General features: G+C 49.3%; 36 protein-coding genes and 2 tRNA genes. 18 read left to right on the forward strand and 20 right to left on the reverse strand.

Annotated features, from left to right (window positions below):
• The 6 genes from P8J86_06420 to P8J86_06445 all read right to left on the reverse strand — a co-directional run.
• The coding region (locus P8J86_06420) for a M12 family metallo-peptidase (protein ID MDG2054324.1) at positions 1-2,546 on the reverse strand (2,546 nt) is incomplete at its 3' end.
• A gap of 156 nt (positions 2,547-2,702) precedes the next feature.
• Positions 2,703-2,939 carry a hypothetical protein gene (locus P8J86_06425; GenBank protein ID MDG2054325.1) on the reverse strand — a complete coding sequence of 79 codons (237 nt, stop codon included), beginning with the start codon at positions 2,937-2,939 and terminating at the stop codon, positions 2,703-2,705.
• A gap of 91 nt (positions 2,940-3,030) precedes the next feature.
• Positions 3,031-4,521 (reverse strand): APC family permease, encoded by a 1,491-nt coding sequence (locus P8J86_06430; protein ID MDG2054326.1) that lies wholly within the window; start codon positions 4,519-4,521, stop codon positions 3,031-3,033.
• 9 nt (positions 4,522-4,530) lie between these two features.
• Positions 4,531-5,346, reverse strand: a complete 816-nt coding sequence (locus P8J86_06435) for a class II glutamine amidotransferase (protein MDG2054327.1) — start codon at positions 5,344-5,346, stop codon at positions 4,531-4,533.
• Between the two features lie 771 nt (positions 5,347-6,117).
• Positions 6,118-6,873, reverse strand: a complete 756-nt coding sequence (locus P8J86_06440; protein ID MDG2054328.1) for a class I SAM-dependent methyltransferase — start codon at positions 6,871-6,873, stop codon at positions 6,118-6,120.
• Positions 6,874-6,959: 86 nt separating this feature from the next.
• Positions 6,960-7,163, reverse strand: coding sequence for a hypothetical protein (locus P8J86_06445; GenBank protein ID MDG2054329.1), 204 nt, complete (start codon positions 7,161-7,163; stop codon positions 6,960-6,962).
• A gap of 1,426 nt (positions 7,164-8,589) precedes the next feature.
• On the opposite strand from P8J86_06445, the gene P8J86_06450 reads away from it, so the two are divergent.
• The 3 genes from P8J86_06450 to P8J86_06460 all read left to right on the forward strand — a co-directional run bounded on the left by P8J86_06450 (position 8,590) and on the right by P8J86_06460 (position 12,157).
• Positions 8,590-9,864, forward strand: a complete 1,275-nt coding sequence (locus P8J86_06450; protein MDG2054330.1) for a hypothetical protein — start codon at positions 8,590-8,592, stop codon at positions 9,862-9,864.
• A gap of 14 nt (positions 9,865-9,878) precedes the next feature.
• The gene (locus P8J86_06455; protein ID MDG2054331.1) at positions 9,879-10,493 is read left to right on the forward strand and encodes a hypothetical protein; all 615 of its coding nucleotides are present in this window, start codon (positions 9,879-9,881) and stop codon (positions 10,491-10,493) included.
• A 386-nt stretch (positions 10,494-10,879) separates the two neighbouring features.
• On the forward strand, positions 10,880-12,157 hold the full coding sequence (locus P8J86_06460) for a hypothetical protein (GenBank protein ID MDG2054332.1): 1,278 nt from the start codon (positions 10,880-10,882) through the stop codon (positions 12,155-12,157).
• Between the two features lie 62 nt (positions 12,158-12,219).
• Here P8J86_06460 and P8J86_06465 read toward each other — a convergent pair whose 3' ends face one another.
• Positions 12,220-13,140, reverse strand: coding sequence for an MlaD family protein (locus P8J86_06465; protein MDG2054333.1), 921 nt, complete (start codon positions 13,138-13,140; stop codon positions 12,220-12,222).
• Positions 13,133-13,729 (reverse strand): paraquat-inducible protein A, encoded by a 597-nt coding sequence (locus tag P8J86_06470; GenBank protein ID MDG2054334.1) that lies wholly within the window; start codon positions 13,727-13,729, stop codon positions 13,133-13,135. The genes P8J86_06465 and P8J86_06470 overlap by 8 nt, the downstream gene beginning before the upstream one ends.
• A gap of 238 nt (positions 13,730-13,967) precedes the next feature.
• Here P8J86_06470 and P8J86_06475 point away from each other — a divergent pair, with 238 nt between their 5' ends.
• From P8J86_06475 to P8J86_06490, 4 genes are all read left to right on the forward strand, one after another.
• Entirely contained in the window at positions 13,968-14,687 is a 720-nt protein-coding gene (locus P8J86_06475; protein MDG2054335.1) for a formyltransferase family protein, read from the forward strand.
• A gap of 83 nt (positions 14,688-14,770) precedes the next feature.
• A complete protein-coding gene (locus P8J86_06480; GenBank protein ID MDG2054336.1) occupies positions 14,771-16,108 on the forward strand; it encodes an MFS transporter in 1,338 nt (445 codons plus the stop codon).
• 86 nt (positions 16,109-16,194) lie between these two features.
• Positions 16,195-17,403 carry a cysteine desulfurase family protein gene (locus P8J86_06485; GenBank protein MDG2054337.1) on the forward strand — a complete coding sequence of 403 codons (1,209 nt, stop codon included), beginning with the start codon at positions 16,195-16,197 and terminating at the stop codon, positions 17,401-17,403.
• Positions 17,404-17,458: 55 nt separating this feature from the next.
• A tRNA-Lys gene (locus P8J86_06490) sits at positions 17,459-17,531 on the forward strand.
• Positions 17,532-17,716: 185 nt separating this feature from the next.
• On the opposite strand, the gene P8J86_06495 is transcribed toward P8J86_06490, so the two are convergent.
• Complete coding sequence (locus P8J86_06495; GenBank protein ID MDG2054338.1) at positions 17,717-18,931, reverse strand: YbfB/YjiJ family MFS transporter; 1,215 nt, start codon at positions 18,929-18,931, stop codon at positions 17,717-17,719.
• A gap of 62 nt (positions 18,932-18,993) precedes the next feature.
• Positions 18,994-20,172 (reverse strand): YbfB/YjiJ family MFS transporter, encoded by a 1,179-nt coding sequence (locus tag P8J86_06500; protein ID MDG2054339.1) that lies wholly within the window; start codon positions 20,170-20,172, stop codon positions 18,994-18,996.
• 77 nt (positions 20,173-20,249) lie between these two features.
• Here P8J86_06500 and P8J86_06505 point away from each other — a divergent pair.
• Positions 20,250-20,335: transfer RNA gene (locus P8J86_06505), tRNA-Leu, on the forward strand.
• A 113-nt stretch (positions 20,336-20,448) separates the two neighbouring features.
• Here the strand turns inward: P8J86_06505 and recA are convergent.
• Both recA and P8J86_06515 read right to left on the reverse strand, forming a co-directional pair.
• A complete protein-coding gene (gene recA, locus P8J86_06510) occupies positions 20,449-21,732 on the reverse strand; it encodes a recombinase RecA (GenBank protein MDG2054340.1) in 1,284 nt (427 codons plus the stop codon).
• A 188-nt stretch (positions 21,733-21,920) separates the two neighbouring features.
• On the reverse strand, positions 21,921-23,051 hold the full coding sequence (locus tag P8J86_06515; GenBank protein ID MDG2054341.1) for an anhydro-N-acetylmuramic acid kinase: 1,131 nt from the start codon (positions 23,049-23,051) through the stop codon (positions 21,921-21,923).
• Between the two features lie 107 nt (positions 23,052-23,158).
• Between P8J86_06515 and P8J86_06520 the strand changes: the two genes are divergently transcribed.
• A complete protein-coding gene (locus P8J86_06520; GenBank protein MDG2054342.1) occupies positions 23,159-24,130 on the forward strand; it encodes an SDR family oxidoreductase in 972 nt (323 codons plus the stop codon).
• Positions 24,131-24,155: 25 nt separating this feature from the next.
• Here the strand turns inward: P8J86_06520 and P8J86_06525 are convergent, their stop codons facing one another.
• Positions 24,156-25,709 carry a carboxypeptidase M32 gene (locus tag P8J86_06525; protein MDG2054343.1) on the reverse strand — a complete coding sequence of 518 codons (1,554 nt, stop codon included), beginning with the start codon at positions 25,707-25,709 and terminating at the stop codon, positions 24,156-24,158.
• 174 nt (positions 25,710-25,883) lie between these two features.
• Positions 25,884-28,349: an ankyrin repeat domain-containing protein gene (locus tag P8J86_06530; GenBank protein ID MDG2054344.1), complete on the reverse strand. Its 2,466-nt coding sequence runs from the start codon at positions 28,347-28,349 to the stop codon at positions 25,884-25,886.
• A gap of 512 nt (positions 28,350-28,861) precedes the next feature.
• Here P8J86_06530 and amrB point away from each other — a divergent pair.
• From amrB to P8J86_06545, 3 genes are all read left to right on the forward strand, one after another.
• A complete protein-coding gene (gene amrB / locus P8J86_06535) occupies positions 28,862-30,070 on the forward strand; it encodes an AmmeMemoRadiSam system protein B (GenBank protein MDG2054345.1) in 1,209 nt (402 codons plus the stop codon).
• A gap of 10 nt (positions 30,071-30,080) precedes the next feature.
• Positions 30,081-30,524, forward strand: a complete 444-nt coding sequence (gene dtd / locus P8J86_06540) for a D-aminoacyl-tRNA deacylase (GenBank protein MDG2054346.1) — start codon at positions 30,081-30,083, stop codon at positions 30,522-30,524.
• A 75-nt stretch (positions 30,525-30,599) separates the two neighbouring features.
• Positions 30,600-31,379 carry a uracil-DNA glycosylase gene (locus P8J86_06545; GenBank protein ID MDG2054347.1) on the forward strand — a complete coding sequence of 260 codons (780 nt, stop codon included), beginning with the start codon at positions 30,600-30,602 and terminating at the stop codon, positions 31,377-31,379.
• A 318-nt stretch (positions 31,380-31,697) separates the two neighbouring features.
• Here the strand turns inward: P8J86_06545 and P8J86_06550 are convergent, their stop codons facing one another.
• Both P8J86_06550 and P8J86_06555 read right to left on the reverse strand, forming a co-directional pair.
• A complete protein-coding gene (locus P8J86_06550; GenBank protein ID MDG2054348.1) occupies positions 31,698-32,036 on the reverse strand; it encodes a hypothetical protein in 339 nt (112 codons plus the stop codon).
• The gene (locus P8J86_06555; GenBank protein MDG2054349.1) at positions 32,029-34,038 is read right to left on the reverse strand and encodes a HEAT repeat domain-containing protein; all 2,010 of its coding nucleotides are present in this window, start codon (positions 34,036-34,038) and stop codon (positions 32,029-32,031) included. The genes P8J86_06550 and P8J86_06555 overlap by 8 nt, the downstream gene beginning before the upstream one ends.
• 326 nt (positions 34,039-34,364) lie before the next feature.
• On the opposite strand from P8J86_06555, the gene P8J86_06560 reads away from it, so the two are divergent.
• Together P8J86_06560 and P8J86_06565 are read left to right on the forward strand one after the other, a co-directional pair.
• Positions 34,365-35,441 (forward strand): dienelactone hydrolase family protein, encoded by a 1,077-nt coding sequence (locus P8J86_06560; GenBank protein ID MDG2054350.1) that lies wholly within the window; start codon positions 34,365-34,367, stop codon positions 35,439-35,441.
• A gap of 496 nt (positions 35,442-35,937) precedes the next feature.
• On the forward strand, positions 35,938-36,483 hold the full coding sequence (locus P8J86_06565; protein ID MDG2054351.1) for a hypothetical protein: 546 nt from the start codon (positions 35,938-35,940) through the stop codon (positions 36,481-36,483).
• Positions 36,484-36,524: 41 nt separating this feature from the next.
• Here P8J86_06565 and P8J86_06570 read toward each other — a convergent pair whose 3' ends face one another.
• A complete protein-coding gene (locus tag P8J86_06570; GenBank protein ID MDG2054352.1) occupies positions 36,525-37,892 on the reverse strand; it encodes a hypothetical protein in 1,368 nt (455 codons plus the stop codon).
• Positions 37,893-38,108: 216 nt separating this feature from the next.
• On the opposite strand from P8J86_06570, the gene P8J86_06575 reads away from it, so the two are divergent.
• Complete coding sequence (locus P8J86_06575) at positions 38,109-38,738, forward strand: superoxide dismutase (GenBank protein MDG2054353.1); 630 nt, start codon at positions 38,109-38,111, stop codon at positions 38,736-38,738.
• A gap of 106 nt (positions 38,739-38,844) precedes the next feature.
• Here the strand turns inward: P8J86_06575 and P8J86_06580 are convergent, their stop codons facing one another.
• Together P8J86_06580 and P8J86_06585 are read right to left on the reverse strand one after the other, a co-directional pair.
• Positions 38,845-39,693 (reverse strand): sulfotransferase, encoded by an 849-nt coding sequence (locus P8J86_06580; protein ID MDG2054354.1) that lies wholly within the window; start codon positions 39,691-39,693, stop codon positions 38,845-38,847.
• 196 nt (positions 39,694-39,889) lie between these two features.
• Complete coding sequence (locus P8J86_06585; GenBank protein MDG2054355.1) at positions 39,890-42,151, reverse strand: CRTAC1 family protein; 2,262 nt, start codon at positions 42,149-42,151, stop codon at positions 39,890-39,892.
• A gap of 258 nt (positions 42,152-42,409) precedes the next feature.
• Between P8J86_06585 and P8J86_06590 the strand changes: the two genes are divergently transcribed.
• Together P8J86_06590 and P8J86_06595 are read left to right on the forward strand one after the other, a co-directional pair.
• Positions 42,410-43,564, forward strand: a complete 1,155-nt coding sequence (locus P8J86_06590; GenBank protein MDG2054356.1) for a glycosyltransferase family 4 protein — start codon at positions 42,410-42,412, stop codon at positions 43,562-43,564.
• Between the two features lie 135 nt (positions 43,565-43,699).
• The gene (locus P8J86_06595) at positions 43,700-44,410 is read left to right on the forward strand and encodes a copper homeostasis protein CutC (GenBank protein MDG2054357.1); all 711 of its coding nucleotides are present in this window, start codon (positions 43,700-43,702) and stop codon (positions 44,408-44,410) included.
• Between the two features lie 17 nt (positions 44,411-44,427).
• On the opposite strand, the gene P8J86_06600 is transcribed toward P8J86_06595, so the two are convergent.
• Positions 44,428-45,087, reverse strand: a complete 660-nt coding sequence (locus P8J86_06600) for a hypothetical protein (GenBank protein ID MDG2054358.1) — start codon at positions 45,085-45,087, stop codon at positions 44,428-44,430.
• 153 nt (positions 45,088-45,240) lie between these two features.
• On the opposite strand from P8J86_06600, the gene P8J86_06605 reads away from it, so the two are divergent.
• The coding region (locus P8J86_06605) for a sulfite exporter TauE/SafE family protein (protein ID MDG2054359.1) at positions 45,241-45,815 on the forward strand (575 nt) is incomplete at its 3' end.

A 45,815-nucleotide genomic window follows, 5' to 3' on the forward strand; every position in this document is an offset into this window, starting at 1 on the left:
TATGGGCAGTCTGTACCAAACACAACTAAGAATGCTGAGAAGTCAGCAAGATCAACGGTACCACTGCCATCGATATCTTCAACGCAGCCTGAGCACGTTGTACCAAAGGCCACCAAGAAGCTTGAGAAGTCGCTGAGTCCAACAGAACCATCATCATCAAAGTCACCGGCACACGGTGGCTCAGGATCGTTGGTGCAGTTGGTGCAACCATCATTGGGCGTGTTGTTGCCGTCATCACACTCTTCGCCATCTTCAACAACACCGTTACCGCAGACTGACTGTGGTTCGCCAGGTATGAAGTTAATGGTGAGTGATCCAGTCGTGAATCGATTGTCGCAACCATTGGGATCTTCGTCGTAGTTACCATTACAACCGGTATTGGTATCACATTCGAATATCTCAACGTAAAACCGACCGTTTGGATCACTGACGACGCTTGTAAAGTTCCAGGTACCATCATCTTCTGGTCCACCATCAGCTTGACCAGAGAATGGCAAGTAGTAGAAACCATTTTGCTGAGATTCATCAGCAACCAAGATGCCGATATCTGACGACCAGCTATTACTTGCAACGGTTTCGATAAGAATGTCGTCCCAACTAAAACCAGTCACCTCAGCGCCAACGCCGAGATCGATAATCCAGGATTGATTATCTGCGTCACCAAGATTATCCCAGCTGCATAAATCCGTCAGGTCGAGGACATTAGGACCTGGTCCAGTACCACATGTACCTGTCTCACAAGAGGTACCTTCTCCCTGCCAGTTTCCTCCAGTTGCTGAACAAGCAGCTTCTGAGGCAACAACAGAACAGTCCAAGTCAACACAACATGCGCCACTCGAACCGCTGCCACCGGAACAACTCACGTTCAGTGTTCCTGAACCAATTGGATCATCAATATGACCACCCAGGCGAATCAAAATTTGATCGCCGGAGGATACTGAAAGCGTCAGTCGAGAGGAGAAATCGCTGCATCCGCTCGCATCATCGCTACAGCCAATGATGTTTCCTGTTCCGGGAATAACCCAGCTTGAGTAGGCTGCGATTTTAGTATCAAAATCAACTGTCCCACACGTGGAGAATGTTGCCGTTCCATCACATGTTGCGGTATAGCGGTACCAAATGTCATTATTGACGGTACCGTCATTCGCTTCGTCAGAGTCATCACATATACCACCAGCACCATGATCTACACCATCAGTTGTGGCCCCAATGGTGCTAAAGCTTGTGGCTCCATCGGTGATTACAATTGCTTGAAAGAGACCATTATTCGCTGGCGGCTCGCCGCCAGGTTCGCCACAGGTGCCCGAAAGACAATTTCTTGAGTCACGGTGGGCAACTAAAGATGGAATCGTTTCTGTGTCATTGAACGTATTTGAACAAGTAATCGATGGATTCATTGTGTTGCTGGTGCAGCTACAGTGAAAACCACCCCAAAGGTGTCCAAGTTCGTGCGCATGCAGATCGGTCGTACACGCAAAACTACCGCAACAGTCTGATTCACACAGGCTGTAGCGACTGTTTGTACAGATGCCAGCAATCGTCCATGCAATACCAATTGTTCCCCCGTCAATGCTACGGCCCGTGAATAACTGGGCTGTATCGTGTGCAACACCAGACTGATTATTCAGCCATTCTGAACGAAACTGACTCAGCAGTGTTTCAGCATTATTTGATGAGTAGGGATTCGAACCCGATGAAGTACGCACGATGATGGTGGTAATCTCATGTGTCAGACCAACTTCTAGTTGATACTGACTATTCATTGTATTAATGACTTGGTTGACGCGACTCTCTACATTTGATGTGCTACTGCTGTAGTCCTGATAGAACTCGAAGTCTGCATCAATACCTAACTCAGCTACACAAAGAGAACCAACTGATGCCGAGCGATTGGTGATACCAGGATTTTCCTGCTGCACAGGCTTTGCTGGCTGATCAGGTGTACCACACGTACCTCCTGATGGAATGACATCGTCATTGTTATAAGCAACATATTCATCCGGTTCAGCGTCTTGAACTCGGTCACCAATTGGCTCAATCCAGCCACGGTAACCATCAACGATAATCGTGAGATAGAGTCCATCCTCCATCAATGAACCTGAGACGAGCGAGCCAACATGCCCATGCACTTCGCCTTGCACCGTTCGGATGGCACCAGGCTCAACAGGCACAAGACTGCCATCCGCCCGATGCTCAAGAACCTGATAGTTCTTGCTAGAACGCGTGGAGTGTTCCCAGAAGGTGAGATCAACTGGGCCGTATCCTGGCAGTTCAAGAGCCTCAAGTGTGATCGTACGACCAACATCTTCAACCGGATCGACGTCTAGATTGGTAAGCAAGCAATCCCTGAGGCCTAACACTGTCTTCGCACCAGCAATCACTCGAGTGCTGCGATCCAAAGCGGGGCTTTTGATTGGCTGCATCTCGATGCTTGAGACACGACTCGGTTTTCCTGGTGCAACGAAAGCCACGGTTCCAGCAACGACGGCGCCATAGACACATAGACATGTCCATGTTCGCAGACCACCCTTATAAAGCTGTCTCATTCTCTTTAATCTCCTCGGGAAAGCCCCCATCATCAATAATCAGGGCATATAGAGCGTCTCTCGCGCTCACATGAAAAGTACCCCAGATCGGTTCAAGAACAACCGAATTCCAGGTTCAGATATGTCGTACCACATCTCAATATCCGCAAAAATAGACTAATCGGTTGCCTTTTCCATCTTTTTAGACGGAATAACACCATTATTGGCACCCAATGCCGCCAATTGCAACACCGTAAACAGGACCCGCCCCAGTGAAAACCAGTTGCTCGTTGATTTTGGTGACGATTCATCAGGATAGGCTGCACCCGAGATCTCTGGCTGCGGGAGCGATCCATCCTCATAATAGGTAAATGAGGTGGCATCATTCCGCCTTCCTGATGGAAGGCTGGCCACGACGAACTGCCAATTGGCTTCTGGTGCGCGATATGCGAGAAGAACCCCCGCGCATCTCTTGGAAGTGGATCGCTATTGCCTCGCTCTGAGTCTAATGCACTTCTTTTTGATGAGCAGAGGTCTCTACATTCTCATGGGCTAGTAATTCTTCTGGTGGCGCCCAATGGGGTCGCCGAAAGGCGTAAATGATAAATGGCACGATGACGATGATCACGAATGCAGGAACGGTATAAATAACCCACATCAGCTTCCAGTTTTCACCGGCAGCTTCAACGAAGGCTGTCTCAGTTGTGGCTTCTGGGGGGAAACAACTAAGCACAATACCTGCAATACAGGTGATTGTGCCCACCCCAACCAATAGCCAAATACCAATCCAGCCACCTGGAATCTTGTAGCTGCGCTCAACGTGCGGGTGCTTATAACGAAGCACTAAGCAGGTAATGAACATCAGCGCATACATCACGAGATAGACCATGCCGGACACGAGCGTGACGATTGCAAAACCAGCATTGATGTTGATCATCCCCATCACAATGCTCAACGCCGTTACCACAACGCCCTGCACTAAAAGCATCGCAACGGGAACGCCAGCTGAATTGCGCCCTTGCAAGAAAGGTGGCACAACGCCATCGTGCGCAGCGACAGAAAGTGCTTCTGTCGGGCCGATGATCCAAACAATGATGTGGCCGATGGCCCCAATGGCAACACAAGCAGCCATCACCGGCAGCGCCCACTCAAATCCAAACTCATGGAAGAAGGTCTCAAAGACCTGCAAAGGACCAGATTGAAGTTCGAGGTTATTGATTGGGACGAAGATAGCCACAGCAAGGGCGCCAAGAATAGACACCGAGAGAATGATCACAAACGAGATGAAAACCGCCAATGGAATAGATCGCTTTGGCCGTTCAGTCCGGCGGAAGTGCACTGCGTTTACTTCCAACCCGGAAAGGAACGAGAAGACCATCAATACCATGACAATCCTGCCGACACTGGTGAGGTCAGGAATGAGATACTTCGGCTCTAGTGGGGTTTGCGATGGGTGTCCGCTCATGAGCCAATACACCGCCATGATGATGATCAGTAGTAATGGAAAGAGCGTGCCGACGTAGAGGCAAAAGGTCGTCAGAATGCCACTCCAGCGAAGGCCACCGAAGTTCAACAACGTTGCTACCCAAAACACGGCTAAATTGACCGGGACAAGGAAACGCCAGTTCTCGGCGAGGTCTGGATCGAACATGTACGCAATTGCAGCGGTCGCAAAAGCAAGAACACTCGGATACCAGACCACAACCTGCATCCACTGACACCAAACACCCAGAAATGCCATGCGTTTGCCAAGACCGGTCTTGATCCATAGATAGATGCCACCCCGCCCCGGCCATCCCGCTCCAAGCTCAGCTGTCACAAGTGTGATGGGTATAAAGTAAACGATTGCAAAGAACACATAGAAGGTCACAAGACTGAGACCATAGGACGCCATGTCTGGCAAGCCTTCAAGACCAATGACAATCGCTGTGATCATCATTGATAGAACAAATGGGCTCAGTGACTTCTGGTTTGGTTTATCGGCTGATTGATGCATAAATTAGGCCTAGACGGGGTCAAATATGTTCGTTGTGACGTTTCCATGATGTGCCACGAGAACGGAACCCGTTTCAATCGGCTCCCAGTGTTCGCTTATGTCATCAAGAGGCTCTGATAATATCAACATGCCATCTGATGATGCATTCTTTAGATCACCACATACTTCATGTAGCGCTTTCTCAGATCGGCTGTGATAGAGAGTCGGTGCCTCACCGTCTGCACAAAATCGTACAGCGATGATTCTTTGACCATCCGAAACAGACACGGTCATTCGGAACGGCTCCTTAACCCCTGCTTTATTTCGAGCATCACAGACAGCCTTCGCCATGCCGTGCAATCCTCGAACAGGGTCATCCTCCAAACCATGGGTCAATGCCAGATAGAACATTGTCTCACTATCAGTGCATCCCAACATAAACGGATAGAACTCAGGATCAATCGAGAAGTCTAAATCACGCTTAATTTTCTCGAATTCCCCAATCGACCCATTATGTTGAAAAAGCCAACGACCATGCTTAAACGGATGACAGTTGGTTCGTTGAATTGGCGAAGACGTTGCTGCACGGACATGTGCGAAGAAAAGCTTTGTGCAAATCTGTTGGGAGAGCGCCCGTAAATTTAGGTCATGCCAAGCCGGCGTTGTATCACGAAAGATACCTGGTTCGGGTCGTCCATCAAACCAGCCAATACCGAATCCATCCCCGTTAGTCGCGTAAACAGATCGCTGCGCATTGATACTTTGATTAATAAGCGAATGCTCTGGCCGAACCAAAAGAGTATCCATAAAAATGGGTGATCCAATATAAGCCAGCCATCGACACATTTATAAAAAAGCTCCTTTGCAACTCCGAGCGAGCATTGTAGTTGATGCGCAGAATGACGCTGCCAATCAAATATGGTGCTCAGATCATGAAAGCCACAATCGACTTCTTGATGTCTGTATGCATGTAAAGCGCAGAAATATCCAAAGCCAAAAAGCTCACCGCCCCGGACAATGTCCGAGGCGGCGAAGGAGGGGAGGAAGAGCAAGGTAGGACGAGAACTAAATCTCGTTTGGCAAGAGCCGTTCGGCCCCGACATTTAACTACATAAGAAACATTGCTAAACTTCGGACCTCGCCCCCGATAAGTCATTATCAGTCTTCATTGATCGAACAAATGAAACGGAAATACAGTGATCTTCTTTTTGAGCCGCTTTTATTTTTTAAGATGGGTGATGCGACACTGATCCCAATTTGGATTTCGCATGTCTTAACTGCGTGAAGTAACGTATGCACAGAGACAAAAGATGGTGCCAATAGGCTACAGAAGAAAGACCCCCTTTCCACATCTCATCAATTATCAAATCGCCAGGACTACCGCATTTACCTGAGTAAGTGATACTCTTTGCAACTGGATTGATGTAGGAAGTGACAGCTTTTCCACCTAGATCTGCCCTATCTAAATCTAACCACAGCGACAGTGAAGGAGCCGGCAATCGCCCGAAGGCGCCTACCGATATCCTGAAAGATGCTGTCTTTATGTAATGACCGCTGAGAATTTCCCGCCCACGGTAGGTACAAGTTCTGCACCCCCATTAGCACAGCGTGGCACACTCAAACGAGTTGGTCACGGCTCCACACGCCCAGACAGCGCCGGTACACCGCATCGTGGGATCCATGATCCTCAATAGAGCGCAAGGGCGAGGGGAGGTCGAAAGGCGCGATTTGCAAGTTGAGGGTGTTTGTGCCGCCAGTCAATCCCCTTGGGTTGAATTTCACATCTGGGAAGGTTGTGGTAATCAGGTAACGACAGGACGAGCGGCAGAAGTTGTCAAGAACTTTCTGCGCCAGCTCCAAGGATAGGTGCTGGAGGCAATCGCGACAGAAGAGGGCATCCACGTCTGGCAGTGAATCGGTTGTTAGATCGATAACGCGGAAAGTGCGGCCGGAATCACCGGCGTACTCAGCAGTCAGTTTTTCGATCAGTGCTGGGACGATATCGCCGCCGACGTACTGGTCAACGCCGAGTTCGACCTTTCGCATCCAGTAAAAGTCTCCGCAAGGGGCGTCCAGCATCGACTTGATGCCAAGTTCGGCAAGCAATTCTGGCAAGTCGCTGCGCAGGGATGCCGTAGCATCCATAGTAGATCCGCCGCCAGAGGCTGACTCTTCGCTGTTCCAGTAGTTCTCCTCGTAGATTGATGTGAAGATCTCTTGAGGGGTCTTGTTTTCCAACGCCCAACGCCGCTGCTGACGTTTCCGCATACTGGGCAAGATCGAGCGAACAGCGTGTGCTAAGCGCGGAAAGCGCAACTTCAACTGTCCCATGATTTGACGTTGGGACTTGCTGGAAGAATTCTTTAAAGTCATAAAACTGTCCTTTACTTCTTCTTTGGCTGCCAGGCTGAACGCTCATTATCTCAATCACGCCTACAGCAACTAAGGTCATCCCTACCTCACCAGACTTCATTGTTGCAATAATTGTAATGCCTGGCCCAAATTACCCAAGTTGTTGTATTCCGTTTCTTCGTCCTAGTTGATGGATCCTTCATAAAATCGTCGTCGCCATCTCTTCCTGCAGCCAGCAGCGCAGGCACTTGCTCGGCCAGAATTGCAGCTACGGCTTCATATAGCCATTCAATATGATTGGTGCCGTCCATATGACCATGTTCAAAGCCTCTAAATAGATCCTTTGCTGTTTCTCAGATGGCGTTATCGTCATTCTGATCGCCGATCAGGCATTTAAGATCTCATTTCAGACTGCAGAGAGACCGCCTCTTGGCTGTGCAAATCGCCTCTGATCGCGTTTCGAAAATATGCAGAGTTGGAGGGTGCCAATAGGCTGAAAAAGAAGAAAGACCCCTTTTCCATATCTCATCAATTATCAATTCGCCAACCCTCCTAAGTAAGGGATACTCTCTGCACCTGGATTAATGTATGAAATGACAACTTTTCAATCTGGAACTGGGCTATCAATCTAAATACAGCAAAGGAGCAGGCAAGCGCCCGAAGGCGCCTACCGAACTCCCGAAAGATGCTGTTCTGATGCAATGACAGCTGAGAATTTTTCACCAACAGCAGCCATCAAGTTCTAGGAAGCAATAAGTCCGTTCGCAGACTGTCCTTTTTAACCTCTTTCTTTAGAACAACTTGTCTTGCAATTCGGCGGTAGGCACGATCCCCCGGCAGCCGAGGTGTGGTCAATATGAGATAGTCAGCATCACCCAAAATTAGTAGCGCAAAACAATCCTTATGACATGGCCTGATTTCGATGGGCATATTACGCAAAGAAAACCGTAACCGTTTCACTGAGTAATTCGCTAGCTGGCTGAGCAGTTGTGCTGGCGATCCGGTGATTTGTAGTCTTTGTGGAGGGTCGTGTAATTCATTGGCACAATGAAAGCTCCGGTCATTTGGGAAGTCCAGCTGAAGCTCAACTTGGCCCCTGAGCCCTTGGGTTACTGGCCAATCAGTGATCATTGCACCTGAGAGGGTCACTGATATTCGCCGGATACCTTTTTTCGTTTCAATCTCACACCATCCACGTAAAAGGCCATCCTCCGGTTGAGAATTGATCAGTTGAGCCCCCCCTGTTGGCTTCCCAACAAGCTGCTGGACATTGCTATGACACGTTTTCGATATGTGAGGGGGTTTAATATCAGCACAAGTGGGCTTTGTAGTCAGAACAAAGGGTGTGATCCAGATGACCATGGTCCAGCATCTCCAAATTAGGTTTCTAGGCTCATCGATGCTTCCATTGTCTGTGTTCTCGCTCCATGAGCGGCTATTTAGTGGTGTATTTCTGATTTTTCAAAAAGCACCATGCCCGAGCAAAAGAACGTCTCAATTGCGTTTTCGCAATTTCTAAGGGTTACATAGTCAATCTAATAGATCCTATTGCTATGGAATAAGTTGTACGTAATCACAAGGAAGTGGGAGTACATATTTCATCTGAAGAAAGAGGGTGCCCAAGAGAGCGAGCTCATACAACCCTTTGGTCAATTCCAAGACACAGGTAGTAATTGGAATTCGTATTAGAAGGATTGGAAGGAGCTTGTAAAACAGGGAAAGAAAGTGAGGTCACAATTGAGCGTAGAAATTAAAGATGAGACTAGGAAACATCGCCTGGAACGATTACTAGATCTTGCCCAGGCTTACAAGGGCTGGACTCGGAAAGAACTGGCCAAAGCACTTGGCCGCGATCCCGCTAATCTTGTACCAGCCAGCGGAAACCCAAAACTTGATTACGTTGTTGATCTAGCCGAAGTTCTAGACTGGCCAATTGGTGATGTTGCGGAAGTGTTGTTTACTCATGCCGAAATTACAACTCGTTCACAATCTAAAGGTGGCCAAAAAGATGAGTTCGAGAACTTCAAAGATTATCACCATGCGTTGTTTGAAGCTCAGAAACTCGGTGAGTATTCAGCAATTCTCACGTTAGCAGTTGAGGCCAAGCAAGTCGCTGAAGAACCTGACCAGCGTGCACTAGCTGCTCACTACGAAGCCCTGGGTTGGGATGGCCTAGGCCGCTACCATCGTTCTCTCGAAGCTTCTCAAGACGGGCTGAATGAGCCTATCTCTGATATTGATCTACGTTTCGCACTTGAGACCGCGCTCGCCAATGCACACTACAGCCTTTGGCATCTCGCTGAGGCACGAGCGACCTCCGGCGAGATCATTACTTGGTACCGCCAGAATCCAGCATCAACATCAACCGGTAAGTATGCAGAAGCACAAGCTGTCTATACACGAGGCCATGCTCTTCGAAGAATTGCTGGTGTCTCTCCATGTATGACCAAATTAGGCATCTCACGAAGCCGTGCTGATCTTGAACGAGCGCTCCGACTCTGGAAAGAACTTGCAGTGGAATACGATGATAGCTGCGACGGAATCGGCAACATTTGCCATGCAGGTATTATCGAACTCGATGTCATGGATGAAAAGCGTATCGCTGAAGATGCCTTAGCTGAGATTTGCCGAGGTCTTGAGAGCGTCATCGAACCCAATAAAATGCCCATTGGCAACTGGCTAGAGAGCTATGGGTGGTGGTGCGTCTTTGGTTGCAATATTGCTCTTCGACACTTGACCAAACAACGCGATGTCCAACATTACATGGCACTGTTCACCAACAAAGCTGATGAAATTGCTAATCGCCTTGGCAACTGGTCACTTCGGGAACGGGTTTTCACCATGCAATTCCTAGGCCACCAACACTTTGTTGGCTGGGCGGGGCGTGAATTGCCTATGACCATCGACTCCGATGATATCCGCCTCATCGCTGGCACCATGGGGCGATTCCCAACCTTTAGACGTACTGGATGGAAAATTCTTAACACTGCTCATGTCATCAAAGACAAATGAAGGGAGGTAAGACCATGAAATTGACTAAACTAACAACTCTTTTAGTAACAACGGCAACAGTCTGCCTTTCTTGCAGTTTCGCGAGTGCTACGGGGCGAGGAAATACTATCCTTAGTGATGTGTACCTCTATCAGTACGGAATAAAAATAGAACCCCGTGACACAAATTCTAATCCTACCGTGATGAGTTTAATGGCTGCTATTGGTGGCCTTCCACCATCTGCAAACATGAATTCAATACTGAGCAATACAGTTGACACTGATCTGCTGAATGCCATAGGTGGGTTCAATAGCTTTGATTCAGGCAAACGCCCGAGCTACTTCTCTGGCCTTGGGCAAGCAACAAATTTGGCTATACCTGGTCAAGTGATGCTGCTACCCATCGATGTCAATGCTGATTACACCATCAGTTCTTGGGTTGCTTCAGACACGTTCTTTCCTGATATTGAGAGTCCAGCTAGTAACATCGATGCCTCTATCCTCAATCCAACGACGGTTGGATCGGGTATCAGTATGGATCATCATTCAGTTAGCTTGGATGATGTAAGCAGTAATGCTGTACCTGCCCCTGGTGGTATCGCAATCTTAATGGGAGCTCTTCTATGCGGCCGACGCCGACGGAGGGATTAATCCTCGAAAATTAGAGTAAGCCATCAGGCTTCGGCACCAGCCGGATGGCCCTCTTATGAGACCGTGATGTCCTTCAAAGCCTGTTTTAGCCATAAATTGGTTGCAACAGAGGCTCTTGTGGGGCATCGCGGTTTTCATCATTTTTGCTTGAATCTCAATTCGGACCGAGTACCTTTGAATATGGCGATGGCCCTGCAAGGATCATCGCTGATGAGATTTGGCTGCCAAACTTGTGGCCAGATCCCGCATGCACCGTCCTTGTGGTGGGGGGCGACTGGCGTGCCATAACTTTTATGCTAGTTGATCACGGTCAATGGGTCGCCTTGCCCTCATCTATGAGCTGAGGGCGACGATCAAGCTGAAGTCCAACGAAGGACGAGGTTGTGGTGAACAATACGACGACTAATCGTAGAGACCGCTTACACCAGCTCTTTGAACTGGCTCGCTCCTACCGCAACCTGACATTGAGCGAACTTGCCGCTCGAATGGACCGCAGCCCTTCTAACATCCTACGCCAGGGCGACAACCCAAAGCTCGATCTCATCATTGGCTTAGCCAATTGCCTTGATTGGACAATAGATGAAGTGACTCGGTTTATCTGGAGTGGAAAATCCACCGCCAAGATTGATCATCAAGGCACCCCCGCTAGTTCCGGGCCTATAGCAAGTTTGTCATTTGCCAATCTCGAAAACAGGGCTCGTCAGGCGCGCGAGAAGGGGCGCCTGGGAGCTCTCATTGAGACGGTTGATCAAATGCAAAAATCAGCCAAGACGGTCAAGCAAAGAGCATCTGTTCTTCTCAGCCGTGCAATCATTGCCGCGGCGAGTGGCAATCCATCTCAACAGGAGCATGCTGGTCAACAACTGGTCATTGACGAGAGACTACCTCAAGAGTTTAAATTGATGGGATTGGCACAAATTGCCCAAGCGAATCTATCACTTGGCCGCTTATCTGCCGCGAACGATCATGCCAAGGCTGTGATTCGGCACACCCAAGATCTTGTGTTTGATATCGACGATGAAGTGACCTGTGAAAAATATAGAGCCCGGGCAGCCGCCCAAGAAGTCAGAGGCCATCTTGCCTGCCGACAACTGAACCGCCCTATTGGACGTTGGAAGGTTAACACAGCTGCATGCCGACGTGATGCCTCTCAGGCCAGACGTTGGCTAGATGGAACATATGATGAAGTTCGCCCTGACCACATTACCGCTTCTATTACTCGATGTAATGCTGCGTTAACTGAGCTGGATGTAGCACTTGGCAACATGCAAGCTGATGATGCTGTTGCGATGCTTCAGTCTCAAATTAGTGAGCAAGTACCTTTGCATCATGACCTCGTAGAAAGCCTTGGATGGGTGTGTGTTTATGGTGCTGACATTGCAATGCGATTTATGTCCCCGTCCCGCCAACAGCAATGTTCACTGGGCACGTTCTCAGAGAAGGGCTTTGAACTTGCTGACAGGATTGACGGATGGCAACTTCGAGAACGCCTTCTCACACTTGATTACGAGGGCAATAAGATTCTGGAATCTGAGCAAAAAAAGAGAATCACCCGCATCATTGACAACGATGATGTACGCCTGATTAATTCAACGATGAGACGCTTTCCAAACTTTCGAAGCATCGGGCTCGATATATTGACAAATAGTGAACTGTCTTTTTGATACCGCTCGATATTTCTCTTCCAAAAGATATCAACGTCAGCACGGTCTTCGATCACGCATTCTTAGAAATTAGGAAGTGGCTTTGTGGGACGATCGCCCTCAGTGTCCTCAGGCTGTTTTATGGACGGCTTTAAGTTAGGCGACCATTCCAACCAACTCTCTTTTAAAGATTCGGCGAGATCAAATCGAGCGCCACTTTGTGCCTCCACACCTGCATCCGTTGGCGTTGCCATTCCAATACCACCAACAAGAAGTGATGAAAGTGACTCCGTCTTAACTGTGGCTCCAAAAAGGCTCAGATCAACGCCGATCCCACTCGTGTTCCAAAATTTCGAGTTCACCCGCACCAGATGGGCATACCTACCTTTTATTGCACACTTAATTTGAACCTTCTGACCTGTGGGCGAAAGTTGAACTGAAGAAATGCTTCCGATAGTCATGTGCCGATATTCAACTGGCGAACCAGCCCTAAGGCTTCCTCCCTCATTGGCCTCAATGATGATATTGACTGCATGCTCGTCACCCATCTCAGCTGGACTTTCTAACAAACCAACAAAGTGTGACTGTTGTTGACCAGTACCAGGCTGCACACTGATGTATTGCTGACCAAGTACAGTATCGAGTCCAGAAACACCGCCAAGACCAACTTCTGGATGCACGATCCAAAACACTGAACCCTTAACTGCGAGGCGCCGGGCCGTCCTTTGCAAAACAACAGTGACAACAACTTTAGATAGATCGTCGTTGAGATCAACAGCTTTGACTGAACCAATGCGAACACCCCGATACTTAATAGGCGCCCTCACTTGCAGGTTCTGTCCATTCTGAAACTCAATTTTAATTGTTGGACCAGCGTTCATAACGTCTACCCAGATCACCACCAGACAAACCAATAGCGCAAGGATCGGAATGATCCAGACCCAGACCATTTTTGATTGACGAGGTTTGACGGAAGCAAACGGCAATTGATCTTGTTCAGTCATTTGCTGAGTCCCATATCAACTTTGGGTTAAATGTCGCCGTTGAAAGCAAACTAAACAACACAACCATACAGAAGAAAAAGGCACCAGGCCCTGGATAGACGTTAACCCAGGATCCAAGCTTGACTGCTGCAACCAGAATTGCGATCACAAGAACATCAAGCATCCCCCACTTTCCAACTAAGTCAATCGTACGAAATGTCCAAACACGATGACTTGGCTTAAGCGCAAAGTTACCCATACAAAGCAGAAACATACCTAAGATTTTTATTGCTGGAATAATGATTGAAGCGATCAATATAATCAGAGCAATAATCCAATCACCTGATTGAACAAGACTAACCACACCTGACCAGATAGTTGTCTTATTGACATATCCCATCTGAGACAGTTCAAGAACAGGCAGAGCCATCGCAAATGGATAAAAAATGAGTGCTGTCGCGGCCAGTGCGGCGGTCAGCTGAATATTCCCACCATGCGACTGTTTTAGATGTGCGCTGCAACGTGAACACACTGAACGCTCATCAGGTGCAATATGTCCAACACGCTGAATCAAACCACATACTGGGCATGCATGGATCTGACTTGACATTTGCACCGCCATTTAAAAACAACCTCTCTTTTGCTTCAAGGGATATCGGCCGAATGAGTCTAACGACGATGAAATAAGTATCTCCTTGACCGAGAATACCATCTATGGGTTGCACCGCTAAGATGCTCCTATCAACCAGCCAAGCAAAAAGATTCGCATCGGTATTCTGACAGGCGAGGATAGCCTTTGGAGCGTTGGGCAGTGGCGCCGCACTGCCACCACTCTTCGCAACGCGGGCATGGACGTTGTTGGCTTATGGTCAGTCAATGAATCTACTAGCCAATTTCACCAAGAAGATATTGGCACTTGGTACCGGAAGACTTTTGGCCTCTGGAATTTTATAAAGTTCTGCGCCTATGCGTGTGCCATTTGGACAGGACGACTCATTTGCCGCCATCCAATGACATTCCCGAGTCTATGCCGGCGTCAGAACATTCCTTATTGGGCAATTCAAAACCCTGACGATCCAAGACTTCACGAATGGCTTGATGAACAGGACGTTGATGTGCTTGTCATACTCACCTCACATATTCTAAAAGAACCACTGCTTTCAAAAACACGCCTAGGCATACTCAATAAGCACACGGCACTACTACCCTCATACCGCGGCCTCTTTCCATACTTTTGGGCTTCTATCGACAAGGCGCCACAAGGGATCACCATTCACCTAGTTGATGAAGGTATTGATACAGGAACGATCATCTGCCGTGAAGCGATTGGCGGCAAAGCAACTCAATCAATGTCTTCGTTCTACGCCCACGCAGATCGGATGTTTCCAGATCTACTCGTCCAAGCAGTTACACGGCTGCATCAAGATAGCGCAGCAATTGAGCCACTTCCTCAGATCAAAGAAAGCTATAAAGGTAAGCCCAAAAGATCTGACTACGTCAATTTTCGAAAAGCAGGAGGAAAGATCACAACGCTGCGGGACGTGTTCAGGGCTCTGACTTGGGGCTAAGATTAGGTTCTCATGCGTTCTCTACTTTGATCAGAGAGTTGTTATGTTGATGAACCTAGCTTCAATGACTACCTTCGCACCATATGAGTGACCTTAAAGGCAATCAACCTGAGCTTTGGACGAGAGGTTTTCTGGGACTTCAGTTGGCTCAGTTTATGGGTGCATTCAATGACAATTTGGTCAAGATAGTTCTCATGCTCATGGTTGCCAGTGAAAGTGGCAACCTATGGGCTGGTGATCTCGGCCCAGGCGGGCAATCATATATCTCATTGCTCATGACCATTCCCTTCCTATTGCTACTGGATTTTTCGGGTCGATGTGCTGACCGTTTTTCCAAACGCCGCATTATCTTTTGGGTTAAGGTTTCTGAAATTCCCATCAGTATTATCATTGCTATTGGACTCATCGCAGGCAGCATCTGGTTGACACTCATCGGATATGCCTTGCTCATGATGGAAAGTGCTTTCTTTAACCCATCAAAGTACGGCATGATCCGTGAGGTCATCATGACTCGTCAGCTGAGCCGTGGTAACGGCCTGATGAACATGACCACGAACATGGCTATCATTTTGGGTACGGCAGTTGGCGGCCCACTCCTGGGCTTCGGCTACTGGCCCGTTGGCGCTGCGATCATCATCATCTCCATTATTGGTTTTTTGGGCGTCTTTGTGATCCCCCCACTACCAGCTATCAAACCGACTACCGCCCTCACCCCATGGCCCGGAGCCAGCTCTATCAGAACGCTGCTTGGTATGCGTACCCGCCATCCTGTGGAATCGCATCAACAAATCCACGCAGGCCACAGATACCATCCATTGCTTCTCATAACAATTCTTTGGGCTTGGTTCTGGTTCGCAGCCGTATTGGTGATGCTTATTGTGCCTGAGTACAAAGGCCTCTTGAATGTCTCAGACGCTGCAACCAGTGGCATGCTTGCCTTACTCGGTATTGCGATCGGCATAAGCTGTGCGGCGGCTGGGTACATCTCTGGCGGGCGTGTTCGCATGTCACTGATACCATTTGGAGCCTTTGGGTTAGCTTTATTTTTCCTACTGTTAGCGGTCTTACCCCCAAGCTATTGGTTAGCCGTATTCCTTTTATGCCTCGGGGGTTTATCGGCTGGATTTTATCTTGTTCCCTTACAAGCACTCATCCAACAAGCAGCACCAAATGATATGCGGGCTCAATATGTTTCTAGTTCGAATTGGCTTTGCTATTTACTCATGACCATCGCAGCTGTCGTTTTCAAGATCGCCAGCACCATGAACATACAAATCGGCTGGATCTATGGTTTTTGCGCGGTGACGATGGCATTGACACTCATACCCTTGATTCTCTACCGCAAGTTGCTTTGTGTGGCTGAAGGATGCGGATTTGATCAACCGAATATCTTGGCTACCAGCCTCACTGACTCCAGGTAAGAGATCCAGAAAATCATGCCCTTTTAGCCGATAAGTCTTTTTTTGCCTGTTCTGGTACGACCCTCACTCGATTACAATAGACCAACATGGAATCGATTTATTTAGACAATGCAGCGACGACCTGTCCACTTCCTTCTGTTTGCGTAAAGATGCAGCAAGTTCATGGAAGCTGCTGGGGCAATGCGTCCAGTAGCCATCGTGTTGGCCAACAAGCCCGCAGAGAGGTGGAGCTTGCTCGTGAATCTGTGGCCAAACTGATCGGGGCGCAGCCTGCTGAAATTATATTTACCTCTGGCGGTACCGAATCATGCAACCTGGCTATTAATGGCACCTTGGCATGCCTACCAAATCATCGCAAAGTGATTACGAGTCGCCTAGAGCATAGCGCCGTGCGCGGTTCACTCAAGGACATGGATGGCAAAGGTATAGAAGTGCTTTGGCTTCCTAATGATGGCAGTGGTGTCGTTGATCTTGATGTACTCAAGACGATGCTCAAGGATAACAGTGACGAGATTGCATTGGTTTCTGTGATGTGGGCCAATAATGAAACTGGTGCTATCCAGCCAATTGAAGAAATCTGCGAGATATGTCATGCATACGATGTCCGCGTGCATACAGATGCCACACAGTGGATTGGGAAGATGCCAACAGATCTGGCCTCATTGCCCGTGGATCTTCTGAGTTTTACAGGACATAAGTTTCATGGGCCAAAGGGCACGGGTGTCCTTTATGTTCGCGCTGGTTGTGATCTATCACCGTGCGTGACTGGTGGGCCGCAAGAACGAGGACGAAGAGCCGGCACTGAAAATACCGCTGGGATTGCTGGGTTAGGCGTCGCATGCGACGAAGCTCGTCAGTGGCTCGATGAAGATCACTGGCGGCACAGACGAGAGCTGCTCAGTCACTTCGAGCAAAGCTTACTAGAAGCTGTTGATGGAGCTTGGCTTAACTCCGGCGCCGTCACTCGACTATGGAGCACGACCAACATTGGTTTTCCTGATGTCACAAGCGAGATGATGCTCTTAGCACTCTCCGAACGCGGTATCTGCTGTAGTGGTGGCTCTGCCTGCTCAAGCGGTTCTACGACAAGATCTGCCGTCCTTGAGGCATTAGAGTTGCCAGATCACATTCCGCATGACCGCTGCCACGCCTCACTCCGCTTTAGTATTTGTCGTCATACCTCCTCTGAAACGCTGGAAGAGGCTTTTCACATCATCGTGGAGGTACATCAACGCTTATCGCAGATGGTGATCGCCTCAGAGACCCCGAGTGTCTGCATTGAATCGGATTCTTGACGACGTCTCAAGCGGGTTTACAATCCTCGTCCATCTTTAGACACTGGTGACGAAAGCCCTGTTAGCTCAGTTGGCAGAGCAGCGGATTCTTAATCCGCGGGTCGCAAGTTCGAGTCTTGCACAGGGCATTTCTAGACTATTGCCGCCTTCTCAATCCAGTGGTAACCATGGCGTAGCTGACTTCCCGCTGGCGTGTCCTTTTCAGGATGACTGTATTAGGACCTTTAGCCTCAGACTTCAACCGAGCTAGAGGAGTCATCAAGAAACAAGGCGCCTTTGAAATCCGGATCAATTACCGTGAGCAGTGTCATGGCTAACAAACTCTTTTTGGAAGAGATTCAGTCAACCAACTCAAGATCACGCAGGCCGTTGCCACAACCATAACGATACCGCCTATCAGGAACAACGTTGGGTAAGACACGCCTCGTGACAGCATAGAACTGAGCCCATAGCTTCCAGCTATCCATCCAAATGCCGCACTAAAAGTGATCAAGCCCCAATAGTGTGCGTGTCGTGATAAATCAACAATGTCGCGGGTGCGCAATGCTGTCAGCGCTACACATTGAAACAAGAATACACCGTTAAGAAATCCAGCTGCGGTCACCAAAACAAGTGAACTCGTCCACAGCACCATAAAAATAGATAGAACTCCAATGAGATAATTGAAAACCAAAGCTAATTGATTTCCCATAAAGCGACTCATGATGCCACCTAAAATAGCTCCGACAAAGCAGCCCACACCATAAAGAGAAAACAAGGTACTACTCAAACCGATACCGGCTTTGAGATACACATGCATATAGTCAACTAAAAAGATCGCGTGGGGTGTCACCGCCACGGCGGCTAGCACATACGCCATACCCAAAAAGAAGAGTGGTAGTTTTTTGCATGAATCCAGCGCCTCTAGGGCTTTATTTCGCTTTTCCGGGGTACCAGCTGCAGTTGAAATCAGGCGCCAACTGACAATACCCCCGACCAGCGTCAAAACCGCCTCAAAGAGCCAACCATCTCTCGGCCCCTGCCCAACAAAGTAAGGCAAGAACAGGCTGACAAATACGATCGCGGCTCCGGCACCACTAAAGATAATCCCACCACAAATGCTCTTTGCCTGGTCAGATACATGCTTCAGCATCACTGCTGGCGTATGAATGATGAGTGCCGCGCCGCCAAGGCCCGTGATAAAACGACCCACCGCCAGCCAAACAAAGCCTATGTCCCATGCACATATGAGCAGCCCTGTAAATGCCGCAAGCAGAGACCAACGCATAAGTGGACGGACACTGACCACACGCGGGAGCCAAATAGCCACTGCACAGCCAGTCATATACCCAAGAAAGTTACAAGCTCCCAAGTACCCAGCGCCCGCTTTATCAACCCACCCCGCCTCGATAATTGATGGCACGATCGGCGTGTAAGCAAATCTCGCCATGCACAAACCAATAGCTATTAAGCAGAACCCCGCAATCGTTGCATAGGCAAGACTGAGCTGTCGCTCTGGCATATACCTGGAAGCTATTGAAGTGTTCATTGAAAGTGCGTTTCCGATACCACGATAACCGTCGTAAGTTCAACCGATTGTTACATTATTTTTTAGTCGACTTTTCGGCAAGTCCACGATGACACAAGGATGAGAATCAAACCCATAATCAAAGCGACCTCCGCCACCATGAATAGATTGATGTATTCAAATCCAAGTGATAGCAGGGCTGACATGCCATAACTACCCACCAAGAGCCCGGAACCGAATGCGAGCGTCAACAAACCCCAGTAATGAGGATGCCGATTCAAGCCAACAAATTCACGAGTACGCATCGAAGTCAGTGGCACACACTGCAATAGGAAGAAACCAATCAAAAACGCTGATCCCGTCACGATGGTTAACGAACTAAAGATCAATACCAGTGCCACTGCAATAGCACCTATCAAATAGTTGATCGATAAGCTCAGTCGTGTGCCCAGAAACTTACTAGCCACACCTGAAGTCAGTGCTCCGACAGCACATCCAATACCAAAGATAGCAAATAAAGAACTACTTCCGCTCGCAGATACGCCGAGATCACGATGCATATAATCGGTCAAGAACAGTGTGTGCGGAATAACGCCAATGGCAGCCAACACATAAGCCGCTGACAAGACAAACAGACGTACGCGCTCTTTTCGTTCAATTGGCTCATATACCAAACTACTTACATGACGTTCATTCGAAGACGACGAAATAAGATGCCACCCAATAACGACCATAAGTAGAGTAAGCGCGCTCTCAAACAACCAACCATCACGAGGTCCATTCGTAATAAAATATGGAAGAAACAAGCTCACCGACATGGTCAATACACCTGCACCGCTAAAGGCGATTCCACCACAAATACTCTTGTATTTATCGTCAATACATTGAAGCATGATTGCTGGCGTATGGATCACGAATGCGGCACCTGCTAACCCAGCTAAGAATCTACCTATTGCCAGCCAGATAAAGCCAAAGTCCCATGCACACATCGTGAGGCCTATGACAGCCAAGAAAGTCGAGGTGCGCATCAACAATCGAATACCGATCAGATTCGGTAGACATATTCCAGCTACACATGCGATGATATAACCGAGGCAATTGAAACCACCGAGATAGCCCGCCTGCGCTCGATCAACCCACTTTGCATCAATGAGCGAAGGGATGAGTGGCGTGTATGCAAAGCGACAAAGGCAGAGCCCAGTAGCAACCAGACAAAAACCAGCAATGGTCGCATAGATGGGGCTTGGGCGGTCCTTTGGCATTACCAAACAGTCTAACTAGCATCCACCCGTTGCATACCCTCAACGAACGGGTAAGATCGGACCCCCAAACACCAAGAGCGGGTGTGGCGAAATTGGCAGACGCGCATGGTTCAGGTCCATGTGGGAGTAAAATCCCGTGGAGGTTCGAGTCCTCTCACCCGCATTCTTATTGACCTTTGATTTAATAATAAAGAAGCGGCGATGCTACAAGCCTCGCCGCTTCTTTATCGTGAGCGTGTTGTCTCTATTTTCCCAGGAACCTAAGAGCCTCGCACACTAGGCGTTCGTTAATTCACCTTCTGGCTTCGTCTCAACTTCCACATGAGGCACCTCGTTTACATCAACTTCGGTGGTAGGATTTTCCCCAGTATCAAGCAATCCTTTTTGTTTAAGAATCTCATGCTTAATCTCTGCGAACAAATCTGGGTTCTCGCGTAAGAATGCCTTAGAGTTCTCACGCCCTTGGCCTAGCCGCAGACCTCCCTTGCTAAACCAAGCACCTGACTTCTGAACAATCCCCTCTGTCACCGCCAGATCTAGTAGATCACCTGAAGCACTAATTCCTTCATTAAACATAATGTCAAACTCAGCATCACGGAATGGTGGCGCCAACTTATTTTTAACAACACGAGCTCGCACACGGTTTCCGACATTTTCATCACCGTCTTTGATGGCACTGATACGTCGAATATCTATACGAACCGATGAGTAGAACTTTAAGGCACGTCCACCTGGTGTCGTTTCAGGGCTGCCAAACATGACACCGATCTTCTCACGAAGCTGATTGATGAAGATCACCGTACAGTCACTCTTTGCAATCGCGCCCGTCAGCTTGCGTAGCGCTTGACTCATAAGCCGCGCCTGCAGACCAACATGACTTGCGCCCATTTCGCCTTCAATTTCCGCTCTTGGAATCAATGCTGCCACTGAATCAATAACCACAACATCAACAGCATTAGAGCGAACCAAAAGTTCACAGATTTCTAAAGCCTGCTCACCCGTATCTGGCTGAGAAACCAAAAGATCTTCTAATTCCACGCCAATACGCCGGGCCCAACTTGGATCTAGCGCATGTTCAGCATCAATGAATGCAGCCACCCCACCTGCCTTCTGTGCGCTGGCTACAACGGTGAGAGCTAAAGTGGTCTTACCTGATGACTCAGGCCCATAGACCTCCACAACTCGGCCACGGGGAACACCACGTCCACCCAAGGCCAGATCAAGGCTTAAGGTACCTGTAGAGGTGCCTTGCACGACCTTAGGTACTCCATCGAGCCGCATGATCGAACCGATTCCGAACATCTTGTCTATTTGGCCAATGGCTCGGTCGAGTCCCTCACTCGGAACACCTGTTTGGTCTTGGGATGTCTTCTTTTTACTACCCTTTGCGGCTCCGCCGCTCGTCTTTCTTGCCACGTCCTTGCCCTCTTTTGCGAGCTTTCCCTTGGTCCCATTGGCCTTATGGCCTTTCAAACGGCCTCCTGCCGTTGCTAATGGGGGCTTATTGGTGTCTATTGTACCTGCGTTCTTCGACTGCTTTGACTTCGTGGCAAAAACCATGATTTATCCTTATCTGCAACGGGAAAATGTTCTTTATGTTCGGCTTTCGATAGGGTAACTAACTCATCGGGTTCGCCAAGGTCTGTTCGGTAGTTTTTCGGGTATTTTGGGCATCTTTTTTTCAGACCGGGTCTGGCGCTCGGCTTAAATGGGATAAACCACTTCAAGGTACCGACCCTGAAGCACGTTTAAGGTCTGCTTACGAATGACCAAACACCAGCCAGCGGTGCTGGTTGGCTGCAGCCGGTAATCTGCGGCAGTGAGATACTGATGCCATCGCTACTCAAAATACCCAGAGCTGCCATTGCTGCCGCTTCACGTGCTTCAATAGGAATGCCAAATTCACTAGTGCGCCGAATAGGTCTTTGAAGGGCTTCCCCCAGCAACTCTAGTAAAGCGACGTTATGTGCCCCACCACCAGCAACGAGAACTTCGCTTGTGCTGTCACGGTCAACAAACTCCTGCAAACTATCAGCAATACTTGTTGCTACCGCTGCGGTCGCCGTGGCCTGAGAATCGTCAGGCGAAAGATGTGTAAAGAGCTGTTCTAGTTTTGGTGGAAGTTCATCACCTGAGCCAAGTGATCTTCTTTGCCGGCGTTGCTCACAGAGAATGTCTACTGCCGCATTGAGCACTGGATCGTCAACCCTACCTCGCAAGGCAGCTTTCCCATCTAAATCATAGGAAGCATTGAGACGTACTCGAGCCAGTCCATCAAGCAGTTGATTACAACTACAGCAATCGAAGCCGGCAATACCATCAATGGTGGCGTCTGTGCTAGCTAAAGGCAACGATGTCACATTCGCAAAACCACCTAAATTCACAATCAAGCGAGGCTTATTTGGATGACGAAAAAAGACCCAGTCTGCCAACGGTGTAATTGGCGCCCCTTGCCCACCTGCTGCAAGATCAGCCTGGCGCAGATCAGAAATGACTGGAATGCCAAACTGCTGAGCAATTGGCGCTGCATTCATTAACTGTAAAGAGAGTGGTGGGACATGGAAGAGCGTCTGCCCATGAACGGCAATGATGTCGGGCTGATACTGCTTATCGAGCACGCCAGCAATCGCCTCACTGCATACTTTGGCTAGATCCTGACTCAGTTGGCCCCATTGCACTGCCGTTTGTGCCACACCCAGGGATGCTGCTCGTAGCCGGTCTGCCAGATCACCCATGGACACAAAATGATGAGCCTCGAAGCGTGCCTTGAGATTCAGGCCAGAGCCCTCGAATGACACCAATGCTGCATCAGCACCGTCCATGCTTGTACCGGTCATCACTCCAATTGCTTGTCGGTGTTGAACCACTGGCTTGTCCATGAAAGTATTCTCTCCACCTCACATCCCGGCCACAAGACCATCCCTGCTGTGGATCGTCTATCCTGCTTACTGATCTTCATCTCAAAGCAATTTGGAGCCCTTTCGCAATGAGTAAACGAATCCTTGTCACAGGCGGTGCTGGCTTCCTAGGTTCTCACCTCTGCGATCGCCTGATTGAACGAGGTGACGAAGTGATCTGCCTCGATAATTTCTTCACAGGGACGCGATCTAATATCGCTCACCTCATTGATCACAAGCAGTTCAGTGTCATAGAACATGACATTATCGAGCCGGCTTATATCGATGTTGACCAGATTTATAATTTAGCCTGCCCTGCGGCACCTGGGCACTATCAATACGATCCTATTTACACCACCAAGACGTCCTTTCTTGGCACCTGGCATATGCTTGGTTTGGCAACACGGTGCAAAGCACGATTCCTGCAAGCCTCAACCAGCGAGGTCTATGGTGATCCAGATGTTGACCCACAGCCTGAAACCTATAGAGGCGCTGTGAATCCTATCGGCCCACGCGCCTGTTATGACGAAGGAAAACGCGCCGCTGAATCTCTGATTTTCGATTACCACCGGCAACATAAAGTCTGCATTAAGGTGGCGCGCATCTTCAACACCTATGGGCCTCGGATGCATCCATTCGATGGACGTGTTGTCAGTAACTTCATTCGCCAAGCAATACACGGCGAGGACCTCACGCTCTATGGCGATGGCCAGCAAACCCGTGCCTTTTGCTACGTCAGTGATCTCGTCAGCGGTCTCATGGCATTGATGGACTCAACAGATGAGGTGACCGGCCCCATCAATTTAGGTAATCCCGGAGTGTTCACGATTCGCCAGCTTGCAGAAATGGTTGCCGCCCAAACAGACAACAAGAGTGAGATTGTTCAGACCCGGCCTCTACCAGTTGATGATCCGAAAGACCGTCGCCCTGATATTACTCTTGCCGGCAAGATGCTCCAGTGGGAGCCAAGCATCCCACTTGAAGATGGTCTCGCTAGAACGATTGAGTGGTTCAAGTCGATCAATATCAATGACTATGAACCGCCCACTCCGAACTACTAGGCTTTCATCAGCACAAATGGAATCATCAGACTCCGTATAGGGGCCGCAACTTACTCTCTAGGTGCCGGAGCAGCGGCTCTGCTGAGAGCGGCTTACCAGTAACAACCTCACACAGATCAGCAGCTCGGTACTTACGCCCTTGCTCGTGAATGTTGCTGCGAAGCCAACTGAGTAGTGTGCCAAATTCACCCTTAGAAAATGCTTCAACCATGCCTGGATGTTCCTCTACTGCCTTCTCAAAGAACTGGGCACAGTAGAGATTGCCGAGCGTATAAGTTGGGAAGTAACCCATTGATGTCATTGACCAATGGATATCCTGCAAACAGCCCTTCGAATCATCCGGCACTTCGAGCCCCAAGTAATCACGATACTTCGTGTTCCACGCATCTGGAATATCTTTGACTTCAAGATCTCCGGCCAGAATTGCTCTTTCTAATTCAAAACGAATCATGATGTGCATGTTGTAAGTCGACTCATCAGCCTCAACGCGAATGAAGTCCGGCTTCACAATGTTCGCCCCACCATAGACATCATCAAAGCTCAATGATGATACAGATGCACCAAAATGCTCTTTCAGTAACGGATGGCACCATCGCCAGAAAGACTCACTGCGACCAACCTGATTTTCCCACATGCGGCTTTGTGATTCATGAATGCCAAGTGAGACTGCTCGCCCCATTGGCGTTCCAATATGCTTGGTCAGAAGTCCCTGCTCATAGAGGCCATGTCCTACCTCATGCATCGTTGACCCCAATGCATCATTCACATTCGCTTCATGGAATCGGGTTGTCATACGAATATCATTGCAATGAGAACCACTACAAAATGGATGGGTCGACTCATCGAGCCGGCCTCGTGAAAAATCGAAACCGAACTGCTCTGCCACCTTGTGAACAAATAGCTTCTGTTCTGAAACAGGGATAGCGACTTCGTTAAAAGCATTACTCGGCCCATGACTTGAGCCCATGATGTCATCCAACAGTCCCTGCAACTGTTTACGCAATGGCGTAAACACTGACTCAACCCATGCTGCGGTACAACCTGGCTCATAATCCTCAGCCAGTGCATCCCAAGGCTCACCACCCTCAGCCCAACCATAACACGCTGCCTTGCGGCGCAACATATCGATGATCTTGGATAAAACCGGCGCAAACTCAGAGAAGTTCTTATTGGCACGAGCCTTTTTCCAAGTATGCATGCCTTCACTACTAAGCTTCGCTTCCTCTTGAACTAATGCTGCGGGCAACTTTGTTCTTCGATCCAATGCCCAGCGAAACTCCCGCAAATTGACTGCGGTAACACTCATTGGATCAGAAGTCAGATCGTTATCTGCCTCACATTCCGCAAGTGCGTCAGCAAATTCTTTACTTGTACCCATCTCATGTTCAATTTTGGCAAGAAGCGCTAACTGATCGCTGCGATAGGCAAGCCCACCTTCTGGCATCAACACTTCTTGATCCCAACCAAGCATGCTCAAGCTACCGCCGATCAGATCGTTTTCACGAGCAAGGGTAATCAGCTTGGTGTAGCACATCGGATAAGAGGTTTTTGAGGGGGGAACCGAAGTAGCAGTACTCATAGGGCGACTCCTTGGGCACAATGATGAGATGAGGTTCGATCAGCACCCCATCATAACTTGAAGAACCAAAAAAGCCCAAGCCCGAAACATCCCACTGAGCTCAAAAAAGAACCAGCCCGTGAGGCTGAAGGCCTCACGGGCTGAAAAATCTCAGTACAGATAAATGCAAAAAGGTTATTCGCTGCCGCTGTCGGCATCAGAATCGTCTGCGGATGGCTCTTCTGTAGGTTGTTCAGAACCTGCTCTGGAAGCAGTTTCCAGGTATTCAACCACAGCGGTTTTACCACCATCGGATCGCTCATCTCTTGCGATTTCAAATGCAGTCAACCCACGGTTGTCCTTTGCATCGATATTGGCTCCTGATTCAACGAGTAGTCGAATCTTGTCAACACCACCATTACGATGACCCGCTGCTGCGTGCAATGCCGTCTTGCCATTGCGATCAATCATCTCCAAATTTGCATTGCCATTGATAAGTGCCTGAAGGTGAGCTACTGAACCTGTTTTCGCTGCATGGTGCAATGCAGAAGAGCCATCAGTCACATCGACAACATCCAGTCGTGCACCAGCATCGATGAGAATTGTTACTGCTTCTGAATCACCAAAACCGGATGCCCAAACAAGTGGCGTAAATCCAGTCTGATCACTCACTACTTCGACATCAGATCCAAAGTCAACCAACTCTTGCACGCTATCAGCACTCCCGAAAGCAGCGTGCCATGAAAGTGCATTGCCAACGAATGGATCACGTGCACGAACATCTGCACCAGCCTCTAGAAGTGCACGCGTAACAGCTGCATCCTTCGCCTGACTAGCTGTCATCAGTGGCGTACGGCCAACCTGATCAGCTGTCTCAAGCTCTGCGCCTGAATCAATCAGGAACTCAACCATCTCAATATTGCCGTTCTGAGAAGCCTGCCCGAGCAGCGTCACGCCTGACTTGCCACGTGTGTTTACGTCAGCACCACCATCAATCAGCTCTTTCAAACGATCGACATCGCCACGCTTCACTAACGAACTCAGCTCATTGCGCTGGGCCCCAACACTCTGTTGACCTGGTGTTCGGCCTGGTGCTGATGCCTGTACACGGTCCTTGATGATGTCGTTCAGCTGCGCTCTTCCATCAGGATCTAGTTTGACGCGAAGAGAAACCTGCTCCGCTAATGGGTGCGTTGTGTGAATATTCAGCATTTTGCCGCCACCCACAGTTGTCACATTCTGCCAGTAACTGTCCCAAGGCAGTGTGAGTTCATGTTCAACGGCCTCCTCAGAACTAAACTCGCCCACAATCGGGGGTGAAACACTCACGATCGCGAACGGCTGATCGTCCACTGCTCTAAGGGTAATCTTGCCATCCGGATTCAAAACGTTGTCGTATTCTTCCGGAGTTGCTGTCACATATAAAATCGTATTCAAACTCACCTGCATTTTTACAGGCGCTGCATCTTTGACCATAAAGGTGACCGTCTTTGTGACGGGAACTGCCTTTGAAGCACCACGCAGATTGATTGTAATTTCAGAAGACTCGCCTGGTTGCAAAACGGTATTTGGAACAAAATCGCTAGTTGTGCAGCCGCAATTCGTCTTCGCTCGTTCAATTGTAATTGGCTTATCACTAATATTTGTAAGTTTGACAGGGCCAGAACCCAGTTGCTTGGCAGCAACGTTTCCAAGATCCAGTGACGCAGGCGTTAGCTCCAACATAACTTCTGTACTGGCTGGTTCAGCGGGCTCACCAGCTGGATTGTTGATCGTCACTGGTTGACCATCTGCTTGCCCAGCAGCGTCATGCACTTGAATGAGCTCAATATCAAACACAAGTGTTGAGTTTGCTGGAATTGTGGGTGGGCGACCAGCCTCACCGTAGGCCAATGGCGCGGGGATCACGAGCTTGCGTTTTCCACCAACCCGCATCGAGCCAACACCTTCGGTCCAGCCCGAAATAACACCATTCAGTGCGAAGGTACTGGGACGCCCCCGATCAACTGAACTATCGAACTTTGTGCCGTCCGGTAGGTAGCCGGTGTAATGCACCGTCACTCGGCTGGCTGAAGTCGCTGGTGAAAAACCAACCCCGCCGTCAATATCATAAAACTGAAGGCCGCTGGGCGTGGTCCTTGGCGAAGTTGTGACAGCCCATCCCGGAAGATTTTCGGGATCTCTAAGACTTGGATCAATTGCAGCTGGGGGCGTGGTCTTTCCAGGCGATGCTAATTGCTCACCGCTCGATTTACCTGGTTTGGTTTTGCCCGGATCGTTTTGGCCTGAGTCAACTTCAGAGGCAATGTTCAGCCTGCCGGACTCTCTCGCCTGAAGGGCACGACTCCGCGCTTCCTGCTGTTCGGCTCGGATCCGCTGTGCCTGATCCATTGGGATCGCACCATTTGGTAATGACCTGTTCACACCAGTCGATTGAGTTGCCTGCCGACTAGGTGTATTTCCATCAGCAGCAGCAGCAGCTAATGCCAACTGAGCGGGGCTTTTGCCCGTATCTGCATTACTGTTTTTGTCAGGCTGCGTTGTCGCATCCTTCGCTGGCGCTTCCGGATTTGGTGCGCTTGCTTCTTTCTTGTCACAGCCTGCGGCAAATACAGCTAGACCTAGTACAACGCCCGTTACGATTCGATCGAGACCATTCACTGTTCTTACTCCAAGTATGCTCTCTGTTAAACCTGAAGCCTATTGGGGCGCCACGCAATGGAATCACCACATTCAGGTTCAACTAAGACGCGAGAAACCCACAGAGGTTCGTCGCATGTGCTTGTTATATTTACCCTCATCTGAGGCCTTTATACGAGACCCCTACTAATAAATTCGACCTACCAACGTGCCGAGAATCGGTTCCCGCCGTGTTATCTCCACAGGATTAGGACTAAAAAACCACGACGATAGCCCGATAAACGCGAAAAACGGCTCAAAAGCCCAGCACGGGCAACTAAGCCAAAAATGCCTCCACTAGGCGAACGCACCGCAGTGAAAGCTATTGCTCCAATGTTCGCAAGGATGGTACAGGAGGATTCAAATCCTTATTCGAGACTGATGAAAAAACGGGGTATTTTTGCTCCAATGGTCGATTTTTTAGCTGTTAGGGCAGGCTCAAGTAATTCAAAATGCTATTCTTGATATTCATAAATTTAGGAGCGCCAGGCTTTATGAATATCGATCCCTCATCCTTACCTGACCACCTTCAGCAACCTCATGTCAGGCCAATTCATCCAATCCCTCTGAAGAAAGATGGGAAGCAGTTAATTGCCCTGCGGGATCCGGCCATGCTCAGTCGGCAGAATATGTTGGTGCCACCGCAAGTCATTCCCCTGCTCCGCCAGTTTGATGGCAATCACCACATCACTGAAATTGCCAAGAATTTGTCGATTAGCCAGGATCAATTGATCGGGCTGATTCAGGGCCTTGAGAAAATTGGCCTCTTGTGGGGCCCCACCTTCGAAGCGATTGAAGCGGAAACACGGACGCAAATAGCTCAGAGAGGTGCCTTCGCAACACCAGCTTGCGCCTCGCTTGGTGAAAGTGATGAATCATTCCGTAACTTCCTCGGTGACTACTTCGATCAAACCGAGGATCCGGAACTCGACTCTGCATGTCTCGGCATTGTTGCTCCCCATCTCGATTTCCAACGGGGATGGCCAAACTATGCAACTGCCTATCACCCTTTGCGCGATGTCGAATCGCCGGATCGCGTTGTCATACTCGGCACCAATCACTTCGGTCTGGGTGATGGAATGACGCTCACTGAGTTTGGCTTTGAAACGCCCATGGGAATCTGCCCTTGTGATACAGAAGTTGTGTCACGGCTCACTGATGAACTTGGTGACACACTCTTGATTGATCAGTTAGATCACCTTGCAGAGCACTCGATCCAACTCCAGATCCCCTGGATTCAATATTGCTTTGGCAATGTTCCTATTGTCGCTGCACTCGTACCCGATCCGATGGTCCCAATGATTGAGGATGATGGACAGCGTGTTGAACTCAATCCATTCACTGAGGCACTTTCGACAATCCTTAATGATGTCCAGGGATCAACCTTCTACGTAGCGTCTAGCGATTTAAGTCATGTTGGCCCACAATTTGGCGAGCCACTTGCAGTGGATGATCAACGCAAGTTTGATGTTGAGCGGCATGATCGGGATATGCTTGGAAAATTCATCGACGGAGATGCTGAAGCATTTCTTGGCGCCATGCAATGGTCAAAAAATCCAACCCGCTGGTGCAGCGTTGGCAATATGACGGCACTACTTCAGATTAGACCGAGTAGCACTCTAGAGATGTTGGACTATCGCCAGGCGTGTGATGAACAAGGTCAAGCGATGGTCACTTCTGCTGCGATTGCATTGACCGCATGAGCAATCATCGGTGATTACTGTTATCCAACGCGTCGATGAAGCCTCCGTCACCGTGGCGGCTGAAACCTATCAGGCAGAAATAGGCACAGGTTTACTGATCTTGTTAGGCGTCGCCAAAGGAGATCAACCTGAGCAAGCTCATTGGTTAGCGAACCGAATCGCAAACCTCCGAGTTTTTGCAGATGAACAGGGGCGATTCAATCGTAACGTCACAGAAGCTGGCGGCTCTGTCTTGGTTGTCAGTCAATTTACATTGCTCGGAAATTGCTCCAAGGGTCACCGACCGAGTTTTCTTGAAGCCGCTGATCCTGATACAGGAAGAACGCTTTACGAGTTGTTCTGTCAAGAGTTGACAGAGACGCACCACCTCGATGTCAAGCGCGGAATATTCCAGGCAGCGATGTCGGTATCGCTGGTCAACAACGGGCCAGCGACCTTCATCCTCAGTCGCTGATCAACCGAATACTGACTCCAACCGTTAAGAAGTCTCATCTTCGCTACACTGCCTCTTGGAGATAGTAAAAATAAAATGACCCGCCAAAATGAAGAAATTTTTAAACAATACCTTGAGAGCAATGCGCTCATCGGTGTTGACTTCGTCCCAACACAAGTACTTCAAATGAACACCTCTAAAAAAACTCAGAAGAAAACTGCTTCTACCACGAAGAAAAAAGTGCCTCAGGCAAAATTAAAAACCAGCGCATCAACGGCATCTTCGCGGGCCAAAGGAAAGCAAGCTAGCGTTCTAGAGGAAATTAGAGAACGGCATGATGCAACCTGTCCGCATTGCACAAAAGTTGAAGACATTACCCAAACAGTATTTGGTGAAGGCAATCCTCATGCCGATCTCATGTTCATTGGCGAAGCGCCTGGTGCAGAAGAGGATCGACTTGGGCGCCCCTTTGTCGGGCGCGCAGGCCAAAAGTTAGACCAGATCATTGAGGCAATGGCGCTCACGCGCGAAGAGATCTATATCGCCAACGTGCTTAAGGCTCGGCCGCCCGAGAACCGAACACCGCTGCGGCACGAAATAGATCTATGTGCCCCATTCCTCACCGAACAGATTCTTGCAATCGCCCCGAAGGTCATCGTGACGCTTGGAGGTCCAGCGACGAAGTTTCTGCTCGACACCAATACTGGCATCACCAAGCTCAGAGGCCAGTGGACGACATGGGTGAGCGCCGACCTGAAAGTTGATGTCATGCCAACCTTCCATCCAGCCTATTTACTGCGTAATTACACCGTCCAAACACGGCAGCAAGTATGGTCAGATATGCAGGCAGTCGCCGACCGGCTTTCAAAAAAGTAAATTGGCCCAAAAAAAATCAATTCACACGCTCTCAAAAAGAGGCGTTCTGATCCTCTAAAACGGCATTTTTGACTCATCTCGTGCTGATCTGATAACTCTGAAAGTTAAAATAGGAAATATGGGAACTCCCCGCCTCTAGATCCCGAACAGTTCAAGGTAGGGAGCAGAGAAGAGCAATCAAACTCATCCCCTAGACCCGGTCAGCATCAACGCACATTTGTGATCTTGACCACTCAATACGCCCCCCCCACAAGGAGCCCGCTTCGTCACTGACGACGGGCTCTCTTTTTTTTTGTCATCTCATTTTTGCGCGGGCAGTCAAGTCATTCCAAAGAGTCGAGCGCGTAATTCCAAAACCTCTACTGGGTCGAAACAACCGCCATAGACCTCAGCAACATGATCAAAGCAGCCTTCACTAATCAGAATTGCTGCAACATCAAGCCCACCGGCTGCACGAGCCCATGTCGTCACTAAACGACGTTGCCGACGGTTGAGACCCATCCGCTTTGCAAGCCGCCCGCCGGCAGCAGTAATGCCTCGATGCCGATTCCACCAAAGCATCGTTATTGCCATGCAAAGCAAGATACCACCCGTCGCCAAAGCAACCACTCCAGTGGTCTCGACTGCTAACAGTAGATTTGTGCTTGTTTCAAACATTGCCTTCGCTTTCGATCACGTACCCTATCGAACTACCTACCGTGTCTTCGAGCTTCAATTCTTGAACACTGGGCGGCGTTTCGTTTTGTTCTTGGCGACTCAATATCATCTGCACGGTTTCCTCTGCTCGCTGTTGCAGGATAGGTACGGGGTCTGTTTTTGTAATGCGGCGAAGCGCTGCCAACACCGAGTCAGTGTTACATTGGCGCGCAGCCCAGATGGCGCTTGCACGGCACAGCGGATTCCCATCATTGAGCATATTTGTAAGCCTATGAGCGGCAAGCTCTGGATAAAAATCAGCTAAAACAACGATAGCGTTTGCTCGAGTGCGATTTCCAGATTGAAGCGTCAGTGGTGAAATAACGCGACCGATCTGTTGTGGTGAAAGGCGTCCAGGAAGTGCCCGATGCACCTGCCCTAAAGCCTCAACCGCATTCGCCTGAACACGATCATCAGTATGGCTGAGCCGAGCTGTAATGACGGAGACCGTACGTGGGTTGGGATGATCACCCAAGCATGCAACTGCCGTCGAAGCGATGCGTGTATCACTGGCTGCAGACAACTCAATGAGACGGTCTGTAAATTCAGCGGTGAGACCCATCTGACGCAAGAGCTGCATTGCCCAAACAACAGTCCATCGCTCTCCATCCAGCAGTAATGCGTCAACCGCTCGACAAAAATCTGCCTGGGAACGTTCCCGCAACTCGACGGCTGCGTCCATGCGTTCCTCAGATGTGAGATGTGGCCAAAAAGCAATCAGATCTTCTGCGCATGCACTCGCTAATTTTTGTCTTGCCCATTGAGCAATTTGACCAGTTGACCGCTGAGCAAGTCGCACAAGGTCATCCCGTTTTAACAATCTTCTTTGCAGGGCACCGGTAGCGGCACGAACCACTGCTGGGTGTGCGTCCATACAGAAATGCACAATGGAATCGGTCGCTCGCTGGTCTTCGTAGCAACTCAAGGCAATCACGGCACGACAACGGGCTTGTGTATCATCGAGTGCAATCAGATCACACAGTGCTTCAATTCGGCGTCCTTGTGCCAAAGGAAGTGATTGAATCAAATCAGGCATCGCGCGTTTGGAAGAACGAGGCCACTGTGCGCAAGTGCTCAAAAGTGGAAGGCAACGTCTACCACTGGCAATCGCTTTGAGACGTTTTCGAACAAGTGGCCTTCGCAGTCGATGCCCAGATGCTAAGACAAAGTGAACCGATTCAGGATCCATCAGTGCATCAGCAATCCAACGCCTTGCAGTGCCTGCTAAGGGCTCATACTCAATCCAAAGCAAGAGATGCTGGGCAACAACTGGGTCTTTTACATCACGTATTGCTCGCCGAGCAGCAATAAGTACAGGATGATCTGATTCCTGCATCAGTTCATTGATAGGTGAATGGGGTGCCAAGGCAACAATCGCTGCTGCCAGGCCAGCAGGATGTGGGCCTCTTGATGGAGACTTCTGGATACGATTTTCAATTGCAACAACGATCGCTTGCAGGAATGCCGCGTCAAAACGAATGACACCCTTTTCTTCGGTGATTTCATTCGTTCGGTGCTGGCCAAACTGTGTACTCGAAAGTTCAACGGCTAAACCGACCAAGAGTTGATCGGCAATGGCGTTGATAGCAGGCTCATCAAGTTCCAAGAGGGCGATGAGTCCATAGAGATCACCTGTCTCAGTGCGTCCTACTTTCAATCGAGCCAATAGAATATTTGCTGCTTCGATGGCACCATCTGTATTTTTGTCTGCCGCAAGGCGTCGCGCGGCCCAAGCCAATAAGGGCCCTGCACACCGAGTCAGTGGCTTTTGTAATGCCTGAGCAGAGCGGGTATCACCCAGAATCTTCGCTAAGGCACCACCGCGTCCCACCTTCACGAGCTGTTGACCGAGCGGCTCCATCTCCCTGGCCGATGCCAGTGGAATAGCCTGTGCTAGTACTTTTGCGACAACAATTGGGTTCTCGCGTTTGAGTAGTGCACATCGTTGATTAATTGTGGGCATAGTGGAGCACCATTGACGCCAAAGACCTTCAGGCCGGTCAATGCTCGGATATCACCGAAGTGCCGCAGAAGAGCCCTAATCGGATCCGCAGCTCGGAATTGACCGCCCGATGCCAAGTCATCGACCAGATAACCGCGCAAACTTGACACTCTGAATAGTGCGATTTTTGGCTGGCGATTAGAATAATGAGCACCAGAACGCCCTTTGGTGTCTGATCACTTATTCCTGCCAAATCATCAGAAGCAAGACTGCCTCTCACCATCTAAATGGACCTCTATGACACGACCCATCGGAATATTCCCAACTAACAAAAAGATGAGGATCTTATGAATCACCTCGTAAAATTCATTGTGATCGCGGCTCTTTCGAGTACCTCGTATGCCCTTGCGGGCGAAGCGTTCTCTGTCTCAACTGTTAGCACACCGAATTCATTTGGCAAGATGGGACCCTACGCAGTCACCATGTCAGAAGTTTCTGATCAGGGGCTGCTACTCATACCTCAAACCACTGATTCCTCACAGTCAAAACAACAATGGCCAGGACTCGTTTTTGCCCACGGTCTTTGCGGCCCAGCTCGGAGCTACTCCGATACACTTCAGCGACTCTGTTCATGGGGCTTTGTCATCATCGCCAACCAAGAACAAGAAGATTGTGGCGTCATGGATATCCGTCAACCGCTCCAATCATTTGGAAGCCATGCCAAGTTTCAGCATTGCGCAGATTCATCAATCATGGCCGGTAATATCAAAAAGAACCTGCACTATCTTGCTTCACGAAGTGATGTGAATGCAGAATCCTTGGCCTTGATTGGTCATAGCATGGGTGGCGGTGTTGTGATTGATGTTGCAGCTAACTTGAACTCCGAACATGCCGGCCTCGTGAAAGCAGTTGTCGCAATAGCGCCTTGGAACGGCGCTCAGCCAATACCAAGCTCGGTTGTCGACAAGATCAGTGCGCCCCTACTGCTCTTCTGCTCCTCTTCAGACTCACTATGCCCTTGCTCAGGGCCTGCGACAGTGACTGATACACAGGGGCCGTTCACCTCCCCCGCTGCGATCGGTATTCCCATGCTTTTTGGACCCGGAGCAGACGCTCATTGGAATGGCGGAGTCGCAGCAATTTACAAGAACGCAGTGACTGCAACGCTGATGCAGGTCGATAAAGCAAGCCACATGACGATCGCCGGTACTGATGGAGTCCAGATGCAGCACCTCGCCTATCAGTCAACCAAGTTGTATGGGCTCAATTTCAATAACCCCGATCGACCCTACTCGATGATTCCCACACTCGAATACAGCGTGGCCTTCCTCTACGACATCTTGGATATCAATCGTCAAGAGGGCCAGGAAGTGATGGCGGCGGCAAAAAGCGACGCTCGTATCTCGGAAGTTCTCTCCAAATAGTGCCCTCTGATGCGAGCTGGCCGGGCCCCAGGGGTCGGGGATCTTTCTTGGGATGACCATCCTGACCCGATTCAGGTCGCCTTGGACAGCGATGACATCAGAGACTGGGCAAGAGATTTAGCGACGAGAATTGGGGCTGGCACTCGTGCACAAATCACATCTTTTGATTAATTGTTGACCTCGTGGAGCACCATTGATGCCAAAGACCGTCGAGCCGGCCAGTGCTTGTAATATCACCGAAGTGGCGTATTCGAGGCTATTTACAGGCCTAAACTGACTAATGTCTCAGGATTGAAAGCCCAATGCCAAGTGCTGGACCAAATAACTGCGCAAACTTGACACTCTGAATATTGAGATTTTTGACTTGCTATTACAATGGAGGCCGCAAGAATGCTCCCTCACGGTATTACAAGCGAACTCTGAGAAGGGTCTAGAGGTCAACCCATCCTCTACCAGGCCCCCTCGATCTCCTCTTTCCAACCCGTAAGGTATTTTGATGAGCATCCCATCTAAAGCAAGTAGCCTTCAGGCTTACAATATGCTTCTTTATCGAACAGCTTTGCACCCAGAGTTTTTCGAAATCTGTGGCCGGACCCGTATCGATCATGGTGATTATGAATTTGAAGCTTGGTTGTCTCCAGGAGGACACCTGGCACGTTTCGAACATTCGGGCGTATGTGTCACCGAGGTGGTCACTGAAGCGGGCGATAACCTTCCTGACCGAGGTTTGCTCACCACATTCCCATGTGCTGGAGAAAAAGACCACGAGTCTGAATTTGGTGATGACTTGCTCTATATCACGTCAATCCAGACTGAGATGTTGCCTGACCACCTCTTTGCTGGAACTTATTCGGAACTGAAACGACATGCAGAGTCCGGTGACTCGCTCCATACCCATTGGAGCGATGACATTGGGAATAACAATCTATCGTTAATGGACGTACAACGATTCAGTAACCAGGTGCATGTACAGAGCTATCACCTTAGGCAAGACTGTAAGCTGGTACTGCGAACGCAGACCATCTTTGAAATCAAAGCGTAAGTACGAATCCGTCATAAAAATGATTTTTTGAAGCAGAGACCCTACACCTCAGTAGTGGTCTTTTCTTCTGCTGGAATCTGCTCACTTGTCAATGTGGCATAGGTACCCGGTACCATACCGGGTTGCCAAATGGCTGAGAAATCTTGGCCATCGCTTGCACGTCGCATGAGTAGATACATCGTTGTCGATGCAGAGAAGAAGAACGAAAAAGCCCAAGCCGAAACAAGCCATAAAACCAGTTTGATCCAGAAGCTCAGCGCAGAAGCAGTCCACTCTGAGAAAAGGTTCGCCTCTAGAACTGCTTCTTGGCCAACACCTAACTGATACAAAGACCACGAATCAGAGAAGATAGAAAATGCAACAGGTGCATCGGCGGTGCCATAGAAACTACCACCCAGTGATGACCACGACACCGCTATATTGACCATAAATGTGGCAATCAGGCCAACAGCAATAAAACCAACCAAGAGTCCAATCAGACCCACTGCGTAGTAGCAGAGCATGTGGATTGGCCGGCTTGCGATATACGAATAGGCACGTTGCATTGCATCGAAACCATCTGCTGCTTCACAGGTGACGGCCGGTATAAGTAGAGGAAAACCGAACAAATAGCCAAGAAGGCACCAAGTGGCCAGAAAGCTAAGAACCAATGAAACACCAAAAACGATCCCGCCGATGACATCCAATACTGGCACAAGAAAGAGCAAGCCAATGAGGCTGATCAGGAAACAGAAAATCAATGCCAGTGCCAGCGGCCCAACTAACGCTGAAAATAGCCGCCCAACAAATGCGATTGAAAAAGCAAACGACCGTAAAACAGATGGTGTGGTAACACCCGCCAGTTGACAGGCTGCCGTTCGACTCAAGGCGCCACCACCTAATGATATGAGGATGAAAAAGATGATCCCAAACAGAACAGTGAACCAGTACTGACCAGCCATCCAAAGTTTCGTGGGCAATCCGTAGATCATGTCAACAAGAGCTGAACCCATGCCCACAAAATTCAAACTTCGTGTGGTTTGGACTAAACTCTGAAACTGTTCAACAATGAATGTTTGGGATGCCTCAAAAGAACCCTTCGGTCGCATCAGCTCAAGGCGGCCAAGCGCTTCTGTCAACTGAACACCGTCTCTATCTTGCATCTGATCAAAGCGTTCGGCCGCGTTTTGGTAAGACTCTATATCAGCGACGGTAGCAGCGCCCGCATTCAGCCCCGCTGGGGAGACCGTGCTCGGCCAAATGAGATCCCAAATGCTGCCACAAAACATAATGGAGGCAACCAGCAGCAGACCAATAATCAGACGCTGCGGCTGCATCGCCGAAACAGCAGCCGTCACCATTTTGTGAAAATGGAATACCTTCCCCCAAGCAATAGAATCAATGGTGGCTATCGGTTTTGGATCTGACATCAACACATCTCCTCGTAGGCCGATCTACTCGTCTTGTTCGCGCCAAGCGAGCCCAGAAGAGGCACGCCTGATACACCCAGTGGATGCTACCAGTTCATCGGACCAGAATGCCTTTAGACTGTTGGGGGACTCAGTGGACTATCTCTGATAGCATCCCCAGTTCGTTCTTCTCAAAACCGTTTGAAGAGCCCTCTGCTGACCTTAAGGAGCCTTACCATGGCATTTTCACTGCCTGATCTTCCCTACGCCACCGATGCACTTCAGCCACATATTGATGCACAAACCATGGAGATCCACCATGGAAAGCATCATGCAGCCTATGTCTCCAAACTAAATGCTGCTCTTGAGGGCCACGATGCACTGGGCAACGAGACCATTGAGTCAATTTGCAGCGATCTCAATCAGGTCCCAGAGGCAATTCGAGGTGCTGTACGGAATAATGGTGGTGGCCACTACAACCACTCCCTGTTCTGGACCATTATGGCTGGTGGCGCTCATGGCGGTGGCGAGCCGACCGGATCGCTCGCTGATGGCATCAACGCTGCGTTTGGTTCCTTTGATGGCTTCAAAGAGAAGTTTGCTGCTGCCGCTGCAACACGCTTTGGCTCAGGTTGGGCTTGGCTGTGTGTTTCTGAGGGTGACGGCAGCTTATGCGTCTGCTCAACGCCCAATCAAGACAACCCGCTTATGAAGGGCTTTGTTGACTGCCCCGGCCGACCACTGCTGGGACTCGATGTCTGGGAGCACGCTTACTACCTCAACTATCAAAACCGGCGTCCAGACTACATCACGAGCTGGTGGAATGTGGTCAACTGGGATGCCGTTGCCAAGCGCATGCTGGGATAGCGAGAGCGAAGATGCATCTGAATACAGCAGTTGATTTGATGGCAGAAATTGTTGCCATGAGGGCTACCACTCTGCTCACTCTTAGCACGCTGAGAGCCAGCTCGTATTACCAATCGTATCCGAGCCGCTGAAGCACAGGCTCCATGACCGGTCTGATGGCGTCGAGCGTCTGTTGATCTATTGCCTCTCGCCACTTATTGGCGCGACTGGGATCAACGCTTGAAACAACCTGATCAACTATTTCTGGGTCAGATTCTAATTGTGTCACGTCAAAAATACGTTCCATGATCTGGCGAGGACCATTGACGAATTCTTCATAACGGTACCTAAAGTACTGATTCGATGGCAGCGCCTGCCCATCCTCAATTGCACGTGTGATTGTTCCCGCCCACTGTCGAGCCAGCACGACATGAGGTGGATCATCTTCCAGCCACTGACGCCAGCCGCTAGGCCTTGGACCCCAAAATTTCAAAGGCTGCTTGGTAATTTTCCGTTTGAGCGCTGCCATGGCAGGCAACATATAAGCTGGCCACCCCCAGACCGGTGTCTCCAATGCACGCTGAACTATTCGGCGACTTGGAATGCCGCCACTCATAATGTTCTTGGTTGATTGAATGACACTGCGACCATCACGGATGATCTGTATAAAAATCGCGTCCGGAAAGATTTCATGAATGAAACTGATACGTAGGCAGTTGCTCGGTGTCTTCTCAATCAGACGAGCTCGTCCGCGATCATTGACAAAGCGACTGAATTGCTTGTGTATGTGGCGCTTAATCCGAGGTGTCACATCGCTGGCCGTCAGAACATCATCCTTACGATAACTATTGCCCCAGGTCCACACATGACGTGGCTCTGACCAATAGGCCAGTGATGGATGCTCAGAAAAGACTCCGCCCATGTATGTCGTGCTCGAGCGCTGGGTACCCAGCAAGATGATTGGACGATCAATCATTTGGAGTGATCTTTGTTTGATGATTTTTTGTGCCTACCAAGTTCCCGACCAGTATACAGCGATCACTCTACCGTCGGTCTTGCTGAACCGGATATCTGGTGCTTCACCTGGGAACGAGTAGACACGGAAAATCTATTGCCATTGATAATCAACTAGACACATCCAATCGCAATTTTTCATTGAATAGATCGCCGATTTAGAAATCGATGATTTTTGGTTCAATCAGCTTCAAGACACTGTCGCCTTCGGTAATCTCGATCATTGCATTGATCGGCACATCTGTGAATTCTTGCTGTTGACCAGAACTCGGCCATGTCACCGTTAACCGACCGATGGCTGTTGCATCTCCGAGACCAATCTCTTGTCGTCTGGGCGAACCACCAAAGCTGCTTACTGAACCAACCGCCCGGTGCAAAGTACGAGCACCTGATGGTGCGTCTAGATCAACTTGAATTCGAGCACCATAGGCACTGCGGTTACTTTCGATTCCAATGAGATGAACGGTTAGGTATGCCTGCTCATTACCAGGGTTAAGAAACAAGGCATTGTGAAATGCATCACCTGGATAGAAGCCCCCTACCTGGTGATAGACATCTTGATCACCATCGTTATCAATGTCAGCAAAAGCAACACCGTGGCCTTTCTGCAAATGGCCAAATCCGCCCGCTCGAGTAACATCCTGAAAACCACGCCCCGCATCATTGCGCAACATCACATTGGGCATAATGCTCTCATAACTTGGATTGCCTGTCGTCAAATACATATCGAGATAACCATCGTTATCGAGATCACCAAAGTTTGCTCCCATTGGCAACAATGGCCTATCGATGCCAGCCTGCACAGTCTGATTCGAGAAAGTCCCATCAGCGTTATTTCGATAAAGTGCCGGCGAAGCGCCACTATGTGGTTGACCAAGGTAATCAGCCGCAAGATCTTCCAGCTTGGCGTCATAAGCGGTAACAAACAAGTCAAGCCAACCGTCATTGTCATAGTCGAAGAACCACGGAACAAAGCTACGCCCAATTGGCCCCTGAACACCAACCTCTTCAGCAATATCAGTGAATGTCATGTTTCCATTATTTCGATAGAGACGATTACGGCCCAGATTCGAGACATAAAGATCGAGATCTCCATCGTTGTCATAGTCACCAGCAGTAGCACCCTTGGCATAACGATCATTGGTCACACCCGCCATAATGGACACATCTCGAAATGTCCCATCGCCACGATTCTGAAACATCTGTGAAGGATATGAGCCACCCGTTGCTTCTTCAGGTGGAAAATAGGTGTGATCAGCTCTTGACTCGTTCGCAACGTAAAGGTCAACATGCCCATCATTATTAAAGTCACCAAAAACAGCCGCCTGGGTTGGGCTCGCTGGCATTGCAAGGCCGACTTCATGAGTCACATCTTTGAAGACGCCATAACCATCATTACGTAATAGTGAGTTTCGAATTCGACCTTCATCAAACAGCCACGCGCCGCGCAGAACGAGAATGTCAACATCTCCGTCACTATCATAGTCCGCGCCAATGATGTTCAAACCACCAAGCTGCTGACTAAGATTTGAGTGTTTTGAAATGTCAGAAAATGTGCCATCACCATTATTCACATTAAAGGTCATTGCCCCAGAGGGATCAATGGTAGATGTCACAACATCGAGCAGCCGATCGCCATTGAAATCATCAACAATGCAACCACCACAAAGGTTAAATTCATCAAGACCAAGCCTCGGCGCAACATCTGGGAAGCGTTCAATCTGATGTTCAGAATCATAGGTATCAACTGGAATCTGCTGGCGACTGGGGATGCCCTTGGACTGTTCACCGAGGGCCATGCTTGCAATATTCAAAAGCCATCGAGAACGAAGATTCTCTGGATCCTGCTCGAGGTGGTCAAGGTAAGCCGCCTTCGCTTGAGCCGCTGGCTCATCAACGCTATGCACACCTCCAGCTGCCAATGGAAAAAGACAGCAGTCGGCATTATGGCGATTCACACAGTTTTCAACCTCCGCAAGCCGAAGGTAAGCCAAGCCACGAAGCTGATGCAGCTGGGGGTTGTCTTGCAGAAACTTGGGATTGTCCTCAAACTTTTCAAAGAGTGCATCAACTTCTTCGATTGCAGCTTCAACCTGGCCATCTTGGAGCAGCTGTAGAATGAGTTGGCGAGTCAAAACGGAATACTGAGCGAGATTACCTTTGATGGCATCCCGGTTTTCTCTGATCCTAATTACTGCGCCACGTTCAAAAAATCCACCTTCCGCGGTGTAGAGTTCTTGGGCAATGGCCTCAAATTCTCTTCGATTCGCTGCCGATAAATTTTCAGTACCGGAAATCATATCGGAATCAGTATGTGGCGATCTGACGGTGTTCTTTGACAGCTGATCTTCAGTACATCCAGTCAAGATCAAAAACATCCCCCCCAGCAACAAGGCTGGTCGACTTTTGGGTAATCTCATTCGTTCTCATCTCTACTAACACCTGATGCGACGCGTTCGCGACAGGATTACACTGAAGATCGCTTTGCGATTTGAAATCGCAGAAGGAAGCCTGAGCACATACTCCAACTCACCGACCACCCAATACGCAGTCAGGCCCTGTGAGATCTTCTAAAATGATGAGAACCGCAGATATAACTAAAAATAAACCTTATTTGTGGCCGACAGTGGATGTACTAGACATCTTCAAGGCAACCCGACGTAGAATCACTCCCACCCATGAATATCGGCAACTATGTTTCAGTCGTTTCAGGCCAAAAGGGCTTTGAAAACAACGTCTCCGGACACATCCAGATTCCGTTGCATGCCATGAGCCTTCTTAAAGATGCGGGGCACCAGGTGCATCTGGTCACCAATGAGTTTGGCCCAGAGCGATCACTTCCAAATTGCATGCCTGACGATATCCCAATCCACTATGTCATCGATGCTCGACGGCGAGGTGGCATTCTTGAACGCACTGGTGAGCAATCAAGGGGCGTGAGGCCGGGCCAGTTTCTCAAGCAATTACGACAAATGAAAGCAATTGCCAAGAGAGAGAAGTTTGATGTCTTCCACTTCTTTGGCTTCAATCGCACCGGCCACCTGGCAGGAATCCTACGATTGAGCGGTATGAAGTGCCCAACCGTCATGACCACTTTTAAAGCGATTTTCCCCGAACGAATGGCACCAGTCACCCGCTTTTTATGGCGACGAGTCGATGTGATTGCAACGGCCACCGACTATGTTCAAGAGCAATATCGCCAAAATGGAATAACCACTCAGATTCTAAGACACGGCCTGGTTCGCGACATTACTGCCGAACTGGGTGATGAAGTAATAAGCGACAAGCACCGCGTCTTATTTTGGCGTGATCCTTCAGTTGATAATGGCGCGGATGTGGTGATGGATGTCTACGATGTCCTGGCGCCAAAATATCCGAAGATCAGTTTCGATTTGGCTGTACGCCCTCACTGGAAAGAGATACCCAATCTCGAGGAGCGCGCATCAAAGCACAAAAATGTTCATGTGTATCGCTTCCCATACGAAGATGGAATCACCTTACCCAAGCTCATGCTCGAGTCTTTGTGTGTCTTAATGCCAATACGCAATATGAGCATTGATCCCCAACTCGTCATTGCAGAAAGCTTGGCCGCAGGCGTACCGGTCATCGCAACAGACAAAAATGGGAATGGTGAAATGATTACACCAGGTCGAAGTGGATACCTTATTGCCGAAGGTAATGTGAAGGCCGGAATAGAAGCGCTTGATTCTATTTTGTCGAATCATGAAAATGCACTCGCCATGGGGCATCATGCAAAGCAAGATATCTCAGAACGATTTAACTGGAACACCTATGTCGATGAAGTCGTCAAGATGTACCAAGGTGTTCTGTAGTCAATTGCTTTTCTATAAACGCAGCTTCAAAAGTACTTTAGTCATATCCCCTTGCGAGTGTCATTGCCTCAGACACCGGAATAAATACCACCATCCCGGACGGCAAACAAACTGCTGAAGTGAAGAATCAACCGGATGAAAAATGAAACATACACCCTCGAAGTACCGGTCGATCATCCGACCACTGCAGAGGCTGTTGCCTCTTTTGTGACACGCGTGGAAGTCTGTACGCAACTGGATCAACACGGCTTTACACCGTCAACAGAACTCGTGGAATCTATTTGTAAAAGTCTGGCAGGCCGCTGCAGCTGCACCGTCTTGATTCGTCCAGATGATTCCGACAGCATGTGTGTGTCTATTTCTGCAATGGAGTCTGCGCAACGTGCCATTACCCAGCTCGCAGATGCAGGTGCGGATGCCGCGGCATTTGGTTTTCTTGATCAGCACAATCAACTTGATCATTTATCAAATGCAAAACTAGCGAACGTCTGCCGTGACCATGGCATCGAACCATGTTTACACCGTGCATTCGATTTTCATGATCGTCTTGAGGATGCTGTTGAGATAGCGGCTGACATTGGCATCATCCGCGTGCTTAGTGCCGGCACATCATCACTTGATCAGGCAATCTCTCCTCTTGATGTTCGCACTGAGCGTCTCAAGCAGATCGTGTTTGCCACCGGGCAGCGATTTCAAGTCATCGCTGCTGGTGGTGTTCGTGGGCACAATGCACTCCAATTTCTTGCTTGTACGCCACACCTTCATGCATCGTGTAGAACCAAACAGAAACTGAGCCCAGATGAATTGTTTGAGTTGCTTCGTGTTTTCAACGATCGTGGACCATAAGTGTTTCACGCCCCGGGTTAAGAGGCCTTTGTGATACACACAAAATCGTTAAACTCTTTGTATTCCATCTCGACCCACTGAGAAGGCAACAGACGCACATCATGGCCCTCAGCAGCCATCGCCTTCATCACTGGCTCTACGTACGCCTGCCGTCGTGGAGGTTTATTGACAGACCAAGTCGGAAAAATTCGCACTTGATGGCTGACACGCACAAGCTCGCGTACAGCAGCGATATGAAAATCTAAATCAAATTCATCATGGCTCATCAGGCCACCTTGTTCCACGCTGGAATAAACGAACAAGAGATGACCGCTTAACGAAAGGTCAAAAGCATTATCTTCAAAAGGCAGCGATGGCAGTGTGCCAGTGATGAACCGCTCCGGATATAACCTAAAGGCTTTGATAAATAACTGGAGCGCTTTAAGCTTAAGTTTTTCATATGCATCGGCTTGCTTTTGATCCGCCGCAAGTTTCGGATCCTGCTGGAAACTGATCATTGTCTCGGATATTTCCTTCAACCCCAATGCCTCTAATTTTTCGGGCGTTTGGCTGTAATTAGGATCGACAGCGACAATGTCCAAACCACGAGTGGCCCCCTCGATGACCATTGCGTCTGGGCCTCCTGGGCAGTCGAGGATGCGCTTGCCGCGCATCTCCTCTTCAGTAAGGCCGTACATACCCGTAGACTCCTCCCAGGTGCGGCCAAAAAACACAGTATGATCGAGGCTAAAAGGCATTGGCAATAGCATACAGAGCTTGGCACAAATTTATCCGATACGTGACCATCAAACGCGGATGCGACCGTGCACGAATCAGCTACCCTTCACACAATGCTCGTAATCATCGTATTAACCATGGCGATCTTTCTCTTAGCCACCCTTTATAGTTCGGTCGGCCATGCAGGCGCCTCCGGCTACCTGGCGGCCATGGCACTCATTACACAAATGCCACAGGAAGAAATGAAGGGCATTGCCCTGACCTTAAACATCTTTGTGGGCTGCATCGGCACTTGGCGTTTTGCTCGTGCTGGTCACTTCCATTGGCCTACCTTGTGGCCGTTTGCTGTCATCGCCGTACCACTGGCTTTTGTAGGCGGACTCTGGCAACTCCCTGATGCTGTCTTTCAGCCGCTCATCGGTGCGGTCCTTCTCTTTGCAGCCATCATGCTCCTTATTCGTGGCAATCGCCGTGAAGACAATCAGAATAAACCACGCATGCCACATCTATCGGTCGCCTTAACAACTGGTGGCATACTGGGGTTGATGGCGGGATTGACGGGCACTGGAGGTGGCATCTTTCTCTCGCCACTCTTGATTATCTGTGGGTGGGCAGGCCCAAAACGAACTGCGGCCATTTCGATTGTTTTTGTATTAGTCAACTCACTTGCTGGTCTTGGTGGCGTCAT

This window comes from Phycisphaerales bacterium (assembly GCA_029268515.1).
Taxonomy (GTDB): Bacteria; Planctomycetota; Phycisphaerae; order Phycisphaerales; family SM1A02; genus JAQWNP01.

What these genes read in the sequence shown, in the direction of transcription:
- P8J86_06485 (MDG2054337.1), top strand. Translation starts at nt 16,195, where the DNA reads ATGGAATCGATTTATTTAGACAATGCAGCGACGACCTGTCCACTTCCT.
- P8J86_06465 (MDG2054333.1), bottom strand. Translation starts at nt 13,140, where the DNA reads ATGACTGAACAAGATCAATTGCCGTTTGCTTCCGTCAAACCTCGTCAA.
- P8J86_06570 (MDG2054352.1), bottom strand. Translation starts at nt 37,892, where the DNA reads ATGTCAGATCCAAAACCGATAGCCACCATTGATTCTATTGCTTGGGGG.
- amrB (MDG2054345.1), top strand. Translation starts at nt 28,862, where the DNA reads ATGAATATCGATCCCTCATCCTTACCTGACCACCTTCAGCAACCTCAT.
- P8J86_06555 (MDG2054349.1), bottom strand. Translation starts at nt 34,038, where the DNA reads ATGCCCACAATTAATCAACGATGTGCACTACTCAAACGCGAGAACCCA.
- P8J86_06550 (MDG2054348.1), bottom strand. Translation starts at nt 32,036, where the DNA reads ATGTTTGAAACAAGCACAAATCTACTGTTAGCAGTCGAGACCACTGGA.
- P8J86_06545 (MDG2054347.1), top strand. Translation starts at nt 30,600, where the DNA reads ATGACCCGCCAAAATGAAGAAATTTTTAAACAATACCTTGAGAGCAAT.
- P8J86_06575 (MDG2054353.1), top strand. Translation starts at nt 38,109, where the DNA reads ATGGCATTTTCACTGCCTGATCTTCCCTACGCCACCGATGCACTTCAG.
- P8J86_06430 (MDG2054326.1), bottom strand. Translation starts at nt 4,521, where the DNA reads ATGCATCAATCAGCCGATAAACCAAACCAGAAGTCACTGAGCCCATTT.
- P8J86_06470 (MDG2054334.1), bottom strand. Translation starts at nt 13,729, where the DNA reads ATGTCAAGTCAGATCCATGCATGCCCAGTATGTGGTTTGATTCAGCGT.
- P8J86_06590 (MDG2054356.1), top strand. Translation starts at nt 42,410, where the DNA reads ATGAATATCGGCAACTATGTTTCAGTCGTTTCAGGCCAAAAGGGCTTT.
- P8J86_06515 (MDG2054341.1), bottom strand. Translation starts at nt 23,051, where the DNA reads ATGGACAAGCCAGTGGTTCAACACCGACAAGCAATTGGAGTGATGACC.
- P8J86_06565 (MDG2054351.1), top strand. Translation starts at nt 35,938, where the DNA reads ATGAGCATCCCATCTAAAGCAAGTAGCCTTCAGGCTTACAATATGCTT.
- P8J86_06480 (MDG2054336.1), top strand. Translation starts at nt 14,771, where the DNA reads ATGAGTGACCTTAAAGGCAATCAACCTGAGCTTTGGACGAGAGGTTTT.
- P8J86_06585 (MDG2054355.1), bottom strand. Translation starts at nt 42,151, where the DNA reads ATGAGATTACCCAAAAGTCGACCAGCCTTGTTGCTGGGGGGGATGTTT.
- P8J86_06475 (MDG2054335.1), top strand. Translation starts at nt 13,968, where the DNA reads ATGGACGTTGTTGGCTTATGGTCAGTCAATGAATCTACTAGCCAATTT.
- P8J86_06520 (MDG2054342.1), top strand. Translation starts at nt 23,159, where the DNA reads ATGAGTAAACGAATCCTTGTCACAGGCGGTGCTGGCTTCCTAGGTTCT.
- P8J86_06600 (MDG2054358.1), bottom strand. Translation starts at nt 45,087, where the DNA reads ATGTACGGCCTTACTGAAGAGGAGATGCGCGGCAAGCGCATCCTCGAC.
- P8J86_06445 (MDG2054329.1), bottom strand. Translation starts at nt 7,163, where the DNA reads ATGGACGGCACCAATCATATTGAATGGCTATATGAAGCCGTAGCTGCA.
- P8J86_06500 (MDG2054339.1), bottom strand. Translation starts at nt 20,172, where the DNA reads ATGCCAAAGGACCGCCCAAGCCCCATCTATGCGACCATTGCTGGTTTT.
- P8J86_06560 (MDG2054350.1), top strand. Translation starts at nt 34,365, where the DNA reads ATGAATCACCTCGTAAAATTCATTGTGATCGCGGCTCTTTCGAGTACC.
- P8J86_06580 (MDG2054354.1), bottom strand. Translation starts at nt 39,693, where the DNA reads ATGATTGATCGTCCAATCATCTTGCTGGGTACCCAGCGCTCGAGCACG.
- recA (MDG2054340.1), bottom strand. Translation starts at nt 21,732, where the DNA reads ATGGTTTTTGCCACGAAGTCAAAGCAGTCGAAGAACGCAGGTACAATA.
- P8J86_06440 (MDG2054328.1), bottom strand. Translation starts at nt 6,873, where the DNA reads ATGACTTTAAAGAATTCTTCCAGCAAGTCCCAACGTCAAATCATGGGA.
- P8J86_06435 (MDG2054327.1), bottom strand. Translation starts at nt 5,346, where the DNA reads ATGTGTCGATGGCTGGCTTATATTGGATCACCCATTTTTATGGATACT.
- P8J86_06455 (MDG2054331.1), top strand. Translation starts at nt 9,879, where the DNA reads ATGAAATTGACTAAACTAACAACTCTTTTAGTAACAACGGCAACAGTC.
- P8J86_06495 (MDG2054338.1), bottom strand. Translation starts at nt 18,931, where the DNA reads ATGAACACTTCAATAGCTTCCAGGTATATGCCAGAGCGACAGCTCAGT.
- P8J86_06595 (MDG2054357.1), top strand. Translation starts at nt 43,700, where the DNA reads ATGAAAAATGAAACATACACCCTCGAAGTACCGGTCGATCATCCGACC.
- P8J86_06525 (MDG2054343.1), bottom strand. Translation starts at nt 25,709, where the DNA reads ATGAGTACTGCTACTTCGGTTCCCCCCTCAAAAACCTCTTATCCGATG.